This is a genomic window from Dyadobacter beijingensis DSM 21582, assembly GCF_000382205.1.
Taxonomy (GTDB): domain Bacteria; phylum Bacteroidota; class Bacteroidia; order Cytophagales; family Spirosomataceae; genus Dyadobacter; species Dyadobacter beijingensis.
The window spans coordinates 690,875-748,545 of record NZ_KB907787.1 but is presented as its reverse complement, the minus strand read 5'-3'; the positions used below and the strand labels follow the sequence as shown (position 1 = coordinate 748,545).

Sequence of the window (57,671 nt, the reverse complement as noted above, 5' to 3'; positions counted from 1 at the left end):
TCCATTCGGCGCATCGTCGTTCGTTTCGATCAGGAAATCGGCGCCTATATTGTCGATAATGCGGAAACTGGCATCGGTAATCTCTTCGCGGACCGGCACGAAACGGGTTTCGCCTTTGGGCAATACCCACACCGCATTACCGTCCTTGCCTTTGCCACGGTCGCTCACGCTGAGCACGGCATATTGTTCGTCCTCGGTCGTGCCTACGGTATGGAAGCGCTGCGGATTAGCGGCGTCTTCGAATACCAGCTTATCCTGCTCCTGCTTCGTTCCGATCTGATGGAAAAACACCTGATGGTTCTCATTCTTAGCGGCCAATGCGGAGCCGTCGGGCTTGGGGTAGCGGCTGTAATAGAAGCCGTTGCCCTGCCAGGCAGCACCGGAAACCTTCACCCATTCCACCTTGTCGGCGAGCATGGAAAGGTCTTTCATCTGCATTACCTGGTATTCCTGCCAGTCGGAGCCGCCCTTGGAAAAGCCCAGTACCGCATAAGCGCCATCTCTCGAAAGGCTGAAAACCGTCAGTCTTGTGGTGCCGTCAGGGGAAAGCTTGTTCGGGTCGATCACGACTTCGGGCGTCCCGTCCAGCCCTTTTTGCCGGTACAGTACCGCCTGGTTCTGCAAACCATCGTTTTTATAAAAATAGAAATACCCGCCCTTTTTGCGTGGTGCCGAATATTTGGGGTAATTATAGGCCTTTTCGAGATCCGTGAATATCTTTTCCCTGAACGGTATCGCACGCAGGTAGCCGAATGTCACCTCGTTCTGCGCCTTTACCCACGCCGCCGTTTCTTCCGAGCGATCGTCTTCGAGCCAGCGGTACGGGTCGGCGACTTTTACACCGTGGTATTCGTCAAAATGTTCCTGCTTGCGTGTTTCAGGGTATTTCAATGGCTGCGCATTGCCTTGTTCCGACAATGCCGATGCTGCTATCAGAGTCATTACTACAATTTTTGAATCCATAAATGCGGCCGTTATTTGATCACCTCCACTTCGATCGAGCTGGGGGCGCCGGCCTCGTGATAAATCGTGTGTTTGGCAGTCGTAAAGTCGGTATCCTGTGCCTTGTAAATGTTTTCCACGTATTTCTGCGGGTTCCTGTCAAACAACGGGAATGCCGTGCTCTGCACCTGCACCATCACACGGTGGCCCTTTTTGAAGGTATGCAGTACATCCTGCAAGCGGAATTTCAGGTCGGTGACCTTGCCTGCCACCACCGGTTCCGGCTTTTCGAAGCTGTTGCGGAAGCGCGCGCGCATGACCTCGCTGCGTACCATCTGCTGGTAACCGGCCAGTACCACTTTGGGATCGGGCATGTAGGCGTGATTTTTCTCGTCATCGGGGTACACGTCGATGAGTTTCACAAAGAAATCGGCGTCGGTACCTGTCGTACTGAATTTCAGCAATGCATTGATTTCACCGCCCAGGGTAATGTCTTCCGTCAGCACGTCGGTCTCGAAAACGAGCACGTCCGGGCGCGTGGCGGCAAAGCGCTGGTCTTCCGACATGTATTCAAAAGGCGTAAAGCCCGACATTTGCTTATAATTGGCCGTATAAGGCACCGGTTTCAAGGGATCGCTCACGTATTCGGACACTGATTTGCTTTCCTTCGGTGCTTCGAAATCCAGTTTGCCTTTTGCATGGAAATACAGCTTGCGTTTTTCCGCATTAGCCACCGGCCATTTATCAAAGGTTTTCCACTCTTTTCTACCCGTGTCAAACAAATATGCTTCCGGTAAACCGGTTTTCCCGTCGCCCGCTTCCTTTAAAAAGTGTTTGAAAAATTTCGCTTCGATATTGTTCTGGTAAAACGTGGCAATGCTATCGCCGAAATAGATATCGTTGTGCAAGGTATGCCCGGTTTCGCGGCTCCACCGGCCGTGCCCGAATGGCCCTACCACGATCGTATTGTAAATGCCCGGATTATTTTTTTCAATCGTTTTATAGGTATTCAGAGGCCCGTACAAATCCTCGGCATCGAACCATCCGCCTACGGTCATGAAGGCATGTTTTACCCCTTTCAAATGCGGGAGAATATCGCGCTTTCTCCAAAACTCATCCTTATTGGGGTGGTTGACAGTCTCCTGCCAATAGAAATTCTGACTGTAATATTTATCGAAGTTTTTCAGCGACCCCATTTCCAGGTTGAATGTATAACCATCCGGCTTGGGCGTAAACATTTCCGGTGCAAACCACGATTCGGTCGTCGGCTTCGGCGGCTTGATACCGAAAACGGGGAAAGTCAGGTAATAGCCTTGTGTAAATGCGCCGTTGTGGTGAAAATCGTCGAAGAAAAAGTCGGCGATGGGTGCCTGGGGAGACGACGCCTTCAATGCCGGGTGACCGGCCAACGCGCTGGCTGTGGTATAAAAACCGGGATACGAAATGCCCCACTGCCCTACCCGGCCGTTGTTGTTGGGTACGTTTTTAAGGAGCCATTCAATGGTGTCGTACGTATCGGAAGCCTCATCGACATCGGTTTTGCCCTTTTTCTGATCGATATGCGGCGTCATGTTCGTCCACACGCCTTCGCTCAGGTAGCGGCCGCGCACGTCCTGGTACACGAAAATGAATTTATCGAGCATCAATGTCCGGCTCGGGCCCAGGCGGGGCGGGTATTTGTCCGCACCATAAGGCGCCACGCTGTAACAGGTGCGCTGCATTAAAAAGGGATATTTCTTGTCGGTGGAAGCGTCTTTCGGCGTGTATACGATCGTGTGGAGCTTCACGCCATCTCGTACTGGGATGTCGTATTCCGCTTTGGAATAATTCTCACGAATGTACTGCTCGTCGAAGCCAGCCTGGCCATAAACATGCTGAGCCAGCACGATGAGCGCTGCCCGGAGTAGATTTTTGATCATAGTTTGCGATTATTTTCTCTTATAAAAATTCAGTGAAACGCTGGCGGCATTACCCTTTTCGCTCAATGTGTAGAAGCCCTTGCCATCATTCTCGAAACAGATGGCCTCGCCCTGCGGTTCAAGTGCGACTGTCAAAGTCTTTGTCGCGGATTTCGTCAGCGTCTGCCCGACGCTCTCGCCGGAGTTTCTTTTCCAGTAATACACGCCCAGGTAAGTCCGCACGACGATCTCGCTGCCGTCTTTGGAAATACTGCTCGCCGTGGCCAATGCCACACCGGGAACGGTCCCCACTTTTTCGGCCACGGAAACATCACTCGTGGACTGCGGATAGGCAAGGCGGTAGATATTGGTATTCTGCATTTCCTTCGAAAGCACGAATATATCCTTCGTCTGCGGGTCCACGATGATCGATTCGGCGTCGCGGGGGCCGTCGGGATAGCTGAATGTGATCTTTTGCAATGCATTCTGGCTGAATGCGCCGTCGGCGCCGGTGATCTCGGGAACGCGGTAAATAACGTTGGTGGCGGTGACGGGCTGGTTGTTATTGCCAATATCCGCGATGTATGCGTACGACAACCCATTGTCGGGGCCGGGGCCCACGGCTACTTCCTCCCAGTCGTGATTATTGCTACCGGGTACATTATATTCCTTGATACTCTTGCCGTCCCTGCTGATCAGGTACAGCGAGTTCGGCTGGCCCGAATCCTGGATCGTCCAGAGGTACCCGCCGAGGGTCGCGCTCGCAGCGAGGCCCGATGCTTCGTCGATGATGCCCGGTGTGATGGGGAACTGCTCGGGCGCGGTCTCGAACTGGTCCGACAGCCCGCCTCCACCCGGTGAGGGTTCGGGATCGCTGCATGAACAGGTTGCGCAAAAAACAAGTGTTGAAAGTACCATTCCCGCTTGCCTGCTCACGCTGTCATATATTTTCATAAAAAACACTTCATGTTAGATTTGCTAAAAATACGTACTTTTGCCGCATTTATTATCAGCGACTTTCATTATATCAGTATTAAAATAGTTATATGTTACGTACACATACCTGCGGGGAATTAAGCTTAGGACATGTAAATCAAGACGTTGTATTATGTGGTTGGGTTCAGCGCGTCCGCGACAAAGGAGGCATGATCTGGCTCGACCTGCGTGACCGTTACGGCATCACCCAGCTTCTTTTCGAGGAGGGCAAAACCCCTGCAAATGTGTTGGAAACCGCCCGCTCTCTGGGCCGCGAATTCGTGATTTCGGCCAAAGGTGCGGTGATCGAACGCTTGGCTAAAAATGATAAAATAGCGACCGGCGACATTGAAATCCGTGTGTCGGAACTGAGCATTCTGAACCCGGCAAAACTACCCCCGTTCCTGATCGAGGACGAGACCGACGGCGGCGATGATATCCGCATGAAATACCGCTACCTCGACCTTCGCCGGAACGTGGTACGCAAAAACCTGCAACTCCGCCACCAGGTAGCACGCTACACCCGCGCCTACCTCGATAACCTGAATTTCATCGAAGTAGAAACCCCGGTCCTGATCAAATCCACGCCGGAAGGTGCCCGCGATTTCGTGGTGCCGAGCCGCATGAACCCGGGCGAGTTCTACGCATTGCCGCAATCGCCGCAAACCTTCAAGCAGCTGCTGATGGTGGCCGGCTTCGACCGTTACTATCAGATTGTGAAGTGTTTCCGCGACGAGGATTTGCGTGCCGACCGCCAGCCTGAATTTACCCAGATCGACTGCGAAATGTCGTTCGTAACGCAGGAAGACGTGCTGAATACCTTCGAAGGCATGATCCGCGAGCTTTTTGACAAAGTAAAAGGCATTGCCCTGCCGGAAGTACCGCGTATGACCTACGCGGATGCCATGCGTCTTTACGGTTCGGACAAGCCGGACATTCGCTTCGATATGCAGTTTGTGGAGCTGAAAGGCGATGACCGCGATCTTACGTCGGGCAAAGGCTTCGGCGTGTTCGACGATGCGGGCCTGGTAGTAGGTATCAATGCGACCGGATGCGCAGGCTATACGAGAAAACAGGTAGACGAACTGACCGACTGGATCAAACGCCCGCAAATCGGTGCGAAAGGCCTCGTGTACGTGCGTTACAATACCGATGGGTCAATCAAATCGTCCGTAGACAAATTCTATACGGAAGAAGAGCTGAAAAAATGGGTGGAAGCGTTTGATGCCAAGCCGGGAGACCTTTTGCTGATCCTCTCCGGCCAGGGCGACAAAACGCGCAAGCAACTCAGTGAACTGCGCCTTGAAATAGGCTCGCGCCTGGGCTTGCGTAACCCCGAGGAATACCGTGCATTGTGGGTAGTTGACTTCCCGCTGCTCGAATTCGGCGAAGAAGAAAACCGCTGGTTCGCGATGCACCATCCGTTCACCAGCCCGAAACCGGAGGATATCGATTTGCTGGATAAAAATTTGGGACTGGTAAGGGCCAATGCATACGATATGGTGATCAATGGCGTTGAAGTGGGCGGAGGTTCCGTGCGGATTTTTGAAAAAGAACTGCAACGGAAAATGTTCGAAATACTCGGATTCTCACCCGAAGAAGCGCAGGAGCAATTTGGTTTCCTCATGAATGCATTTGAATTCGGCGCGCCTCCGCATGCAGGTATTGCATTTGGTTTTGACAGGCTTTGCTCTATTTTTGGCGGTGCGGATTCAATCAGGGATTTTATTGCATTCCCTAAAAACAATTCCGGCCGCGATGTGATGATCGATTCCCCTTCGACGATCTCCGAAGCACAGTTGAAGGAGCTGGCAATCCGTACGGAAATCGCCAATTCCTGATTGAAATGATATCAATCTGCGAGATAATTTTAATAAAATAAGATTTTGTAGATTTGCCCCGAGCTTGTTATAAATTTAACCCAGGGCCATCCGGAACCGGAAAAGGCCCTGATCGTAATTAAAACACTGCATGCATTATCAATCCTTTGTGAGCAATTATTTCAGGAATACCCTTTTGTTGCTGTTACTCTTGTCCAGCATCGGGGTTTGGGCCCAAAACAATACATCTCCACAGCTTCCCATCGCTGACCCGACGCAAAAAGTTGACCCGTCGAAAGTGACCAACCAGCAGGCGGTCGATTTTTACAACCAGGCAAAATCTGCCGGGATGTCGGATATGGATATCGAAAGGGCGGCGCTGCAAAGAGGTTATACATTGGATCAGATATCCACCATGCGCAAACGGCTGCAACAAAAGCCGGAAGAAAAGCAGGTAGAAGACCCTAACCGGGACGAGCTGGACGAAACCCGCGACCAGGACGACGCCGACGAGCTCGACGACGAATCCAACAACGAACGCGATTCAACCAATGCGCGCCGCTCCCGGAGCCGTCGGCTGAACCGCACTTTCGGCGCATCATTTTTCGCGAGATCGTCTTCTACATTTGAGCCGAACCTGCGCATTGCTACCCCGAGAAACTATATCCTGGGGCCGGAAGACGAAATCGTAGTCGATATTTATGGAAATGCGGTCGATAACTTCCGCATGAAGATCAGCCCGGAAGGAACTGTAAAAATGCTTAACCTGGCGCCGGTTTATATCAATGGCCTGACGATCGAGCAAGCCAGCGAACGGATCGTTAACCGGTTGCGGCAGGCATATTCGTCATTGAACCGCCCGGGTTCGGGGACGTACTCTTCCATTACGCTCGGCAATGTCCGCAGCATCCGCGTGATGATCACCGGTGAAGCGGCCCGGCCGGGTACTTACACGGTTTCTTCGCTTGCGACGGCATTCAACGTCCTCTCACTTTCCGGCGGGCCCGGCAGAAACGGCTCCTACCGGAATATCGAAGTTGTAAGAAACAACAACGTCATCAAAAAAATCGACCTTTACCGTTTCCTGGTGGATGCCGATTTACGTGATAATATCGCCCTGCAAGACCAGGACATCATCCTTATCCGGCCATTTGAGACACGCGTCGAGCTGAACGGGCAGGTAAAACGTCCGGGTATTTTTGAGAGCAAAGCAGGCGAAAGTCTGATGAGCCTTATCCGTTATGCAGGCGGATTTACCCCGGAGGCTTATACCAAAACATTTACCTACCAGCGCAACACCGGCACCAATTACATGATTGGTAGCGTCGATTCCCTGCAAGTGGAATCATTCGCGCCGCGGAATGGTGACATTTTCAATGTGAAACGCATTCTGGACATTGTCAGCAATCAGGTGGAAGTGCGCGGAGCGGTGACGCTTCCCGGCCCGTACGCCCTGGAAGAACGATGCAATACGGTTTTAAAACTGATCCAAATGGCGCAGGGTATCAGCCCGCGTGCATTCCTCAACCGTGCGATCCTCGAACGGTCCAGCGGCGAAACGCAAACCGGTATCGTGGCCATCGACCTCAGAAAGCTCATTAACGGTGAAATCGAGGACATTCCATTGCTGGCAGGCGACATCCTGACGGTCAAATCGGTGGAAGACCTGAAAGAATTTACCTTCCTGACCGTTTCAGGATCGATCATCAATCCGGGCAACTACTACTATTACAAGGACATTACGATCGCCGACCTTATTTTCCAGGCGGGCGGCTACACCGAAGGCGGTATCCCTTACCGCATTGAAGTATCGCGCCGCGTGAAAAATGATACGCTGGACCTGCCCACATCGCAAAACGTCCGCATTTTCACGATCGACGTGGCCGACAACCTTGTGCTGAACCCGGAAGACCAGAAATTCAAATTGCAGCCACAGGACATCGTCGTGGTGCGCAAATCGCCAAGATATGAGGCACAGAAAGCGGTAACCATTATCGGCGAAGTGAAATACCCGGGCAGCTACACCATTATCAATAATTTCGAACGCATTTCAGACCTTTTGGGCAAAGTAGGAGGCCTCCGGCCCGAAGCTTATCTGCCTGGCGCCCGTTTTTACCGGAATCAGGAACTGATCGCCGTCGATATTGATGCCGTCACCAACAAACCCTCGCTTCAAGCGAACCTGCTGCTCATGCACGGCGACACGCTCATTATCCCGCGGCGCCTCGAAACGGTGCGCATTCAGGGCGGCGTGCACAACCCGTCGGTGATGAACTTCGATTCCAAGTTTGGCTACGACGACTACATTTCGCAAGCAGGCGGTTATACCGAGCAAGGCTGGAAAAAGCGCGTATACGTGTCGTATCCCAATGGCCGCACCCACCGCACGAGAAACTTCCTGTTTTTCAGGTCATTCCCCAAAGTGGAACCCGGCGCTGTGGTGACCGTGCCGATCAAAGTGGCCGAGCCGCAACGTGAGCGGACCCCTGGCGAGCGCGTTGCATTGTTCTCATTCATTGCATCGATGATAAGTACCATCACACTGGCTGCAATTACCCTGAGCAGAAATTAACATGATATCCCATCCAGAAAGAAAGCCCGAAGTAACTGCTCCTGCCAGCCAGGAAAGGTCGTTCAATGCTACTGAAATACGGTTTGCAGATATCATTCTGTTCGTCAGGAAGTATATTTTATTCCTGATCGTGGTCGTGGTCATATCAATTATCGCGGGGGTTTTGTACAGCTTTTTGCTTCCCAAGAGATACGAAGCAAAAGTAAGCCTCCTGCCGGAATACGGTACTTCCAAAAGAGGTTCGTTCTCATTGCTGAATGCCGGCCTGAACGGCGACGGTGCCGAAAAACTGCAACCCGACCTCTACCCGACGATCATGCAGAGCTCGCCTTTCGGTGAATATCTGCTCAAACAGCCGGTGGTGGACCAGGAAAACAAATCCTACAAAACGCTGCTCGATTTCATGAAAGCGCAGCGTAAACCGGGACTTTTGTCGGGATTATTCTCTTCGTCTCCCAAGCAGCCTGTGAAGGAAGTCAAGCTATCGCGGGAAGGCATACTCTCCTATTCGCTTGCTGAGCAATCTCAGATTTCATCCGCCATTTCATTGCTGTCCGCCGAGGTGGAGCAAAAAAGCGGCGTGATCGAAATCAGTGCCGAAACGATCGATCCGTTCGTTTCAGCGATCATCGTGGAAGCGGCGCAAAAATACCTTGTCGATTACGTCGAGGATTACCGCTCTTCCAAGGCTACCCAGCGCGAAGTACTCCTGGGCGACCGTGTGAAGGAAGCCAAAGCACGGCTGCGCTCCGCAGAATATGCGCTTCAAAGCTACCGCGATCAAAACAGAAACATCTTCTCCAATACCGCCAAAATCGAAGAACAGCGTTTGCAGGCGGAATACGTATTATCCGAATCGTTATATAGCGATCTCGTACGGCGCTACGAGCAGGCGAAAGTGAGTGTGAAAGAAGAACGGCCTGTTTTCAAAGTGCTCGAACCTGTTAAAGTCCCCCTATTCAAAAGCAGTCCGAAACGCTTGCGCATCGGGCTCATCGCCGGATTTCTCGGCGGCTTTTTTGCCATTCTCTACATCCTCCTCTTTAAAGAAAAAGTGATACAAAAGATCGTTTCAGGCGCGAGGGAATAATGCCGCGCACGGTCTTTGCGAAAACCGTAACCAATTAGCAAATCATAAGCAATGAAAGTTGTATTACTAGCAGGAGGCTTAGGCACACGCTTATCAGAAGAAACGGTTGTAAAACCAAAACCCATGGTGGAGATCGGAGGCAACCCCATCCTTTGGCACATCATGAAAATCTACTCGTCCCATGGATTCAACGAATTCGTTATCTGCCTGGGATACAAAGGTTATGTGATCAAGGAATACTTTGCCAACTACTTTTTGCACCAGTCGGATGTGACCATCGACATGTCGGGCAACAAGATGGAGATCCATAATTCACAAGCCGAACCCTGGAAAGTGACGCTCGTGGACACCGGCCAGGACACCATGACCGGCGGACGGGTGAAACGGGTCGCCAAATACCTCAACGATGAACCGTTCATGCTCACCTACGGCGACGGCGTAGGCACGATCAATATCGCGGAACTGGTTAAATTCCACCAGGATAACAACAAACTTCTTACCGTAACGGCGGTGCAGCCTTCGGGACGTTTCGGGGCATTGAACCTGTCCGACTCCCAGAATGTGATTTCTTTCCTTGAAAAACCGAAAGGTGACGGCTCCTGGATAAATGGAGGCTTTTTTGTCTGCCAACCGGAAGTATTGCAGTATATTGCGGATGACAGCACGGTCTTCGAACAGGAACCATTGGAAAACATAGCAAGAGCGGGCCAGATGATGGCCTACAAACACCACGGCTTCTGGCGCCCGATGGATACGCTCAAAGACAAATATGATTTACAACATCTGTGGGATTCGGGTAAGGCTCCTTGGAAAAACTGGTAGAAATGGATTATCGACACTTAACACATTACTATAAAAACAAAAGAGTCTTCTTAACAGGGCATACAGGTTTCAAAGGTTCATGGCTTCTTTACTGGCTACATCTCCTGGGCGCCCAGGTAAAAGGTTACTCGCTCGCTCCTGAAAACGATTCAGACTTATACCCGTCCATTGAGGGGGATTCGCTTTGCGAGTCAGTGATCGCCGATATCAGGGACAAAGCGCGGCTCGAACAGGAAATCGTCGCATTCCAGCCCGATTTCATCTTCCACCTGGCCGCGCAGCCGCTCGTGAGGCTGTCGTACGACATTCCTTCCGATACATTTGCCGTCAATGCCATTGGAACAGCTTACCTGCTCGACGCCGCACGGGCGCTTGACAAGCCCTGTGCCGTGATATGCATTACCACCGACAAGGTGTATGAAAATATGGAATGGCAATACCCCTACCGCGAAAACGACCGGCTGGGTGGTTATGACCCTTACAGTGCCAGCAAGGCCTGCGCCGAGCTGGTGGTGAGCTCCTACCGGAATTCTTTTTTCAATACCAAAACCTACCACATACACCGCAAAGCCATTGCCAGCGCAAGGGCCGGAAACGTGATCGGTGGGGGCGACTGGGCCAAAGACCGGATCATTCCCGACATCGTGCGGGCATTGCAAGCGGGCGAACCAGTGGCCGTGCGCAACCCGGCCGCCATCCGTCCGTGGCAGCACGTGCTTGAACCCGTAGGCGGTTACCTGCACCTGGGAACGAAGCTTATCGATAATCCTACCGAATTTTCCGACAGCTGGAACTTTGGCCCGCAGCCGGAAGACAACCTGACCGTTGAGGAACTGGTGAATGCCGCCCTGAAAATCTGGGGCCACGGCAACTATAACCATTCCGCCGTAACGGGGCAACCGCATGAGGCCGGCCTGCTGAAACTCGATATCAGCAAAGCTACCAATATCCTCGGCTGGAAGCCCAGGTATAATGCCGCACAAGCCATTGAAAAAACCCTGGCCTGGTACCGCAATGCAAGGCAAACGGATGCGATCATCCCGTTTACCAGCGCCCAGATCACGGAATTCGGTGGCATTTGAGCAGGTATTCACTTCGATGTGAAACAGAGCGGGCGTCAGGCCCGTACCTGCATTTAAGCGCATTCATTAATCAATCGAAATACAAACACATAACGCGGGGCATGGCGAAATCTGACCCCATTAATACATACTGATGGAACAAATACTGGCACAAATCAATAACCTCGATAGCGACCTGATCGCCCAGCTACTTCCCATTCTTAAGAAGAAAACGACACGCGAAATCCAGGCCGGCACAGACTATATCCCCGTCACCGGCAAGATCGTGGACGAAAGCGACCTGCTCCTGGGCATCGACTCGATGATGGACGGCTGGCTCACAACCGGGCGTTTCGGTAAAAAATTCGAATACCAGTTTGCCAAGTATTTTGGTTCAAAATCTTCGATCCTGGTCAATTCCGGTTCGTCGGCAAACCTTTGTGCATTCTACGCGCTGACGTCACCCAAGCTCGGCGACCGGCAGATCAAACCGGGCGACGAAGTCATTACCGTGGCTGCCGGCTTTCCTACGACCGTGAACCCGATGATCCAGTACGGCGCCGTGCCGGTGTTCGTGGACGTCGACATTCCGACTTACAATATCAAGCCGGAAATGATCGAACAGGCCGTAAGCCCCAAAACCAAAGCCATCATGATCGCGCATAGCCTCGGCAACCCGTTCGACCTGGATACGGTGATGGAGGTCGCGAAAAAATACAACCTGTGGGTGATCGAAGACGACTGCGATTCACTTGGAGCGACCTACCGCGGCCGTAAAACAGGTACATTCGGCGACCTCGCAACGGTGTCGTTCTACCCGGCGCACCATATCACCATGGGTGAAGGCGGTGCCGTGCTGATCAACAATGCGAAATTGAAAATGATCGTCGAAAGCTTTCGCGACTGGGGACGCGATTGCTATTGCGAAACCGGCAAGGACAACACCTGCCGCAAACGTTTCGAATGGCAATTGGGCGACCTTCCATTCGGCTACGATCATAAATATACGTACTCGCACATCGGTTTTAACCTGAAAGTAACCGATATGCAGGCCGCAATCGGACTAAGTCAGCTGGAAAAAGCAGACCTGTTTGTAGAACGCCGCCGCGAGAACCACAAACTGCTTTATCAATACCTCAAACCATTCGAAGAGCATTTTATCCTACACGAAGCCACGCCGCACAGCGATCCGAGCTGGTTCGGGTTCATGGTGACGCTCCGCGACAACAGCCCGATCGACCGCGCCGATTTGCAGGCATACCTGGAAGAAAACAAGGTAGGCACGCGCCTGCTTTTTGCGGGTAACCTCCTGCGTCAGCCAGCTTATAAGGGCATTAACCACCGCGTGGTGGGCGATTTGACGAATACCGACACCATTATGACCCGTTCATTCTGGCTCGGCGTATGGCCTGGGCTAACCGAAGACCATTACGCTTATATTCAAGACGTTATATCGAAATACATTCAAAATATTTCCTAGCTTACGGGTATATGCCGGAGGGAGGCCGCCGATTTGTTCACAATGCAGGCGCCTTCCGGCAACCATTCCGTAAATAACCGCGTACACATGCTAAATATCTTGATTCCCACGTACAACCGCGCGGAGTTTTTGATCAAAAACATTGAGATACTCAACGACATTGTCACAAGGGGCGGCTGGGAGAATGAAATCGACCTGATCATCTCCGACAATGCCTCTACCGACACGACCATTGAGGACCTGAAAGCCGTGCAGGCGCGTATGAACCTGCGTATCACGGTGTACGAACATGAAACGAATAAGGGCGGCGTGGCGAACTGCCTTTTTGTGCTGGAAAAAAGCACGGCAAAATATATGATGTACCTGGGCGACGATGACTATATCAGTTATGAATATTTGTCGGAATGCATGAGTATCATGCACCGGGACGCGGCCTTAACTGCTATTGTACCCAACTACGTACCGGTGTCGGTGGATGGGGATATTGTTGCCAACTCGCGGCAGCAGATCGGTCCGACGCTGACTTTTGCTGCCGGCTACGATTCGGTACTCGAAAATGCCTGGAAAGGCCATCAGCTGAGCGGGCTGGTATTCCACCGTGAAAACCTGCTGCGCGAATATGATAAATACAAAGTGAGTAATATGTACCTGTTCATCTTTTTCGTGGCGATCAGCGCGTGGACGGGGAAAGTGTATGCTATTTCTCAAAACCCGGTGCTGGTAACGCAGCCCGTGAAGAAAAAAGACTGGGGTTACGGACACGACGGCCTGGTGAACGATGCATTCGATAATTTCAAAAAGCTGCCTGTTACCTATTTACAGCGCTTCCAACTCGAATTCAATTTCATGCTGCACCAATATTGGCGGTTTATGATGTACAAAGCCCACGGTAATAAAGTTTTTTTCAAAGCATTGAAGAATATTGCGTTTTGTCCGAATGCGACAGCGCTGTTTACGTTGTCGGTACCCGCATTGCTCGTTGCCACCAAATTGAAACTTATCCTAAAATAGCGGGTCAATGAAAGTTCAGCAGGAAATCAGGAAAGGGGCGGCGATCATTTTTATTACGAAATACAGCGGAATACTACTGGGACTGGTTGTAAATTCAGTACTGGCACGGCTATTATCGCCTGCCGAGTTCGGGATTGTGGGCGTGGTAACCGTTTTCATTACCTTTTTCAACATTCTCAGCGATATCGGCCTCGGGGCAGCCATTATTCAGAACCAGGACTTCAACAATAAGGATTTCTCTGATATATTCAAGATAAGCGTGCTGCTCAGCGTCGTGCTCGCAGGTGCCTTTGCGCTGCTTTCTTACGGTATCGCCTCTTTCTATAACGACAAAGTCTACATCCCCATCAGCCAGCTGCTGGCCATTCAGGTGTTTTTCAGCGCACTCGCCATCGTGCCCAAAAACATGCTCATCAAGGCGCAGGCATTCAAAACGATCGGCTTGATCGACGTCGGGAGCGCCTTCTTTACCGGCTCGCTGGCCATAGTACTCGCCTATCAGCATTTCAGCTTCTACTCCATCGTGTGGCGTTCCATTGCTTACAGCCTGCTGGTATTCTTGCTCTATTTTGCCAATTCGGGGCTGAAAATACAGTCGGGCATTTCGTTTTCCGGTATCCGGGGTGTGGCCAAATACTCGTCTTACCAGTTTGCATTCAATTTCATCAACTACTTTTCCCGCAACCTGGACAACATCCTCATCGGTAAGTACATCGGCAATGCAGGGCTCGGCCTTTACAACCAGGCCTACCAGCTCATGATGTACCCGATCGCGAACCTCACGCATGTGATCACGCCGGTAATCCACCCGATTTTAGCCAAATACCAGAACAACAAGACGGTAATTTTCCAGGAGTACATCAAAATCGTGAAACTGCTGGCCATACTCGGTTTACCGATTTCCGCATTCATTTACTTCGCGTCCCCGGAGATCATCCACATTTTCCTGGGCGAAAAATGGCTCGAAGTCGTGCCCATTCTCCGCATATTGAGCCTTTCGATATGGATCCAGATGATCCTGTCGAGCAGCGGCTCCATTTACCAGGCCGCCGGCCGCACCGACCTGCTGTTCATTTCCGGCCTCATTTCCGGTTCGATCATGATCCTCTCCATTCTCGTGGGCGTGATGTACTTCAAATCGCTGGAACAGACGGCAATGTTGCTGGTTGTTTCTTTTTATATCAATTTCGCGGTCGGGTACTATATTCTGATCAAGATCGTGCTCGGACAGCACATGATCGAACTGTATGCGCTGCTGGTGCGGCAAATGCCCGCTGTGATCGTGCTCGTATTAGCTTATCTTGCCGAAGGAAACCTCACCCGCCATTGGGTTACCGGGCCTTATATGCTCATCATTTCGCTGGGGATCAAACTTTGTATGATGGGACTTGTCATGGCCGCATTCAATTTTCCCCTCATCGAACCTTATGTCAAAAAACTCAGCCACCTGAAAAGTAAGTCATGAGGATCAGCCCGAAGCCAAAAATATTATCATTCAGCCATTATGGCACCCTTTACGGCGCCAATCGCTCGCTGCTGACGTTGCTGAAAGCAAGCCGCGAGCAAATCGATTGGTGGGTAATATGCCGGGAGGACGGTGATTTTGTGAAGGAATTGGCCAAAAACGGGATCGAATACGATGTGATCCCCTTTACCAACGACATTCACAAGGTTCCCAGGTTCCCGCAATGGTTTCACAGTGTCAAACGATTTGCATTCAACATTGCCGCCGCATTGTACATTGCTGCACTCGTAGTGCGGAAAAAGGTAACGCTGATACATACCAATTCGTCGGTGATATTCATCGGCGCGATGGTGTCGTTCTTCTCCGGCCGGAAGCACCTTTGGCACATCCGCGAGTTTGTATACGAAGACTACGCGCTGAAATACAATTTCGGTAAATCATCTTTCCGGTTTTGGGCGAATAAGGCTGCCCGGCTGATCTGCATTTCCAAAAGCATCGCGGAAAGGCGCGTCATCGAAACCGGGGTTACCGCGCCGCATGTCGTGATCTGCAACGGGCTCGTGGAGGAAGTACTGCCCGATTTGTCGCCTCGCACGCCCGCTGAGCCGCCGGTGGCAGGTATTGTAGGCATTATCGACCCTGCCAAAGGACAAATGACGGCGATCAAGGCCATTCATCAACTCATCCGGAAAGGCAGGCCCGTCAAGCTAAACGTTATAGGCGAAATCGGCGATCCGGACTACCACGCCGAAATCCTGCATTACATCGAATCAAACGGCATGACCGATTACGTGAAGTTTATCGGTTTTACCAAAGACATTGAAAGCATTTACCGCCAGATGGACGTGCTGCTCATGTGCTCTCCCAACGAGGCGCTCGGCCGCGTGACGATCGAAGGCATGATGCACGGCGTGCCCGTAGTCGCGTTTGACTCCGCGGGAAGCAGCGAAATCGTCGAGCACGAGCGGACCGGCTTGCTGTTCACCACCGACGACGGCAGCCTGCCCTTGCAGATCGAGCGGCTGCTGAATGACCCGTCCCTCCGTGCTACCCTTACCGGCCAGGCGCGGGAACATGTTCTCCAGAATTTTACGATTACAAAATATCGCGACAACTTTGTCAGGGAAGTGGAAAGTTGCCGTTAAAAACAAGTTATGCAGTACCCCAGAATCTCGATCATCACAGTTGTAAGAAACGGCGAGCAGGACCTCGAAAATGCCATTAAAAGTGTGGTCAATCAAACCTACGGCCATATTGAGTACATTATCCTGGATGGCCTCTCCACGGACGGGACGCTGGATATCATCCAAAAATACGCATCGCAGATCGCCCTCTGGAAAAGCGAGGCCGACCGCGGGATATTCGACGCCATGAACAAGGGCCTCGACCTCGCCACCGGCGACTACGTGTATTTCCTCGGCTGCGACGACGTGCTCTCCTCTCCGACCATTATCGAGGAAGTGGCCGCCGAAATGACTCAGCGCGACGGCATCTATTATGGCAATACATACCTGAAAAAGAGTAATCAAATCTACACCGGGAAAGTCAGCAGGTGGAATATCGCATTGCGCAACATTTCGCACCAGGCCATTTTTTACCCGAAATCCATTTATAAGGAAAAGAAATATAACTTGGACTACAAATTAACGGCCGACCACATCTACAATGTTGAATTGTACAGCCGGTACGAGTCGCAGTTTGTATACCTGCCCAAACTCATATCCTTGTACAACGACCTCGGCATGAGTTCCACGAATGTGGACCCAGTGCACAAAAAGAATATCGTGGGAGTGGTCTACAAGAATCTCGGAAGTGCCGTCGGGACGTATTACTGGTTTCGCGTGAAAGTTTCAAATTTCAAAAACAGTCTGGCAGGAGGGAAATGAATGTAGTCTTTTTCATTTATAACATCTCCGCGGTGGGCGGAACAGAGCGCGTCGCGTCGGTCATTATCAATGAATTAGCTAAAAGAAACTACCATATCCACGTGCTGGGGCTTTACGGTGACCCGGAGAAGATCTTTTTTCCGTTCGAGCCGTCGGTGAAAGTCACCAGCCTGCACATCGAGCACCTCAAAGGCGTCAAAAAAGTACTTTATTCCACCCGGAAAATCAGGGAATTCGTCCGGAACAACCACATCGATACATTCGTAACAGTCGAATCGATCATGGCCACCTACTCGGTGCCCGCGCTCGCGATGACGGGCATTAAGCATGTGGTTTGGGAACATTTCAATTTCAAGGTCAACCTGGGTATCGCGGCCAGGTCGTTTGCCCGGCAGCTGGCGCTTCTATTTGCGGATAAAATCATTACCCTCACGGCTCGCGACATCCAGTTCTGGAAACAGGGCGCCTGGTACCGCAAAGCACAGCTTGTGCACATTCCTAACCCGATGTTCCTGGAAATCAGGGACGTACCGGCAAATCCTTCCAGGACAGTCATTTCGGTAGGCCGTGTCACCGCACAAAAGGGCTTCGACCTGCTGATCGACGCCTGGCATGAAATTTCTGAGGACGACAGGACCGGCTGGAAACTGCTGGTCATCGGCGACGGCGAGGAAACGCCGATGCTCCGGGAAAAAATTGCCGCCTACCGCCTCGAAAGTTCTGTGAGCCTGATAGGTGCTACCAAACAAGTATTTGCCTATTTTGAAGATGCTTCGATCTATTGCCTGAGCTCACGGTTCGAAGGGCTGCCGATGGTATTGCTCGAAGCGCTGGCATTCAAACTGCCCATCGTGGCATTCGACTGCGATACCGGCCCCGAAGAACTGGTCGAACAAGGAAAAAACGGGTTACTCGTCCAACCCGGAAATGTACCCAGGTTAGCGGAAGCACTCGCCACGCTCATGCGCAACGACGCGCTCCGGGCGGAAATGCGGGCCTATGAGTCCCAAAGTATCAAACTACTCAACCTCCCCTCTATCATACAGCAATGGCAAAAAATTTTTGAATAAAAGATGTCGCTATGATGGAAGCATTGATCAGAAACTCGTTTGTAATCCTGCTATTCAGCTGCCAGATAACGCTGGCGCAGCAGCTCAGCATTACCACGACGTCGAGCACGGGGTACATGAAGGATAAGAAAAACGCCATTTATCCGGCATTCGTCGATGGGATACAGTATCAATCGTGGACCGAGGAAGGCCCGAAATCCTATTTCCAATTCGCCGCCCAAGGCGGGAAGGCCCCGTACAAATGGCAACTGGTGAACGGCACTTTACCGTCCGGGCTGAAACTCACCGCCGACGGTAAAATCCAGGGAACCGCTACGAAAGAAGGCACGTTCAATTTCACCGTCAAAGCGACGGACGCCGGCGGTGCAGCCGCTACCAAAAAGCTGGTATTCCAGGCAGAATCCTACCGCTCGAAGTGGATGGCGGATGCCAAATTCGGCATTATGGTACAATGGGGTTCGTTCACGCAGCCAAGCTTGCTCACACCAGAAGACAGGGCCACATTTGAAAAGCGCATTACCAAATTCAATGCCGACGCCTGGGCAGAAGCCATTGCCGCGATGGGTGGGAAGGTGCTGAATTTCACAGCCAAATCCTTCGACGGAAGCCGGCAATGGCCTTCCACGACGCCAAGTAAGTACGAAATGAAGACGAAGCGCAACATCGTCGCCGAGCTCATTGCCGCCTGCCACAAGAGAGGCATCAAATTCGTGGCCTACTTCGCACCCGACAATACTTCCAATAAACTTTTCCAGGAAACCGGCGCCGACGGCAGCTGGGGTACGCTGAACAAAGGTTTGATTAAAGAACTGGTACTGATGGGCGTCGACGGTTTTTGGATCGATGTGACGTCCTCACCGGAAATACACAAGGATTTTGATCCCAAATGGTTTCCCTGGAATGAAATACTGCCCATTATGCGGGCCAATAATCCGTACGTGATCTGTGCCAATAACCCCGGCCTCGACCAGGGCGGAACGGTGCTGCGCTATCCCAATACGGATGTGATCCTCTACGAAGGCGGCATGTCGCCCGATGCATCGGCATTGAAAGTGGCCAAACCGGCTTCGGTGCGGAAGAAAGTGGCGATCGAAGTGGATAATTTGCTGGACAATACCTGGTCGTGGCGGACGGACCCCAAGCTCCGGGAACCGAAATCGGCGGAAACAATCATTAATAATATCAAGGCCAACTGGGCCGTAGGCGCTACCTATATGCTCAACTATCCCGTCCCGACCAACGGCGAAATCATGCCGGCGGACTACGCCGCTATCCTGAAAAAAATCGGTGCATTTGTGAAAGGTAACCAGGGTTGGAGCGCTGCACCGGAAGCATCGCTGAGCGATACTGTCGAATACACCACTGCACAAACATTATCGCTTCGCGCCAAACCCGGCGCCAGGATTTACTACACGCTCGACGGCAGCGCGCCTTCGCCCCAGGCGAAACTTTACAAAGGTCCCGTGAAACTGGACAAAACGACGCGTGTGAGGGCGATTTCCGTTGAAAACGGCAAGCCGGCCAGCAAAAAAGCGGACTATGTGATCAATATCGCATCCACGCGTAGTACGCCTTCCGCACGTAGCGCGCGTACGCTTGCGGCACCGGCTGCCGCGGCCGTCCACGAGCCCGATGCCCGCGAATATTACCGCGGCATGAAAATCACCATCGGCCCGAAACCGATCCGGCTGCATGCCGTCGGCCGCCAGTTCGCAGAAGGAAATACTTCGGCGCACCCGATTCTCATCAAGCGTTTTCAGGACGATTACCCCATTCTGCGGACGTCCATCACCGCCAGCAAGGCGAAAGTCGCGGAGGATGGTTTCAATTATGTGAATACGCCCGAGACCATTTTGGAAGCAGGCAAGTCGTATATGATTGTTTCAAAAGAAAACAAAAAAGACCAGTTCTATGCTTCGGATTTCAAGGCGCCGGTGGAAACAGGTGACTACCGCATTACCGGCCACGCGATCCTGAGCCCCGTGGGCGATCGCGATCCGGTGCAGGACGACAAGATCGGTACGCTTTTAAATCTGCGTTATGAAGTGGTTGCGAACGCAGGAAATCGTAATTTAGCTATCGGTACCACGGCATTCCTGAAAGACAACGACGGTTATTCGCTCGGTCCCGCCCGCGGAACACTCTACGCCGAGAACGGCATCGACGGCGACAAAACGACGATGGCGCAGGCAGGCGGCAAATATCCGTGGACGTTCCTGGTGGATCTGAATAAGGTAAACGACGGTTTGAAATCCGTGACCGTGTATTTCGGAGAAGCCAATTACGCCACTGAATTACAGGTATTTTCGTCGGTAGATGGAAAAAACTGGGAAAAGATCGCCGAGAAATCGGACAATTCGGACATCAAATGCGTATTCCCTTTAAAGAATCTCAGTGCCCGTTATTTCAGGGTCAGGGCATTGAAACCCGATGCCCGCGGGCAAAAAGGCGCACAAATGGGCATTATGGAATTTGAAGTAAGCCAATAACACATCACTATTGCACCCAATTCATTGAAAAGGAACAAATTACTGTACATCCTGCACGACATTCAAATCGGTGGCGTAGAAGTGGCCCTGCTGTCGGCAGTCCCCGAACTGAGTAAAAGATTCGATTTGAAAATCATGGTGCTGGGCAGCATCGACGCGAACATGACGAGCCACCTTACCCCCGCGGAAAAGGCCTGTTTTCATACTTTCGACTCCCCGCTCGGTCTCTATCCGATCACCATATTCAAAATGATCGGTTTCATCCGGCGTTTCGCGCCCGATATGCTGATATGCTCGTTGTGGCGGGCATCGCTGCTAGGCATTATCACGAAATCCCTTCGGCCGGAGACCCGGTTTGTCTCGTTTGTGCATAACACGGCGTTTTTCCACCGCCTCGACCGTATTTTTACCCAAACCGCCATCCGCAAAGCCGACGCAGTATTTACAGACTCCAGGGCAACGGCCGATTTCGTCAAGGCCAGTTTCAAGCCTGCCATACCGGTCAATGTGATCTCGTTTTTTATTACCGAATCGCCGGAAATTAAGACAGCGCCGGCGTTAGATCATCGTACTATACGATTTATGTTCCTCGGGCGTATTAACCCCGTAAAAAACCTCCCACTCGCGATCGATACCATTCAATATTTGTCAGACCGGGGCTATGACGCCACGTTGGATATTTACGGACGGGACGACGGCATGCTTGCAACGGTGAATGATTACATCCGCGCCCGGCAGCTCGAAGACCGGATACAGTTTCGGGGAGAGGTCAACAGCAGCCAGAAACTGGAAGCATTTAAAAACCACCATTTTCTCATTCAGCTCAGCGCCAACGAGGGAATGGCCATGAGCGTAGCCGAAGCGATACAAAACGGGCTGGTTTGTTTTGTGACCGCGGTAGGGGAAATTCCCAACTACGCAACGGACATGCAAACGGCGGTTTTTGCCGATATTAGTACGCCGGAAGCATTCAGGCTATCATTACAAAAGCTGGAAACGGTGGTCGCCGATGCCGATCTGTACGACCGGATTTCTAGCGACGGTTACGCCGGTTTCAGGCAAGTGGGCACTTACTCGGAGTCATTAATCGAAAATATTGATGAAATCCTGCCCGATAAAGTGCATGCCGGCGATCGTTGATGCCGGAGTTATTAAACAATTCGTTCCAGTGGGTTTGCTATTGAGATTATGAAAATTTTACACGTCATCACGCTTGCGGAACTCGGTGGGGCACAATCCGTGGTGATCAACCTGGCGCGGGAATCGGTGAACGATGGTCATGAAGTAATGGTGGCGTCGTCGGAGGATGGTGAGTTGTGGAAGGTACTGCCGTCGGAAGTAGGGCAATGGAAGATCAGTCCGCTGCAACGTTCCATCAGCATTTCCAAGGAGCATAAAGTGGTGAATGAACTGCGCCGCATTTACCGGATTTTCAAACCCGACGTCGTGCATTTGCATTCTTCCAAAATAGGTATCCTCGGCCGGCTCGCATTTCCCGGCAAAAAGATCATCTACACCGTACATGGCTTCGATTCTATCCGGGTGGCATTCAGGAAGTTCCTGCATCTCGAACGCGTGCTCCAGCGCCGCGCCAAGCATATTGTGGGCGTAAGCAAATACGATTACAAGAACCTGCTGAACGAGGGCATTAAAAAGAACGTGTCCTACATTTATAACGGCATCACCGACTATTCCGCCGATACGCCCGAAAACCTGGACAAGGATTACGAACGGGTTACGGACATGATCCGCTCCAAAACGGGCTTTAAAGTCATGTGCATTGCCCGGATTTCGCCTCAGAAAAAATTTGAACTGTTTTGTGAAGTCGCTAACCTGCTGGCCGATCAGAATATTCATTTTTTCTGGATCGGTAACAAGGACCACATGCCCGATCTTCCTGCGAATGCCTATTGCCTGGGCGAGGCGGAAGATGCGCACCGGTTTCTGAAATACGCCGACCTGTTCATGCTGCCGTCCAACTACGAAGGTATGCCCATGTCGATCCTCGAAGCATTGTGCTATTCCGTACCTGTGATCGCCTCGGATGTTGGCGGCGTAGGGGAAGTACTTAACGGGCTGAATGGGAAGGCGTTGCCGAACACGGCGAGCGAATTTGCGCAACAAATTCTACACTATGCCAGCCATCCGGCGGAATTAACGAAGGCTAAAACCGAGGCACGGAAATCGTATGAGGCATATTTCACCGTGGGAGCGATGTACCGGATGTACCTGTCGCTGTATAAGTCCATCAACTGAAAGACGGCGGCCGGTCACAAGTGGTGACAGTCCATTATCGGAAATATCATAAAACAGGAAATTCAGCAAAAAGTACAATTTGTTTAAAAAAAAGGGGAAAATTCTTTACAGTAAAATAATATTTTGTGTTAAAACCTTGGTTATATTTGTTGGTAGCAGATTCATCCCTTCTCCACCAAATATTAATTTTTAGCACAAAGTCCCTTCTCTGCCAAAAATTATATTTGATTTGACTATGTTGACAATTTCGTATTTCAAAAGTTTATTCCTAAACTTGTAGCTTGAACACACGTATAGTCTATAATTCACACTATTTCTAAGTCATTAAATACACACATATGGGCAACACTTACGTAACTGACCGCAAGTACATTCATCGGCTTCAAAGCAAAAATGCCGTTTCAGAAGAAGTCCTGATTGTTACCAGCTACGACTACTTTCTTCAAAAATACGACCTGGCCGCGCTCCTGAAAAAATACCGGGAAATCATCCTGATCCCGCATTCAGACAACGACGACTACCTGCTCAACCACACCGTAAGGCCATTACTCGACAGATTTGAAAAAATACACCTGGTCACCAACCCCCAATACGACCGGCGTAACCGCGTGATTTACGAACTGGTAGTCCGCAAAAACAAATCGATCCGCATTACCACCGTTTACGATTTCTGCGAACGGGACCTCAAAAAAGTATATATCCCCGACGACGTTACGGAAATCAACCCCAACCTGCTGACGATCCCCACTTTCGGCAGACGCGTACGTTACCCCAAGAAAATCATCGACGTCACGATATCCATCATCCTCTTCCTCCTTACATTCCCGATCTGGATCCTGAGCTACTTCCGCATCAAGTTCGAATCGCCGGGGCCGGTATTTTACTACCAGGAGCGCGTGGGGATGAACAACAGGAATTTTAATTGTATCAAATTCAGGTCAATGCGGGTGGACGCCGAACAAAACGGCGCTTCATTCTCGAAGAAGAACGATTCGCGTATTTTCTCTTACGGATCATTCATGCGCCTGACACGGATCGACGAGCTTCCGCAGATCATCAATATCTTCAGACGCGACCTGTCGCTGATCGGCCCTCGCCCGGAGCGCCCGGTATTCACGGAGACATTCGACGAGATTATCCCTTACTACAACATGCGCCACAACATCAAACCAGGCATCACCGGTTATGCGCAGGTAATGTACTCGTACGGAGCCGGCGTGTATGACGCCCGCCACAAGTTGATGTATGATCTGTATTATATCAAAAACTGGACCCTGGCGCTGGAACTGAAAATCATACTGCTTACCGCCGTTGTCATTTTCGGCAAAAAAGGCCGGTAGGTCCTCTGACACCTCGTAGTATCCTTAACAGTCCTGGAATGAGGAAATTGTTTTTCGTGCTGCTGTTTACGGCAGCACTTTGCACTAAAAGCTACTCACAGGATTCCACTTTCTTTTATTCAGCCCGGATCAATGCCGCCGGCTCTTCATCCGGTGTTCCCTTTTGGCTGTATGCCAATCAGAACGGTTCGATACCCGAGAGAGGCTCGTTCGTACAAGCAGCCGCGAGCTTTCACCGCGTGTACAACCAGAACAATCCCCGCTTTTTCCAATGGTCCGGCGGGGCCGAACTCGTAGGATATGCCGGTAAAAAAACGACCGGGTTCTTCACCGATCTGTTTCTGGCCGGTAAGGCAGGACCCGTAGAACTCGCCGTCGGTCAGCGGAAGGAATTCATGGGCCTGGGCGACAGCCTGCTCACAATGGGGCCGATCGCCATGTCACCCAACTACCGGCCGTATCCCAAAATCCAGCTTTCGACACCGCAGTTTGTCGGCCTCATTCCCGGTAATGACATTATTTCCTTCAAATTCTCGTATTCCGACGGACTGCTTGGATCGGCCGCGGTCGATTACGGTAATGTGACGCGCGTTCCCGACGTATATCTGCATCAGAAATCACTGTATTTCAAACTGGGCAAACGCGCCCACCATCTTAACCTCTTTGCCGGTTTCAATCACCAGGCGATGTGGGGCGGCGAGGATAAGATCTTCACCGGCGGCCTTAAACCCCGCGAGGCTTACAGGTACGTCATTTTCGGGAAGCCGTGGGCCCATAGCCGCGTAGGCAACCATTTCGGGACGATCGACGTAGCAGCGGAATGGAAGGCCAGCCAATGGGATATTTTCCTCTACCGGCAGACCATTTACGAGGACGGCTCACTGAAAAACCTCTCCTCCGTTACCGACGGTCTGAGCGGCCTGCGATTCAAGCGGAAAAGGCGGTCCGATGGGGACGGCTTCCGGTTCAACACCCTGCTTTTTGAATTTCTTTACACCAAAAACCAGGGCGGTGCGGTATTTGACTATTTGAATGGTATTTTCGGGAAAGACAATTATTTCAACCATTACGTGTACAACCAGGGATGGTCGTACAGGGGAAAAGGGCTCGGCACACCCATGATTCCTTCGCAACGGGTGACACGCGATAATTTGTTTACGAAGGCAACGCTTTTTACGGCGAACAACATGGTCGTCGCTTACCATTTGGGTGCGGAAGCATCGTGGAACAAAGTAAATTTCCTGCTAAAAGGCACTTTTTCTCAAAATTCGGGCACCTACGATTACCCCATTCGCCCGAAAGTGAACCAGGGCTCGCTCTTGTTCAGGATCGAAACACCGCTTTTACATAGGAACAACGATATTTTAGGTTTAAGTATAGCCTCCGACTTTGGCCAGCTCTACACGCAGAATATGGCATTAATGGTCAGTTGGAGGAAATCTGGCTTTATCTGGTAACTTTAAAACTTTGTCATAGAATTCCGCTGACCATCTTCTTGATCTTTACTAAATGTCGTTCCTAATTTCTCAGATAAGAGTTTGCCTGGCCCTTTGTCTATTACTCATCGTCTTCGAATTACAAGCCCAAGACTCTACGGTATACTATAAAGCGTCCGTTATGGCGGCCGGGGCCACGGCCCAAACCCCTTTTTGGCAATATGCCAATCAACACGGCAGCATTCCGCTGAACGGCAACTTCGGTATTGCCGATGCCGGCATTTACAAAGTATATAACCCGCACAACCCCCGGTTTTTCCAATGGAGCGCGGGCATTCAGGGTATTGCGAGTTACGGCAAATCGGAGAATGTTTTCCTGTCGGACTTGTACGCGGCCGTCAAAATCGGGAAGGTGGAAATCCTGGCCGGCCAGAAAAGAATGACTGCCGGACTGGTGGATACGACGCTTTCGTCCGGGTCGCTGGCGATGGCAGGCAATGCGAGGCCCTATCCCAAGGTACAAATCTCCATGCCGGACTATTTCCCGCTATATTTTACCAACAATTTCGTTTCCCTCAAATTCACTTATTCCGACGGTTACCTCGGGGGCAGCGGCGTTAACTACGGCAGCGCGCCTTACGTACCGGAAACTTATTTACACCAGAAACAGCTCTATTTACGGCTTGGCAACAATTCGCACCGGTACCGCATTTACCTTGGCGGCAACCACCAGGCCATTTGGGGCGGCGAGGACAAAACCATTCCGCTTTATCAACTGAGCATGCTGAAAGCCTATTGGTACACCATTTCCGGCAAGACACTGGATTACCGCAAAGTAGGAAACCATTTCGGCACGTTCGACCTGGGCGGTGAATGGTACGGAAAAGACTGGAATTTCTTCCTGTACCGGCAAAATATTTATGAAACTGGTTCGCTTTTCAGGACGACTAATTTCGAAGACGGCCTGACCGGGCTGAGCGTCAAACGCACCAGGCCGCTGCCGAAAGGCTCCTCCTATTTCGCATTCCATTCCTTCCTCCTGGAAGTGATCGGCACGCATAACCAGACCAACCGCTACCCGATTTCCGAGCTTGCATTATTTGAAAAGGGGAACTACTTCAACAGCTATGTGTATCAGCGCGGATGGTCGTATTACGGGTCCGGTATCGGCACGCCCCTGGCGCCGCCGGCGGGCAATACCGACACCTCATTGCCCCGAAATAAGTCGGAATTCACCAATAATAATCGTTTTTGGGCGTTCCATACAGGAGTGACCGCCACCTGGCTACATTTGAAACTTGCTTTCAAAGGCACTTATTCACGCAATTCGGGGAGCTTCCTCAGTCCGTTCGACAGCGTTAAGCAGCAGGTATCATTATTGCTGAGTGCTGAAAAAAATCTAAATATCTTGAACGGATGCAGTGTTTATTCCGCCTTATCATCCGATATTGGCGAGTTGTATCCGAATACCTACGGATTAAGCATCGGATTGCGTAAAAGCGGCTTTCTGGATTGACCGTAGCAATGCTTACTCGACGTGAATGTTCAATATGATAATAGAAAAGTAATACTTATTTTTGATGGCTATTATACACATTAGGGACAAAGGCGTGAGGGCACACTTATGAGATTTCTTTTATCCATATTACTGACGCTGCCCTTTGTTGGTTTTTCTCAATCCGAGACCAAAGAACCAGTTATATATACGGACTCTACCACCAACTACGTAGAATTTGTCGGAATGGGAAGTACCAATGGGTACACGCCCTTCTGGATTCAGTCCAACCAGTACGGGATCGTTCCTAAAACGGGGCCAAACCTGAGCGCTCGCGCCGGGCTCGAACGTTACTGGACCATTTCTGAAAACAAAACCCGCAACAACCTGCGCGTCGGCGTGGGTGTCGAAGCGGTAGGCAATTTTGTACAAACCAAAAATTTCCTGCTCCCGCAGGCGCATGCGACGCTGCGCTACAAGAACTGGGAGTTTTATGTAGGCCGAAAGAAGCAGGCGTTAGGCCTGGCCGATTCTACGATCGGTTCCGGCTCCTATGCATGGTCGGGTAATGCATTGCCGATTCCCAAAATTTACCTCGGCACGACCCGTTTCGTGCCGGTACCCTTCACCAAAGGGTGGCTGTCGTTCCAGGCATTTTATTCCGACGGGCTGTTCGAAAACAACAGGCCTATTACCGAAAACCTGAAATTTCACCAGAAAGCGTTTTACATGCGCATTGGCAAGCCGCATTCGACGCTGAAACTGTATGGCGGTTTCAACCATCAGGTGCAATGGGGCGGAAAGCTCAAAAAGAACCTGGGGCTGACCAACGACAACCTCAATATGCCTTCCGGTTTTAAAAACTACATTAATGCGGTAATCGGGGCCATTGGCGGCAGCGGCGACGACATCACCTACTTCGATAGCACGAGCCGGATCGGCAACCACCTTGGCTCTATCGACGTCGCAATGGAGATCGAGACCTACGAAAGCAGCATTTTCCTCTACAAGCAATTCATTTACGAAGACGGCTCGCTGTTTTACATGACAGGCCTGAAAGACGGACTTTACGGCGCTCGCATAAAACGTAAGCATTCCTATGGCGCCAATTTCGAGGTAAATGCAGCCGTGCTGGAATTTTTGTATACCAAAGACCAGGGCGGTAACGATTTCGTGCTGGGTGACGGCAGGAAGCGCGGCCACGACAACTATTTCAATAATCAGCAGGTCCGCGACGGCTGGGGCTACTACGACCGCACGATCGGGACGCCGTTTATCCCGCCGACTTCGCAAACCAAATGGCGATGGCCCAATTATGCCGATAATTTCACGAGCAATAACCGGGTAATGATGTTCCATCTCGGAATGGAAGGCACATTGTTCCGTAAAATACAGTGGATGGGTAAATTCTCCTATTCGGAAAACAGCGGGGCCTGGCTGCAAGAATTTAAAGGCTCGCCCAAGCAGTTTTCCGGCATGCTCATGATGCAGTCCAAGCTCGATGTGCTCGGCGGCCTGACGGTCAAAGGCGCCTATGCCGCCGATATCGGCGATTTGTACCGCAAAACATATGGTTTTATGCTCGGGGTACGGAAAGACTTCTCTTTTTACTGAGCCAGGTTACTTCTGATCTTTTCAGCCAGCGTCGCGAGTTCTTCTTGCGACGTTTTTATTTTATGGGTAAAATCCGCGTCGGCCATGCTGTTCAGCGGGAGCAGGTGCACATGCACGTGCGGCACTTCCAGGCCTATGACACTCACGCCTATGCGCAGGCACGGAACCGACTTTTCAAGGGCGGGAACGATGGTTTTGGCAAATGCAAAAAGGCCGGTGTAAAGGCGGTCGTCAAGATCGAAAATGTAGTCAACCTCTTTTTTCGGGATCACGAGCGTGTGGCCCTGCGCAATAGGAAATGCGTCGAGAAATGCGAGGAAATCTTCGTTTTCAGCGATTTTATGGGCAGGGATTTCGCCTGCTACAATTCTTGAAAATATAGAAGCCATGTGGATATGCGGTCAGGTTAAATTGCATTACTCCCAAAAATAGGCGTCGTCAACTTTCGATCCAAATATGGCTTTGAAAACTCAAAAAGTACTTAATATTGTGGACTAAAACTTTAACAAGCGAAACATGAATTGTACAAAATGGAAGGCTTTCGGAAAAGCATCCGTTATCGCCCTGGCCACCCTGGCATTTTCAAATGACGCGGAAGCGCAAAAAGGAAAATGGGTTACTCTCTTCGACGGCAAAAGCCTGAACGGCTGGCACAGCTGGCAGCAGGATAAAGTGTTGCCTCAATGGAAAATAGAGGATGGCGCGGTTGTACTGGCTGAAAAAGGCGGTAAAGACCTCGTTACCGACAAGGAATATGGTGATTTCGAACTCGAACTGGAATGGAAAATCGCCGAAGGCGGCAATAGCGGCATCATTTACCACGTGGTGGAAGATAAAAAATACTGCTGCCCCTACTCTACCGGCCCGGAAATCCAGGTACTCGACGACGTGAAACATCCCGACGCCAAAGCCGGCAAGGACGGCAACCACAAAAGCGGTTCGTTGTATGATATGCTTCCTCCTTCCGATTTCTCGGCTGTAAAACCTGCCGGAGAATGGAACAAAGCGAAGGTGGTCATCAAAGGCGGCAAAGGCGAAAGCTGGCTGAATGGCAAAAAAGTGGTTGAATTCCCGACGCAAGGTGCTGAATGGGACAAACTCGTTGCCAATAGCAAGTTCAAAACCTGGCAGGGATTCGGTGCGTCGTCCAAAGGAAAGATCGCATTGCAAGACCACGGCGACAAGGTTTCTTACCGCAATATCCGCATCAAGGAACTATAATAACCCGTTTTTCAGGTTACCCGACCAATACTCGCGGCTGTAAACGCGCCTGAACGGCCAGTTTTTCAACCGCAACAGAAGGGGCAGATAAGCGTGAGGCTCTTTGGACGATTTACTGTAATGATACAGATCGTCGTCCGTCAGAACCAAACCCTTATAGGCCCCTTCTTCTTTTACCGTAATGTCCCCGAATGGCAGTTCTTTTTCAAATGCGGAATTCTGCCTTACCAGGCGGTCTTTCAGCAGCCAGTCGGAGCGGAATGAGCCGGTAGCAATCGGGGCTGCCTCGAACCTGCCCTCCGACACCTGCAATGCGTAGTCCATGTAAGCCCGGAGCAGTTTTGGTCCCTCATTGGCTGTATTCTCAGTTTGTAATTGCGATGGCCACAGGCTTGTCACAAAGTAAATCTTCTCCCTCGCCCGCGTGACGGCCACATTCAGGCGGTTTTCACCACCCTGCATGTTCAACGTCCCAAACTGCATGGAAACCCGCCCTTTTTCATCCGGCGCGTAGCCCATCGAGAATATGATCACGTCGCGCTCGTCGCCCTGCACATTTTCGATATTCTTCACAAAAAGCCCTTCCGGTACCGAAGTTTCCTTTTCCAATGCATCCTGGATGGCCGCCTGCTGGTAAAAGTTGAATGTCACCACGCCAATACTCCTGCCGCTTCCGCCCAGCTCGCGGATGAGCCGCAACACTTCTTCCACCTCCACAGCATTGGTATTATTTTTCCAAATGCCTTCTGTTTTAATGTATTCAATACCCGGCTTGCGGTCGTTGACTTTGTTGAAATCGGGCAGCAGTTTAAGGCTTTGCTTGTAAAATTTGCGGTTCGAGAAGTCGATCAGGTCCAGCGAAAGGCTGCGGTAATGCCCCGTAAGCTGGTAATGGTCCAGCGACTGGCCTGCGAGATCGAGCAGGGATTCTATTTCGATGGCCGCAGAATATTCCTCGTCGTCGGTCCGGTCTTCGAACCTTACCCGGTAAAGGTCGCTCGGTGAAAGCTGCTTGCTATCGCCCGTCACCACCCATTGCCTCCCGCGGAATGCCGCCGGTAAACTGAACTCCGCATAGCATTGCGAAGCTTCGTCAAAGATCACAAGGTCGAAAAGCCCGCGTTCCATGGGGAAAATGGCCGAAACGGCCTCAGGCGAGGCCATCCAGCAAGGAATTAAGGCAAATACCTCATCCGGGTAGCTTTCCAGCAGCTTGCGGATCGGCCATATCTTGCGCTTTTTCGTCACCTGATGCCCGAGCTCCCGGTAAGTAACGCGGTTACCGAGGCGGTTTTTTTCTACATCCTCGTACGTTGCCTCGCGGAGCTTGATATTGGCAATGTCCGAGCTCAGCTTTTGCTTCAATGTAATGCTGCCCTGCATCTGATCTTCCCATTGCTTCATTTTCAGGGAGGTTACCGAGCGCAATGCAGGATACTTGCTTTCAATATGCTCAATCCAGGCCAATTTAATGCTGTTTTCAAAAATCGCCAGGGCACGACGCGCATCGGCCGTCTCCTCTCCTGCCGTTTTTTCCAAAACAGATTTGGCAGCCCCCTGCTCATTGGCCGACATATCCGTCCACAACCGGTCCATATCAGCCAGCGAGTCGAAGTCGTTGCGTAAAGCTTCGAGCAATGTGCGGCTGTACTCCGCCCTCCGATCGATCAACGCCGTAATCTGCTCCGGCAGCAGGTAAGGCAGCATGGCTTTTTCCATGCGGTCCCACACTTGCAGCCATTGCGCCAGGTTTTGAACAAGGTCGGTAAAATGAGTCAGCTGATCCTTCGCCCGGACGGCTTCGTGCAACACTTTCCGCCACACGCCCACCTCCATACGCACGGACGCGTCGGATGCGCGCTCGGCTGCACGGAAGAACGCCAGGTATTCACCAGCCTTGTCCGTCGAAAAATCATCGATCAATGCATCATCAAAGCCCAAACCAGGATCTTGGAGCCACGATTCGAGCTGCCTGCGGTTGCGCAGGCGCTCTTCGAGGCGCGTCAGATGTTCCAGCGAAACCGTGAGCCCATTCGCATTCGCTACCCGCTCGATTTCCTTTTTTTCTTTACTAAAAACATCCCAGAAAAATCCCGAAACAGCCGACTGTTTCGTTTCCATCGACTTTTTCAGCATTACCTCGAATGCATTCAGCTGAGACGCGGTCAGGGATAACTCAATGCCTCCCTCGGCGATAAAACCCGCCATTGCATCCACCGCCTGGCGCGCCAACGCAAGCCGCTCGTGCGGGCTGGAAGGTGACTTGGTATATTTTTTCAGCAATCTCCACGCGGTCTCGTCCGAAACGAGCTCAGCGATGTTGCCAAGCCGTTCGATGATCTCGGGCCGGTTGCGGATATGTTCTTTCTCAAACGGCAGGCCCGTCAGGTTTTCAAATGCATGAGCTTGCTTTTCAAACGCATTCGGCCACTCCGAAAGCATATTCTCCATCGTCCGCAGCTCGCCCATGCCGAACGAAGCGAAACTCCGGCGTTTATACCACGGATGATCCGGCCGGATCAGGAATGCATAGTCGCAATAGGTTTTGAAATGCCTTTTAAATCCATCCCATCCATCGATCCTGAACTGGCGGTAATAGTCTCGCATGTCCGCGTGCGGCTGCTGTGGATTGCTCGTCAGGTATAGCTCCTTGATGCTGACGCCGCATTCGTTCTCGTCGAACAATGCAGTCCGAAAACCGTCCAGCTCGCTCACCGTTTTGTCGATCGCGCGGCTTTCCTGGGTGAATTGTCTTTCCAGGAACACCGAATCGAGGCTATAATTCTGCTGCCGGTAGGTCTCTACTTTCTCTATCTGCGACGCAATCTGCGCATACAATGCCGATCGGTCATTTTTGAAATCGTGGATCAGTCCCGTGAAATCCTTCATGCCCGTCGTAGCCAGCCGCTGGTATACCACATCGAGCGCGGCGCGTTTCTGGCATACGAGCAATACACGCTTGCCCCGAGAGGCGAAATCGGCGATCAGGTTGCAGATCAGCTGCGACTTGCCGCTTCCGGGAGGCCCCTGCACCACTACCGAACGCCCGCCTTTCACCGCCAGGATAATTTCCTCCTGCGATTCGTCGACAGGGAAAGGCGTCAGCACATCTTCCTCGCGGATTAGCCTCATTTCCGGCGTCTGCACCGGCATTTCCGGTTCAATATAGTCGTCGGCTTCCTCATTAAAACCAAGCAGCGGAATGCCGGATTCATCTTCTTCCGCCAGATCGAGCAGCTTGTTATAGTCGGGAACGAGGTAGGAACCCGCCTGTGGGAAAATGCCCAGTACAGCCTCGGGATACAATTTTAGTTCACCATTACTCTCGTTAGCCACGAGGTCCGAACTCTTCTCGGCACTGAATGCGACGAGCTGGTCTTCAAAAAGCTGTTGATTGAAATTGATTTTAAACGGCGTCGATTTGAGCCATTCGTATAGCTGCGTCCGGAATTCGAGGAAATCGTCGGGGAAGTCCTCAAACGACTTTTCCAGCACCTCATCCGGGATTTTTACCTCGTTGAAATGCCCATATGCCAGAGCGAAACTCTGGTTGAGCACCACCCCGATATCGTCCCGCTCGAAAAGGCACCATTGCTCACGCTCCATGCGCAACGTCACCGGGAAAAACAGCAGCGGCGCATGGATAGGCGTCCCGTCAGAAAGCTTTCCCTTGATGAACGGATAGCCTACGTACAGATCGCGCGAGCCGCGCTCTTCTTCGATAAACCGCTCCGTACGCGCGATTTTTCGCAGCCGCTTGCTCGCTTCATTCACTTTCTCGTACCGTGGATCGGCCACATCGCACAATGCGACACGGCTTTTGCCCTGGATAACCTGTTTGAGCACCTCCACCGAAGGCTTCGACAACAGGAAATCCGTATCGTGGAAATCCAGGAACTGTTCGGCAGACAAGCCGGTGAGCAACAGCGACTTGTTGCGGGTACTAAGATTGGTAAGTCGTTTTAGATAGGCTTTAAGAATCCGGCTCATAGGTACTCAAACGACACCCGGGGCTTAACTATTGGATAACACCTCGTTCTCTACCTCCTTTTTTTCAGGAATAATCAGCGAAGCGAGAATGCTGACCGCGAGAATACCCAGGATCACGTACAGCGAATACACGGTTTTGAAGCCGATGGATTCGAGGTAGTGGTGCGCGAGCATTTTGCCGCCGATAAACACCAGCAACACACCCAAACCATATTTGAGGAAGCGGAAAAGCCCCATGATATTGCTCAAAAAGAAGAACATCGAACGCAACCCCATAATCGCGAAAATGTTCGAGAAGAACACCACGTAAGGGTCTTTGGTCACCGAAAATACCGCCGGCACCGAGTCGACGGCGAAAATAAGATCGGTAAACTCGACGATGAGCACCACAACGAAAAGCGGCGTCACGAGCCATTTGCCCTTTTTCAATACAAAGAAATGCTCACGTACGTAACGCGGGAACACGGGCAGGTACTTGGATGCGAACCTGACCACGGGATGTTTTGCGGGATCGATCTTTTCTTCTTCGCCGCCTTCGAAAAAGATCTTTCCGCCCTGGTAAACGAGCAGCAATCCGAAGATGTAAATGATCCACTCGAAGCGCTGCATTAAAGCCGAGCCTACGAAAATGAAGATGAAACGCATCACGATCGCGCCGAGAACGCCCCAGAAAAGCACTTTTTTGAAGTACTTGGGCCTTACTCCGAATGACGAGAAGATGAGAATGATGACGAAGATATTATCGACGGAAAGCGCATATTCCAGCAAATAGCCGGTGATGAATTCCAGCGACATGTTTTTGCGGTAGATTTCAAGACTTTCCTGGTAATCTCCGGGAATGAGCCTCAAATGCGGCGCATACTTATTTTTGATCGTTTCGAGCTCGCCGTAACTGTCCATCCCGTGCACGAGGTCGCCGTGCGTGTTGATCACCAGGTAGAACGCCAGGGCCAGTGCTATCCAGGCGATGGTCCAGGCGGCCGCTTCCCCAAACTTGACCACATGGTCCTTTTTGTTGAAAACCCCCAGATCCAAAAGCAGCATTACACTGATTACCAGTATAAAACCTCCAAAAAACAGCACTTCGTTGGAAAACATGAATAAGCAAATTTAGGTGTTAGTGGGCGGTCGGCAGCGCTAATAAAACCGGGCCATGCCGGCAAATCCGCGCCTGTACGCTTTAAAGGAGGCAAAGGTAAGGAAAATATGAAGTGGAAAGGTGAAAACTGACGGGCGGTAAATGGGGCCTGCCGCACATTAATTTTGGCGGGCTGAGCAAGGTCAGCAATGAAAAGGCCCTCGATACGGCGTGCACACAGTTTTTCGTGAAAAAAATTTTCAGCTCTGACGAATTGATTTACAATTTGTTAATCTTTTTCTGAATTTTTTTTACCAAATATTTTACCCAAAAACTTGCGTCAAATGGTAGACCTCCCTACATTTGCACCACGATAACCGACAACGGTTTCGCAAAATACGCGAAAGTAGCTCAGCTGGTAGAGCGCGACCTTGCCAAGGTCGAGGTCGCGGGTTCGAACCCCGTCTTTCGCTCCAAGAGATAAAAGCACCGGAGACGGTGCTTTTTTTCTCTTCACTGGTGCCGGAAACCTGGCTTTTGCCGGGGTGGTGGAACTGGTAGACACGCAGGACTTAAAATCCTGTGGGCCGAAACGCCCGTACGGGTTCGATTCCCGTCCCCGGTACCACGTTTTCAAGGAGTTACGAGCAATCGCAGCTCCTTTTTTATTGCTGCCGGATTCTACCGAACCATTCCCCGACCTGCCTTCATCACCCGCGTCACCGTCATCGACGAAAAGTCGAAGTCCTCCATGCCCGACGTCCTGGTAAACGACAAGCCCTTGGGGCCGGGTGCGTAAGATCGCTACACGCAAAAGCGCAGGCCGGCCCGGCGTACAAAAATGCCGATACGCTCCTTCAAACTTATTCTACAATATTTTTTACCTAATGGCAAAATGGCTCTTTCATTTCGGGTTGTTTTAGGTTATATTTGAAGTTTCCCTACCCGAAAGTTGTGTTCCTGCAAATGGAAAGCGCTCCTTCGGCATCAACATGAATCTCAGCCAACGATATACTGATGAAAGTTTCTCCCTCAGAGCCGTTTAAAATTGTCTATTCAATTCTTAACCACGAGTATCTGGGGTATATCTTCGAGGCATTCGTCGTCCAGCTGACCAGCCAGGGCGATTTTTCATTTCAGATCCAGAACATTTCTTCCAAAAACATCAAGGAATTTCGTTCCGGGCTCGACACCAGGGATTTTGAACTCGTGAAGCTCATCGACGACATCCAGCAGGACGCCGTTCTCAAAAAGTACAATCCCAAAAAATTGAATGCAGTCGACTTCTTTTTGAAGGTATACGATCAGCAAAAAGGTGACAAAACCATCCAGGAAACAATTGCCGGCTATCTTGAAAACTGCAAATCGCGCATTCTTGAACGGCTGGCCGGCAAGGATATTTTCATCATGGGCAACGACGGCAACCCGCTGTGGAAGCCCGTCATCTGGGAGAATGAAAAGGCGACGATCCGCTTCCATTTCATTCGCAATGAGGATAATACGCATTATTTCCCCACGATCCGGCACAAAATGCAAAAGCTGGATTTCCAGTACAAAAATGCATTCCTGATTGGCGAAGATCCTGCCTGGCTCGTGCTCGACGGCCATTTGTACCACTTTGAAGGCAACGTGGACGGCAAAAAGATCAAACCTTTCCTCGCCAAGAAGTTCATCGCCATTCCGGGGCAGGTTGAGGAGCAATATTATGGCCGGTTCGTAGCGCCGCTCATCGCGTCATACGATGTGGTAGCCCGCGGTTTCGAGATCCGAAATGTGTCGTCGCTACCGAAAACGATCCTGACAATTTCGGAGTTTTCATCCAATCCGAAGAAATCCGCCGTGCTTTTCCAGGACAATGAGGATGTGGAGGTGATGGAAGAAGAGGACAATGACGTGGCTTTCGAGCTCTCCTTCCAGTATGCGGGCTTTTCGTTTCATTACGACAGCTTCGCGCATGCTTCGAGCGTGCATATGGAAAAGAAGGGTAACGAGTATTTTTTCAATAAGGTTAAAAGAAATATCGAGGTCGAAGGCCAGCATGTCCGCACCTTGAAGGACATGGGCCTGAATATCCGGAACGGCAAGGTTCAAATGCCCAAATCCGAGGCATTCGGATGGCTGCAAGGCAATGCGATCGCGTTGGCGGAGCACGGCATTATCGTACGGCAGAATACGGCCGATTCCAAGCGCTATTTCCTGGGCTATTCCTCGCTCGACATTTCGATCCAGGAAGGACGCGACTGGTTCGATATCAATGCAAAGGTCATTTTCGGCGAGTTTGAGATACCTTTTATCCAGCTTCGCAACTACATTTTACACCGCAAAAAAGAATTCCTGCTACCCAATGGCGAGATCGCGGTGATCCCCGAATGGTGGTTCACCAAATACTCCGAGTTCTTCTCATTTACGGAAAGCAGCCATGACGACGACCAGCTGCGCCTGCGAATGCACCATCTTGCATTGGTGCAGGAACTCAAAGAAGACAACCTGGCGACCGCCGTCATCAGCCGAAAGCTCGAAAATCTTCGGAATTTCCAGCATATTGAGCCTGCCGTAGCCCCGGCGCATTTCCAGGGCCTGCTGCGGCCTTACCAGAAAACCGGTTACGACTGGCTGCGGTTTTTAAAACAATACCGTTTCGGCGGCTGCCTGGCCGATGATATGGGCTTGGGTAAAACGGTGCAGACGCTCGCATTGCTGCAATCCGAGAAAGAAGGCGGTGCAGACCGGCCCTCTATCCTCATCATGCCTACCTCCCTGCTCTACAACTGGCAGCTGGAATCAAGCAAGTTCACGCCGGACCTGCGTGTGCTCCTGTACACGGGCACCAACCGCGAGAAGGACACCGCCCTATTCGACAATTATGACCTCATTCTGACGTCCTACGGCATTGTACGCCTCGATATCGATATTATGGAGGATTACCGGTTCAATTACGTGATCCTCGATGAATCGCAGGCCATTAAAAATCCGGGATCCATCATTACAAAAGCCGTAAGGCGCCTTAATTCCGCCCAGCGGCTCGTACTGACCGGCACGCCCATTGAAAACAATACTCTCGATCTCTGGTCGCAAATGTCGTTTGTGAACCCGGGGTTGCTGGGCACGCAGGCATTTTTCAGGGACGAATTCCAGGTGCCGATCGAGAAGAAAGGCGACGAAGAAAAGTCCAAGCGCCTATATAACCTCATTAAACCATTTATTTTAAGGAGATTAAAATCACAGGTGGCAACCGACCTTCCCGAGAAGGTGGAAAGCATTCAATACTGCGACATGTCCGATGAGCAGGAAAAGGCTTACGAGGAAGCCAAGGCCTACTATCGCAATCTTATACTGCAAAGCATTGATTCGGAAGGCATTTCCAAATCGCAGCTCGTTGTTTTGCAGGGCCTTACCAAGCTGCGGCAGCTCGCCAACCACCCGGTTATGGTCGATCCGGAATATGCGCATGATTCAGGGAAGTTTGAAGATGTGCTGTACAAGCTGCAAACCGTGATGAGCGAGGACCATAAGATATTGATTTTCAGCCAATACATTAAACACCTCGATCTATTCCGGCATTACCTCGATGAAAAGGAGATCACCTATGCCTACCTTGACGGCGCTACCCGCGACCGCCAGGAGCAGGTAGAATCCTTTCAGAATGACCAGAACATTAAAATATTCCTCATTTCTCTGAAAGCTGGCGGATTAGGGCTCAACCTCACGGCCGCGGATTACGTTTTTATCCTCGACCCCTGGTGGAACCCGGCCATCGAAGCACAGGCCGTCGATCGTGCGCATCGCATTGGCCAGGATAGGACGGTATTCACTTATAAGTTTATCACCAAAAATTCCGTGGAAGAGAAGATTCTCGCATTGCAGCGCTCTAAGAAGCAGCTGGCCGATGATCTGATTTCGAGCGAAGAAGGCTTTATCAAATCGCTGACGCGGGAGGATGTTTTGAACCTGCTTTCTTAATCTGAATCTACATTACTAAAACAAAGAGCCCTCGAATGATGAACATTCAAGGGCTCTTTTCATATTGAAATACTTCAACTACTATGCTTCCGCAGCCGCCGCCTCACGGCTGATCAGCGCTTCACGGTCAGGGCCGGTTGAAATGAATGTAATCGGCAGGTTCAATTCTTCTTCGAGGAACTTCACATATGCATTCAGCTCCGCGGGGATGGCGTCAAAATCCCGAACACCGTCCAGCGAAGTCTGCCAGCCTTTGAAATCTTTGTAAACCGGCTCTACGGCTTCGTCGCAAAGGTCGTACGGGAGCTGGTCTGTCAAAGTACCATCCGCAAGGCGATAATGGGTACAAACCCTGATGTTATCGAAAATCGTCAGAACATCCACTTTCATCATAATCAGCTGGGTTACGCCGTTGATCATGATCGCATATTTCAATGCAGGCAGGTCGAGCCAGCCGGTACGGCGCGGGCGACCGGTGGTAGCACCGAACTCACGGCCTTCCTTACGGATTTCCTCGCCTACTTCGTCGTTCAATTCAGTGGGGAACGGACCGCTACCGACACGTGTGCAGTACGCTTTGAAAATCCCGAAGACTTCGCCGATCTGGCGCGGCGCAATGCCCAATCCGGTTGAAGCGCCGGCTGTCATGGTGGTAGAGCTGGTCACGAATGGGTATGAACCGAAATCGATGTCGAGCAATGAACCTTGCGCACCTTCCGCCAACACGGTTTTACCTGCACTCAATGCATCATTAACCACATATTCGCTGTTCACGAGCGTGAATTGCTTCATGAAATCGATCGCGTCGAAGAATTTTTCTTCGGCGGCCGGTAGTGTTTCCGAGTAGTCAAATGAATAGAAATCGAGGATTACCTTATGCGCGTCTACCAGTTTTTTGTATTTGGCTGCGAAATTAGGCGATAGCACGTCGCCTACGCGCAAGCCCAGGCGCGCCACTTTGTCCTGGTAAGCAGGACCGATACCCCGCAATGTCGAACCGATCTTGGAATCGCCTTTCGAACGCTCGTAAGCGGCGTCGAGCAGGGCGTGGGTAGGAACGATAATGGAAGCTTTTTTGGAAACAAACAGATTGCTGAACAGGTCGAGGTTGTATTTTGCCAATCCTTCGATTTCCCTTTTGAACACAACCGGATCGAGCACGACGCCGTTACCGATGATATTCTGGATATCGCTGCGGAAAATCCCCGACGGGATCTGGTGCAGCACGTGTTTGATACCGTCAAACTCCAATGTGTGTCCGGCATTTGGCCCACCCTGAAAACGGGCTACAACCTGGTAGCGTGGCGCCAGGACATCCACAATTTTTCCTTTTCCCTCGTCTCCCCATTGAAGACCAAGTAGTACGTCAACTTTCATTCAAGATATTGGATTACTGAAACTTATATGGTGTAAGCGGCCCGGCAATGTGCGCATTACCGGGCCTGATCGTGATAATTATCTGTCTTCGTAAACTGCCGTGGCTTCCCGCGGTGCTTCCGTGCGGTTCTGGCAGTTTTCCTTGTTACAGTTTCCGTAGAAAATAAGCGAATGGTGCATTACGCTGAAATTGAGCATCTCTCCTACCATGTTCTGGATCGATTGGATGCGCGGATCGCAGAATTCCATCACTTTATGACAATCTGTACAAATCAGGTGGTCGTGCTGCTTGTTACCGTACGACTTTTCGAATTGCGCGAGGTTTTTACCAAACTGGTGCTTCGTCACCAGGTCGCAATCAACCAGGACGTCGAGCGTATTGTAAACCGTTGCGCGGCTCACCCGGTAACGCTTGTTTTTCATGCTGATATACAGCTCATCTACATCGAAATGATCCTCCCTGGTGTAAATTTCTTCCAGTATGGCAAAGCGCTCGGGCGTTTTACGAAGTCCTTTATTTTCCAGGTAAGCCGTCAAAATTTTCTTTGCGGCCTCAAAATTTGGTTTGCTGGCTTGTGGCATATCTCTGATAATCTTGCGCGAAAATACGCTTTTTTACTTAAATCACTCTCACATTCGCAAGCATAGTCTTGCTACCTCATTAATTACCAATTCAATAACACCTGGGAGCGGCAATGGTTCATTAGGGCTATTTCCCGCTCAGGTTCGTGTCGAAGCGCTGGACATTGTACACGCCTTCAACCTGTTCCAGCTTCGCGATGAGCACATCCAGGTGCCTGGTGTCCTGCACGTAAAGCTTGATATCGCCATTGAAGACACCGTCCTTGGTATCGATCGTCAGCCCGCGCATGTTGATGTGCAGCTCATTCGAAATGATCCGCGTCACGTCGTTCACCAATCCCACACGGTCGGTACCCGACAAGTACAGCCCCGCCAGGAACGCCTCTTCCTTACCCGACCATTTGGCCTTGATAATGCGGTTGCCGTGTTTGGACATCAGTTCGGCAGCATTCGGGCAGGTAGTGCGGTGTATTTTAATGCCCTCGTTGATTGTCACAAACCCGAACACGTCGTCGCCGGCAATTGGGTTGCAGCATTGGGCGAGTTTGTAATCTATTTTATCCATATCGTCGCCGATGAGCAGCATATCGCTATCCGCACGGTCGCCGTGGATCTGTTTCAAATATTTCGTCAGCGTCTTGCCATCGCTTCCGGCAACCGGCGGCGTGTTGCTTGCCGCACCATTTTCCGCCGCCTTTTTATCCTTCGCATCGCGGTCGCGCTTGAACCTTTTCAGGTCGTCGATCGGAATGTACCCCTTGCCGATCCGGTAGAAGAAGTCCGTCGTCGTTTTGCATTCAAAAAATGCCCGGAGCTGGTTCATTACCTCGGCGGTAGCGTCCATGCCCAGTATTTTGAGTTTTTTCTCGACCAATTGGCGTCCGTCCGTTTCGTACCGGCGGTTTTCCTCTTTCAGGAAATCCTTGATCCGCGCGCGTGCTTTGGACGTGACCACGATCCGCAGCCAGTCCTCGTTCGGTTTCTGCTTGCTGGACGTGATGATCTCGATCTGGTCGCCATTGTTGAGCACATAGCTGATCGGCACGAGAATCCCTCCCACTTTCGCCGCCATGCAATGCGCGCCTACCTCGGAGTGGATGTCGAATGCAAAGTCAAGCGCGGTAGAGCCCGCCTGCAATACCTTCAGCTCGCCTTTTGGGGTGAATACAAATACCTCTTCATTGAAAAGGTTGCTGCGAAACTCGTCCAGGAACTCGATAGCCGCCGTTTTATCGCCAAAACCATTCTCCAACGTCTCGCGCACCTGGGTGATCCATTGCTCGATATTGCCTTTGACCTTGGTATCGTTGCCTTTGTATTTCCAGTGCGCGGCGTAACCCTTCTCGGCGATCTCGTCCATGCGCGAGGTGCGGATCTGCACCTCCACCCATTGCCCGCTCTTGCTCATCACCGTCGAGTGCAGCGACTGGTACCCATTGGCCCGGGGCGTGCTCAAAAAGTCTTTCAGCCGGTCGGGGTTGGGCTTATAATGGTCTGTTACAATGGAATACGCCTGCCAGCAGATCGCCTTTTCGCGGTCGCTTTCCGGCGGTGATTCCAGCACGATCCGGATCGCGAAAAGGTCATATATTTCCTCGAAAGGCTTGTTCTGCTTGCGCATTTTGTTCCAGATCGAATAAATCGATTTCGGGCGGCCTTTGAGGATAAAATTCAGCCCTACCGCTTCCAGGTCCTGCGCGATCGGCTCCATAAACTTCGAAATGAAGCGGTCACGGGTGTTTTTGGTCTCCCGCAGCTTCCGCGCAATGGCCCGGTACTCCTGGGGCTCGGTGTATTTCAAATACAGCTCTTCGAGCTCCGACTTGATGCTGTACAGCCCGAGCCGGTGCGCCAGCGGCGCGTAAATGAATATCGTTTCCGAAGCGATTTTGAGCTGCTTGTCGCGCGGCATGCTGTCGAGCGTCCGCATATTGTGCAGGCGGTCGGCGAGCTTTACGAGGATCACGCGCACGTCGTCCGACAGCGTGAGCAGCATCTTGCGGAAATTCTCGGCCTGCTGCGAGGAGCCGTATTCGAAACGGCCCGAGATCTTCGTCAGCCCGTCGATGATCTTGGCTACCTTTTTACCGAACAGGCGCTCGATGTCGTCGATGCCCATATCGGTATCCTCCACGACGTCGTGCAGCAATGCCGCCACGATGCCGGTAGTACCGAGCCCGATCTCCTCCACGACGATCTGCGCCACCGCGAGCGGGTGGTAGATATACGGCTCGCCCGACCGCCTGCGCATGTCCTTATGCGCTTCGACGGACGTATAAAAGGCTTTTTTGATTAATTTAGCATCATTATCCTTCAAAAAAGGTTTGGCTGTCCTTAAAAGTCGGCGGTATTTTTTGAGGATATCCTTACGCTCCTGTTCCAGGTCTATGTTGAGGGATTCAACCAGTTGCTCCACTGCTATTTCTTATTAGTACGCTTCACCAAAATAACAAATTTTGGCGACATTTTTCAACATACTTTTACCCAAAGATAAAATTTTGAAAATAATTTGCATGTTTTGAAAAATTAGGAATACCTTTGCACTCCCAATTCGACGATCGTGTTGAAATGCGGGGTAAAATGAGCGGGCGTGGCGGAACTGGTAGACGTGCTAGACTTAGGATCTAGTGCCGCAAGGCGTGGGGGTTCGATTCCCTCCGCCCGTACAAAATACAAGGGAATGACGGGGCGTCAGATTCCTGTTTGTTTGGAAAGATGAACTGCTCCGTAGTATTGAAACCCGTCAAATGCCCTCAGGACATCGTTTTGAGGGCATTTTTGTTTTTTTCAAATCAATGTAACACAAGGTTTTTACCATAGCATAGCGAAACATGGAAGTATTGTTAGAAAAGAGTTCGCCGACCTTAGCCTCTCTGAAAATAACGTTGACCAAGGAAGATTATCAGCCCAAAGTTGATAAAACGATCAAGGATTATTCGAAACGCGTGAACCTGAAAGGATTTCGTCCTGGCAAAGTACCATCCCATGTGATCCAACGCATGTATGGTAAAAGCATTCTGGTTGACGAGGTGAACAACATCCTCAGCAACGCCGTAAGCACCTACATCCGCGAAAACAAATTGCAGGTAGTAGGTGATCCCGTACCCGATCGCGACAAGGCTGCCGAAGTAAACTGGGATACCCCCAGCTCATTCGAGTTCAGCTACGACCTCGGTATCGCTTCCGATTTCGAAGCAAACCTTTCGGAACTGCCTGCCATCAAGCGTTACGCGATTAATGTAGACGATGCAGAGCTTACTAAAACTGTGGATAGCCTCCGCGAGCGTTTCGCCGACAGCATCCATCCGGAAGTGAGCGAAGCCGGCGATATGGTTTTCGGTGAATTGACACAAGGCGAATTCACTACCCGCACCGCTATTCCCACCAAGCAGGTGAAAGAGGAAGCCGCTGCGAAATTCAACGGCGTGAAAAAAGGCGATGTAGTTACTTTCGACATCAAGGATACATTCACCGATGAATCGGCGATCGCCCACGTAACCGGTAAGAAAAAAGACGACGTGGCGGAACTTTCAGGCGACTATACATTGACCGTCGAGGACGTAACCCGCTCTGCACCAGCCGCATTGACGCAAGAATTCTTCGATAAGGTTTTGGGACCGGGACAAGTTGAAAACGAAGAGCAGTTCAACGAGAAGGTACTTGAAATCATCAAAAGCAACTACGAGCGCGAAACCGAAGCATTGCTCCGCCGCGATATCGAGAATGCATTGCTGGACAGCATTTCCATCGAGCTGCCTGAGGAATTCCTTAAAGACTGGCTGGAACGCACCAACGAAGGCAAGTTCACCCGCGAGCAGATCGACGAGCAGTTCGGTGATTTCGCGAAATCTTTGAAACTGAGCCTCATCAAAAATAAAATCGCCGACCAATCGGAAGTAAAAGTAGAATACCCTGAAATCCTCGCTTTTACCCGTGAGATGGTAAAAGGGCAGTTCGGTATCTACGGCGACGACGAATCGATGCGCGAAACGATCGACCGCGTGGCGCAAGGCTACCTTGCAGACAAAGAACGGGATAACTATACGAGCGTGTTCAACCAGGTGTTCGACAACAAAGTGCTCGAAGTAATCCGCGGCCAGGTAAGCACTGACGAGCAGACCGTAGAGGTTTCAGAGTTCGAGAAACTGGCGAAAGGCGAAGTGGAAGCGGAAGCTTAATCGAAGTTTCTTTTAGCATATAAAAAACACCGTCCGGGACAACCGAACGGTGTTTTTTTGGTTTACAACTAATGCATTAAAACCCGATGCGCGTACGCTCATCACCTATCCGCAGCACACCTTCCCCGAAAAGCTGGCGGAACTTGGTTTTCAGCTGATCGACCTCGTTCTGCAGGCGGCGGTTCTCGGCCAGTAAGCGCGTGTTTTCCTGGCGGAGCCATTCCGTTTCCGACATCGTGATGTCGATGCCGAGCAGTTCGGGCAGCGGCACGTCCAGCAGCTTCGCCACATTCTCCAGCCTTGAAACCGACAGTTCCGTGCGGCCGCGCTCGATGTCCCCGTAAGCCGTCGTCGACAAGCCCAGCATGTCTGCCATATTTTCCTGCGACAGTCCTTTTTGCAGGCGGATCTGTCTGATTTTTTCTGATAAATTGGATGTCACGTTCATAATGTCCGATTATAATGCGTGGGTACGAGGTTTTTAATGCTGCAATGTAATCACTTGACGGCATCGCTGGCTGTCGCATTTTTCGATAATTTATCGCCGAAATTGACAAGGATTATTCGGTGAAATATTCAAATTTGTGCCATGCAACCGGGAACAATACCGCGATATAAGCAGAAACTAACCTATATTGCTTTTCGTTCTCGAAGCCAGTTGCCCTTTAACTATTGATAAATTAAAAATTAATTTTTTCGATGAATTACGGAAATGAATTTAGAAAATATGCCGTTCACCACCTGGGAATGAATGGTCTGACCGTGGACGGTTACATGAACCACTCTGTTGAGAACATGACCCGTTCGGTAATCGAGGAACGCCCGATGAACTTCCGCGAGGTCGATGTATTCTCCCGCCTGATGGCCGACCGTATTATATTTATGGGTACCGGTGTGGACGACAATATCGCCAACATCATCGTGGCCCAGCTGCTGTTCCTCGAATCGGCTGATCCCAAGAAAGATATCCTGATGTACATCAACAGCCCCGGCGGCTCGGTTTACGCAGGTCTGGGTATTTACGACACCATGCAATATGTTCGCCCGGACGTAGCGACCGTGTGTACGAGCCTCGCCGCTTCTATGGGCGCGGTGTTGCTCGCGGGCGGCGCGGCAGGCAAGCGTTCGGCGCTCCCCCACGCACGTGTGATGATCCACCAGCCATCCGGCGGCGCGCAGGGTACTTCGGTCGATATCGAGATCACTACCCGCGAAATCGTGAAGCTGCGTCATGAACTCTACGAAATCCTGGCGCACCACACCGGTCAGACACCGGAGCAGATCGCGCTCGATTCCGATCGTGACAAATGGTTAAAGGCTTTGGAAGCAAAAGAATATGGCCTGATCGACGAGGTTTTGACCCGCGAAAAATAACAGGAATAATTTTTTAGGGAAACGCCCTGGCAGCCTGGCTGTCGGGGCGTTTTTAGTATAAGGCCTAAGGTTGATTTGGTAACCCGGTCAAAAAACCGGAAATTTGCAAAAAGATAACCGCTAATTGTCAATTCAAAGGAAGATTTGAAACATTACATTCGGTCTTCTTGTTAAGTTGGCTTAATACGATTGTTTATGAGGGCATTTGTAAAAAAATACCTGCCCGAAACACTCACCAAACTGTTAAATCGAATCGATGGCACAAGTAAGTTGTTCGTTCTGCGGACGTAAAAAAAGCGAAGTGGATTTGCTTCTATCCGGGATTGACGCTCACATTTGTAACCACTGCATTGCCCAGGGGCACCAGGTAGTTACCGAAGAGCTGGGACCGAAGGAGGATAAGAAAGAGAAGAAATCGAAACTTCCGAAACTGAAACCCATTCCTCCTGCTGAAATCAAGCATTTCCTCGAACAATATGTCATTGGCCAGGACGAAGCGAAACGCTCGCTGGCAGTGGCCGTATATAACCACTACAAACGTCTGAACCAGGCTGCGACCGAGGACGACGTGGTGATCGAGAAGTCCAATATCATCATGGTAGGCGAAACCGGCACCGGTAAAACCTATCTCGCCAAATCCATTGCACGCATTCTGCAGGTACCATTCTGCGTGGCCGATGCGACGGTCGTGACCGAAGCCGGTTATGTAGGCGAAGATGTGGAAACCATTCTGACGCGCCTCCTTCAAGCGGCGGATTACAATGTGGAAGCAGCCGAACGCGGCATCGTTTACATCGACGAGATCGACAAGATCGCCCGCAAGTCGGATAACCCTTCCATTACCCGCGACGTAAGCGGCGAAGGCGTGCAGCAGGCATTGCTGAAACTGCTCGAAGGTTCGATCGTGAACGTGCCGCCGCAAGGAGGCCGCAAGCACCCCGACCAGAAGATGATTTCTTTGAACACCGAAAACATCCTCTTCATCTGCGGAGGGGCATTCGACGGTATCGAGCGCCATATCGGAAAGCGTATCAACACCCGTCCGATCGGGTTCAATGGCGATAACCGCATTATCGAGATTTTCGACAAAGGAAACCTGATGCGCTACGTGACGGCAATGGACCTTAAATCATTCGGATTAATCCCTGAGTTGATCGGCCGCTTGCCCGTATTGACGCATTTGAACCCGCTCGACCGCGAGACACTGCGCCGCATTCTCACTGAGCCGAAAAATGCATTGGTTCGCCAGTATGCCAAACTTTTCGCCATGGAAGGCATTACCCTCCATTTCGAAGATGCGGTACTGGATTACATTGTCGACCAGGCGATGATCTACAAACTCGGCGCCCGCGGCCTGCGCGCGATCTGCGAATCGATCATGACCGACGCGATGTTCGACCTACCGTCGCAGAAGGACGTGAAGGAATTTACGCTCTCGCTCGACTACGCGAAAGACAAATTTGAAAAATCTTCGATGGCATTGCTTCGCTCAGTGGCTTAGCATTCATCGCATTAGCATATTTACAAGTGCCCTGTCTCTTCCAAAGAAGCAGGGCACTTCTTTTTTCATCCCAATAATCCTACTTTTACAGAGAAACACTATATTATTTTAATGGAAACCTGGCTCGTAAATAAATCGATCGTCGTTATCGGAGGAACCACCGGCGCGGGACTGTCCGCGGCACAAGCCTTTGTCAAAAACGGCGCGAATGTGGTGGTAGTGGGGCGCAACCCTGAAAGCTGCCTCATGGCAGAACTGAACCTGGGAAGCAATGCAAGAGCCAAACAAGGTGACGCAACGCAGCCTCAAACAGCGCTGGACGCAATCCAGCTCTGCATTCGGGAATTCGGAAGTTTCGACGCTTTATACCATGCGCCGGAAGACCACGAGGAGCCTGCAACCGATGGCCCGTTGCACAACCTGGGCCTCGAAAGCTGGCGCAAAACGCTGGACCAGAACCTCACGTCCTTAATGCTTTCCAATCAGGCGGCGGTAAGGACTTTCATGGGAATGAACAAAGGCGGGTCCATTCTTAACCTAAGCCCGGAAATCGCTTCGACAGAAAATCATCTTGCAACCCATGCCCGTGCGACATCCAAAGCAGCTGTTATTGGTTTTTCCAAATCCATTGCAGCGGCCTATGCCGGTCATGATATCCGGATCAATGTCATTGCCACCGACACTGCGATGCCCGCTGATATCGACGGCGCAGCGGTGTATCTGTTGTCGGACTATGCCCGGTTCACCAACGGACAGGTGCTCGTAGTCGACGGCGGCCGGAGTGTGCTGGAAGAGCAATACTAGTGGCCGCCCCAACGGTCGCGCTGTGAAGAAATTGCTATCGACGCAGAGAGAATCGCTTTTTTTCTTTTATTCGCGTAAAATAGTTCACCAGACACCGTACTCCTATGGCTACCGGACCGATTGTAACCCTTACAATAAATCCCGCGCTCGACAAAAGCTCCAATGTACCGCGCATTGTACCCGACAACAAACTGCGCTGCGACGCACCCAATTTTGAAGCGGGAGGAGGCGGTATTAACGTAGCCAAGGCCATTCACAGGCTGGGAGGAAATCCGATCGCCATTTTTACCGTGGGCGGCCCTACCGGCCAGCGCCTGCACAAGCTCGTGAAAAGCGAGGGTGTGGAAACCATGGTGATCGAAACCAAACAATGGACGCGCGAAAACTTCCACGTGCTCGAAACAAGTACCGGGTTCCAGTACCGCTTCGGAATGCCCGGCACCGAAATGATGCCGACCGAAGTACGGGCTATCCTCGAAACGATGGAAGAGCTCGACCCCAAGCCGTCTTATATCATCGCCAGCGGTAGCCTGCCGCCCGGCGTCCCCTCCGATTTTTACGGACAAATAGCCCGGATAGCCCACAAGCAGGGCGCACGCTTCATTGCCGATACATCCGGCGATGCATTGCGCTACGCCACCGAAGCGGGCGTTTATTTATTAAAACCCAACATTACCGAGCTCAGCGAACTTGTAGGCGTAGATAAGCTCGAAATGGACGAGGTGGACGATGCCGCACGCGCACTCATCATACGCGGGCAATGCGAGATCGTGATCGTGTCCATGGGCGCGATGGGCGCGATGCTCGTCACCGAAGACCAGGTAGAACACATTCCCGCACCGCCCGTACAGCCCAAAAGCACGGTAGGCGCCGGCGACAGCATGCTGGCAGGCATTATCTGGACGTTATCGCAAGGCAAATCCTACCGCGAGGCCGTCAGAATGGGCGTCGCCTGCGGAACGGCGGCGACGATGAATTCAGGCAGCGAGCTGTTCAGGATGCAGGATGTGAACCGCCTGCTCGACTGGCTCAACCGCTACGGAAAGCGCTACTCGGCCAGTTAACGAAATCCATTTCGGGGTAATAGTAAGAAATCGGGCGTGCGGTCTTTCTCAAAATAAAAGACTTAGTCATGTCCGATACACATTCCCGCCGTCAGTTCGCGAAGATCACCGCCGCCACTGCCGCAGCCCTTACATTCAAGCCGTTTTACATCCTGCACGCCAAACCGAAAGCCGATGGCGAGGTGATAGGCCACGGTAGCCACCGCTACAAGGTGCACCAGGGCTGGGGTAACCTCGACGCTTCGCAGTTCCCGGTCAACAACTGCCACGAAATGGTGCAGGACAGCAAAGGCAGGCTCATTATGGTGGGGGATGAAATTAAAAACAACATCCTCGTGTACGACCGCTCGGGCAAGCTGCTGGAAAGCTGGGGGCACGAATTTCCCGGCGGGCATGGGCTCACATTGTGGAATGCCAACGGCGAGGAATTCCTGTTCATCAGCGATCCCAACATCGGCAAGGTCTTTAAAACGGATCTGAAAGGAAAAATCCTGCTTACGATCGAACACCCGTCGAAAGTAGGCGCCTATAAGGAAGCCGATCCATTCAAACCGACAGAAACGGCTATCGGCCCGGACGGCACCATTTACATTGCCGACGGCTACGGCTCGCAATGGATTTTGAGATACACCCCGAAAGGCGAGTTTATCGACAAATTCGGCGGCTCCGGCGACGGCGACGCCCAATTCTCCACCGCCCACGGCATCGCCATCGACTACCGCGACAAAGCAAACCCGACGCTGATCGTCACCTCGCGTGCCCACAACGCATTCAAGAAGTTCACATTGGACGGCAAATACCTCAGCACCATCTTCCTCCCCGGCGCATTCGTTTGCCGCCCGGTCTTCAAGGACGATACGCTGTACGCCGGCGTCTGCTGGTCGCGCCTGCGCTATTTGAACCAGACACCGAACTCAGGGTTCGTGACGATCATCGACAAGGCTAACAAAGTGATCTCCAACCCCGGCGGTACCAAACCCGAATACCGGAACGGCGAGCTGCAATTGATGTTACAGGAAAAACCGATATTCATGCATTGCCACGACGTGTGCGTCGACAACGACCACAATATCTACGTCTGCCAATGGAATGCGAAGAAAACATACCCCGTGAAGCTGGAAAGGGTTTAAGCAATATCAGATTTTACGCAAACAAAATGATCCGCTGGCGAATGCTAGCGGATCATTTTGATAGTAATGCCATTCACGACCATCGTCGAAATGGTGAGAATGCCGTAAGCCGCTGCAATAGGCATTTGCGGCACGAGCCAGGCCACGCCCACCAGGAACGCGACAAATCCGTACCCTGCCAGCAGCAAACCATACAATATCCGGATCGCCGCATCGGAGCCCTGCTGCGAATGCGTGAATACGGCCAGCGTGGACGTCATGATCGGGAAGGGCGTGAGAATGCCGCTCCAGGTAGGCCCGAGGTAATCCGCCGCCTGCGTGAGTATGACGACGAACAGCGTCGCCACGAGCATGCGCAGGGGAATATCCCACGACGGCTGCTTTTTGAAATCGCCTTTTGTTTTCGGTTTTGGGAAAAAATATAAGACCAATGTGAGCACCAGCAGGTTGATCCCCACCCCGGCCGTAAGCGAAATATCCCGTCCCAGCGAAAGCATCGCCACGACGAAAAACGCCCCGTAGCTGAGCAGCACCGTCGGCAACCAGTGCAGCCGCGAAGAAAGCACTGCATATACCAATGCAAAAAGCATGGTACCCACCGACCCAAGCAATGCGGAAGGAATGGTAGATGCCGCAAATGCCGCGCCATGTTCCAATGCGATAAAAAACGAGATCGGCCCTGCTACCCAGGGAAACCCGCCGATCCAGCCACCCAGCCCCTCGCCCCATTTACGAACAGCTAAGGTTACCCCGGCAATGAGCGGGGGCATGAGCATGATCTTGGTTAAAAGCAGGTCGGACAAGGATTGAATGCGGCAAAATGGAGCACAAATTTACGTTTTAGACCCTAATCCCCTGAAAATTTGAGAAAATACTTCCTGTTTTTAATTGCAACACAGTTGCAATGATGCTATTTTTGCAACGTTGTAACAAAAAGAACATAACCCGCTTCGCACCCGATACCGATGCCCTCGTTCAGACACTCACTCCTGTTCCTGCTGCTCACGCTGCTTTCGCTGACGGCCCACGCCCAGCAGCCCGCGTGCGAGTGCTTTGTGAAAGGTGTCGTGAAAGACCAGCACACGGGCCAGCCCATTGTAGGTGCCACCGTGCTGATCGTCGGGCAGAATAATGGTGTTTTCACGGACGAGAACGGACGGTATGAGCTCCGCAACCTCTGCCCGGGCAACTACACGCTCGAATGCCGCATTATCGGCTATAATCCATTTCAACAGAAAGTCGATCTGACGGCGGGGCACGAAGAAAACTTCAACCTGCTTGAACAGGAAGTGCATTTAAAGGATGTCGAAATCACGGCCCACCGGACCGACGCGCCTTCTTCGCAGCCGTTGACGACTATTTCCGGCGCAGATTTAGATAAAACCCGTGGCCAGACATTGGGCGAAAGCCTCAAAGGCGTTACCGGCGTAACGACGCTCCAAACCGGTTCTTCCATCGCCAAGCCTGTCATCCACGGCCTGCACAGCAACCGCGTGCTCATCATGAACAACGGCATTCGCCAGGAAGGCCAGCAGTGGGGCTCGGAACATGCGCCGGAAATCGACCCGTTCATTGCCACGCGCATTTCCGTCGTGAAAGGCGCGGCAGGCGTGCGCTATGGCTCGGATGCCATCGGCGGGGTAATATTGGTGGAACCGGAAGAACTGCCGGTTGACAAACCGATTACCGGCGAACTGAATGCGGTTGGTTTTTCCAACGGCCGCCAGGGCGTATTATCGGGCACCGTGCAGGGGGGGCTGAACTTTGTGAAAGGATTCGGCTGGCGGGCCCAGGGTACCATCAAGCGCGGCGGGAACATCCGCACACCGGATTATTTCCTCGATAATACCGGCATTAGCGAAAACAACTTCTCACTGGCAGCAGGTTACAGAAATAAGGGGCTGGGCATCGATGTATTTTACAGCCGCTTCGATACGCAGATCGGTATTTTCTCCGGGTCGCACATCGGCAGCGTCACCGATTTACTCAACGTGATCAAAAACGGCGAGCCGTTCGTCAAATCCGGGTTCAGCTATGCCATCAACCGGCCTAACCAGAATGCGACGCACGAGCTCGTCAAAGCCGAAACACATTACCATTTCAAAAACGGCAACCGGGTGCAATGGACATTCGCACGGCAGTACAACAACCGCAACGAATTCGACCTGCACCGCCCCCGCAACGACAGCATAGCGGCCCTGAACCACCCCGAACTGACATTCAAACTCACTTCATTGACAAACGACGTGGTCTGGGACCACAAACCCGTTGCCGGCAAAATCACGGGGCAAATTGGCGTAAGTACGTTATACCAATACAACCTCATGAGCGGCCGTCCGCTGATCCCGAACTTCAACCAGTTCAACGCCGGGCTGTTCTGGATCGAGCGGTACGTGACCGCGAAATGGGAGCTGGAAGCCGGCCTGCGTTATGATTACCGGACGCTGAAAACCTACCGGATCGTGAACCGCGAGAAGATCGCCGACCAGTTCGATTTCAGCAATTTTTCGGGAACTGCCGGCGCGACGCGCAATTTTTCGGAACGCCTTTCCGCACGCCTGAACGTGGGTACGGCCTGGCGCGCGCCGAACGTGAGCGAGCTGTTCAGCGACGGCGTACACCACGGCGCGGCCGCCTACGAGAAAGGCGACGCCACCTTGCAGCCTGAGAAGGCCCTTAATTCCATCGCTAGCGTGAAATACGCCGCACCGAAATGGAGTATCGAGCTGGGCGGTTATTACAATTACATTTTTGATTTTATATACCTGAAACCGCAGCCCGAACCGATCCTGACCATCCGCGGTGCATTTCCCTACTTCAAATACACTCAAACCGACGCCTCTTTCAAAGGCATCGACGTGTCGGGAAGCTGGGAATTTGCGAAGCGCACGACGGTTTCGAGCAAGCTCACGTACCTGCGCGTGTACGACGAGCGTAACGACGGTTACCTGGTCATGATCCCGCCCAACCGGTTGGATAATGCATTGAAATACCAGCTCGCCGATCGGGGCAAGTGGAAGGACGGCTTCATTTCGGTCGGTAACCTGCTCGTAGCGGAGCAAAAACGCGTGCCCGCCAACAGCGACTTTCTTCCGCCGCCCAAAGCCTATTCGCTGTGGAGCCTGCAAGCGGGCGCGACGCTGAAGGTATCGGAAAAACAGCACCTGGAAATCGGTATCAATGTGCAGAACCTGTTCAACACCATTTACCGCGACTACCTGAACCGCTTCCGCTACTATGCCGACGACATGGGCCGCAATGCGTCTCTCCGCCTGAAATGGAAGTTCGGCGCTTAGCGAAGCCGGGCTTGACGAAGCCCGACTTAACGAAGCCCGACTTAAAAATGAATTTAATACAATACTTAAACCTATTACGTATGAAAATGAACCGTAAGCTGACCTGGATGCTGCTCGCCGCGATGACCACCGCCTTTGTGCAATGTAAAGATTCGGGCGACGAGGTGGAACCGGACGACGAGAATGAACTGATCACTTCCGTGACATTGAAATTCACCGAACAAGGCACGTCCAACGTCAGTACTTTCTCCTATAAGGACGCCGACGGCGACGGTGGCAATGCACCTACCAAATTCGACACCATTGCGCTGAAACCGAACACGACCTACACGCTGGCCGTTGAGCTGCTCGACGAAAGCAAGTCGCCCGTGGATGATATTACCAAGGAAGTGGCGGAAGAGTCGGACGAGCATTTGTTTGTGTACACCCCTTCGCCCGCGGCGCTTTTGACCTACACCTATGGCGACAAGGACAAAAACAACTATCCTATCGGCCTCACAGGCTCCGCGAAAACCGGTGCAGCCGGCAATGGCACTTTAAAGGTGCAGCTACGCCACCAGCCAGGCGCCAAAAACGGCACGCCAACGCCAGGAAGCGACGATGTAAACCTGGATTTCCAGTTGAAAGTGAAATAAACCGTGAAATTGGAGTGAAACAAAAATGGATCAGCCGGTTGACTGATCCATTTTTGTTTAGTTGCATTTCGGGCAAATGCCCTGTATCAGCAGGTTGAAATTCTCGGGATGGTACCCGTCCGGCAGGCTCACGGCGGGAATATGCAGGTTTTCGAGGCAGTTGGTTTCGCCGCAGGAGCTGCATTTGAAATGGATGTGATCATGCTGGTGCTTTTCTTCGGAGCAGCTGTGCGAGCACAATGCGTAGCGCAGGCCCTCGTCGTCGAGCACCTTGTGGATAATACCTTTTTCGAGGAATGTTTTCAGCGTTCTGTATATCGTCACACGGTCGTAACTCTCTCCCAACGCGCCTTCCAGGTCCCCGTGCGACAATGCATTCTTTCTATTGATAAAAGTCGAAAGCACGTCTTCGCGACACGTGGTGGTGCGCAGGTGGTGTACTTTCAGCGTTTCCCTTAACTGGTCCATTGTTTCCAACAGTTTGATAAAATCCTCCCTTCTAAAACCTTTCCTGCCAAAGTTAAGTTCTAACCGGTTCAAATTCCAAGGATTCCGATTACACTTTCAGGAATTGACGAACCACAAGAGAAAAATATTCTGCAACCCCGTTGCAAGTTCGAAGCGAGGGTGTTATTTTTGCAACATTATTGTATGTAGGAAATGAAAGCAGTACACTCACATGGCAGGGCCGACTACATTGGGATCTTAGGGTCCGTGTTGTGCATTATCCATTGCATACTGGTTCCTGCATTGGCGCTGGGCTCGTCGGTAGCGACGCATAACCACGCGCATATCGGCCTCATTTCGCTCGATTACCTCTTTATCCTCATCAATGGTATCGCCGTGTACTACGCCACGCGCGACCATCGCTCGATCGGCATCCGCGTTTTACTTTGGAGCGCATTGGCCATTTTCTCCGTTTCGCTGATCTTCGAAGGCCGTCACCAGGTATTTGCGTGGCTGGGTTACGTGGGTTCCGGGCTGCTGATCGTCGGCCACCTCATCAACCTTTACATTTGCCAGATCGCCCCGCGGTTGAAGTTCCGCACCCGCTGATCATTTATCGTATTGCACTTCGAAACGGCTCAGATCGGGCCTGTTGGCATGTTTGCGGCTTAGTTCGTATTCAAAAAACGTCTTCCCCAGGTTAGCCATGAACGGGAAGCCTACGGTTTCATAGTCGTACTTGTCGTCGTTGAAAACGCCGTCCTCATTGCAGTAGATCACCGCCGTTACCATGAACTCTATCCCCTTCTCGAAGTCGGCGATGTAGGCATTGTCGAGCAGGAAGCCATATGCGTCCCCGCATTTGTTGAAAAGCCTTATATGCCGCGGCAGGCGCGTTTTAGTAGCCCCGAAAAGCAGGAATTTCACGAAACCATCATAGTAATCGTCGGTATAACTCGCCGGATAGCTCGTTTCCACGGGAAATTGCGACATGTACTGGTACATAAACCGGTAATCGTCCTCGGTGAGATTGAACCGCTGCGAAGCCGGCACCTGGTCGGGGAAGAAGAGCGTTTTTAGCAGCCGGTGCTGTTCTTCGAGCGGGAAGAAGTTCTTTTTGGTAAAATCAAACGGCTCGTTCACGAGCGCCCCGTCTTTCATATAACCTTTGCCTAACAGAATGGGACCTGGCGCATTGTATTCCTTTTCATCATATTTCGCGGGCTGCTGAAAGACGATTTTGCCGTCCTTTTCAAACCGGATGGGATTGGTATACCGGTTATTTTCCGGCCCGATGGGCGAATCGAGGCGGTGGAGAATGCGGCTGCTGGTGAAGCCCTTTTGATGCAGGCTGTCGTTGAACTCCTGCTGGCCGATAAATTCGTAGAGCCTGTTGAACGCGTCGTTATCGCTCGCGAGCAATATCTTCTTGGCATAATGCGCCACCGAAGGCAGCCCGTCCTCGGAACTCGTATCCGCTTTTACGGCCGTTTGCTCCGGCCGGACGGCATCGGTGTACATCGGCGTGTACTTGTCGATTCCCAGCTTGTTCAGCTTCTCGAATGCCAGCGCTACCGCCGGTAGCTTAACGGTACTGGCCGGATAAAAATATTCGCCGGTATTGACGCGGTAACCATGCGTAGTAAAATGCGGGACGTTGTTTTTATTACGGTCGATCTTCGTGTAAAGGATCTGGACTTTGTATTGTTCAGGGTTTTGCAGGATCGCCGAGAATCGTTCGGGATGCTTTTTCAGTAATTTTTCAATGAAATTATCCGCGTGATATTGAGCGTGGATCGGCAGGGCTGCCAGCTGTAAAGACAAGAGGAGCAACAGTTTATAATTTCTAAAAAAAAGCATGGATACTAGCGGGCACGTGTTAGCCGAATATACGATTTTTTATTTTAAAGGGCGGCCGGAATTAGTTTTTACTGCCGTGCTCCTTTTCTGATGAGATACAAAAAATGGCGAAATAATGGGAGAAAACAAGTTGCGCAGCAGGGGCTGGTTTGGCAAATCGGGTAAGGACGGGTTCATTTACCGCGCCTGGATGAAAAACCAGGGTTATCCCGCTGACGAGTTTGAAGGACGGCCGGTGATCGGCATTTGTAATACATTTTCGGAGCTGACGCCCTGCAACGGGCATTTCCGCGAGCTCGCCGAGTCGGTAAAGCGCGGTGTGTGGGAAGCAGGCGGGTTTCCGCTGGAATTCCCGGTGATGTCATTGGGTGAAACGCTCATCAAACCCACGGCGATGCTCTACCGCAACCTGGCAAGCATGGACGTGGAAGAATCGATCCGGGCCAACCCGA

General features: G+C 51.5%; 43 protein-coding genes and 3 tRNA genes (2 of these 46 running past the window's edge). 33 read left to right on the top strand and 13 right to left on the bottom strand.

The window, feature by feature from the left end; all coding sequences use genetic code 11:
* The 3 genes in view from H144_RS0110370 to H144_RS0110360 are tightly spaced (at most 32 nt apart) and all read right to left on the bottom strand, a layout consistent with a single transcriptional unit that may run on beyond the window.
* Positions 1 to 942 carry the beginning of a prolyl oligopeptidase family serine peptidase gene (locus H144_RS0110370; RefSeq protein WP_019941989.1) on the bottom strand. Its footprint begins 1,149 nt before the window's first position, so only the first 942 of its 2,091 coding nucleotides appear in the window; it begins with the start codon at positions 940 to 942; its stop codon lies off the left edge, out of view.
* Positions 943 to 974: 32 nt separating this feature from the next.
* Positions 975 to 2,861 carry a CocE/NonD family hydrolase gene (locus H144_RS0110365; protein WP_019941988.1) on the bottom strand — a complete coding sequence of 629 codons (1,887 nt, stop codon included), beginning with the start codon at positions 2,859 to 2,861 and terminating at the stop codon, positions 975 to 977.
* 9 nt (positions 2,862 to 2,870) lie between these two features.
* Positions 2,871 to 3,794, bottom strand: a complete 924-nt coding sequence (locus H144_RS0110360; RefSeq protein WP_019941987.1) for a hypothetical protein — start codon at positions 3,792 to 3,794, stop codon at positions 2,871 to 2,873.
* 92 nt (positions 3,795 to 3,886) lie between these two features.
* Between H144_RS0110360 and aspS the strand changes: the two genes are divergently transcribed.
* The 18 genes from aspS (at position 3,887) to H144_RS0110270 (ending at position 28,722) form a co-directional block, all read left to right on the top strand.
* Positions 3,887 to 5,656: an aspartate--tRNA ligase gene (gene aspS / locus H144_RS0110355; RefSeq protein ID WP_026350578.1), complete on the top strand. Its 1,770-nt coding sequence runs from the start codon at positions 3,887 to 3,889 to the stop codon at positions 5,654 to 5,656.
* 130 nt (positions 5,657 to 5,786) lie between these two features.
* Positions 5,787 to 8,207 carry an SLBB domain-containing protein gene (locus H144_RS0110350; RefSeq protein WP_019941985.1) on the top strand — a complete coding sequence of 807 codons (2,421 nt, stop codon included), beginning with the start codon at positions 5,787 to 5,789 and terminating at the stop codon, positions 8,205 to 8,207.
* A 1-nt stretch (position 8,208) separates the two neighbouring features.
* Positions 8,209 to 9,297, top strand: coding sequence for a Wzz/FepE/Etk N-terminal domain-containing protein (locus H144_RS31690; RefSeq protein WP_019941984.1), 1,089 nt, complete (start codon positions 8,209 to 8,211; stop codon positions 9,295 to 9,297).
* A 51-nt stretch (positions 9,298 to 9,348) separates the two neighbouring features.
* Entirely contained in the window at positions 9,349 to 10,119 is a 771-nt protein-coding gene (gene rfbF, locus H144_RS0110340; RefSeq protein ID WP_026350577.1) for a glucose-1-phosphate cytidylyltransferase, read from the top strand.
* 2 nt (positions 10,120 to 10,121) lie between these two features.
* Complete coding sequence (gene rfbG, locus H144_RS0110335) at positions 10,122 to 11,201, top strand: CDP-glucose 4,6-dehydratase (RefSeq protein WP_026350576.1); 1,080 nt, start codon at positions 10,122 to 10,124, stop codon at positions 11,199 to 11,201.
* Positions 11,202 to 11,334: 133 nt separating this feature from the next.
* Complete coding sequence (gene rfbH, locus H144_RS0110330; protein WP_019941981.1) at positions 11,335 to 12,660, top strand: lipopolysaccharide biosynthesis protein RfbH; 1,326 nt, start codon at positions 11,335 to 11,337, stop codon at positions 12,658 to 12,660.
* Positions 12,661 to 12,747: 87 nt separating this feature from the next.
* Positions 12,748 to 13,671, top strand: coding sequence for a glycosyltransferase family 2 protein (locus tag H144_RS0110325; protein ID WP_169409385.1), 924 nt, complete (start codon positions 12,748 to 12,750; stop codon positions 13,669 to 13,671).
* Positions 13,672 to 13,678: 7 nt separating this feature from the next.
* Positions 13,679 to 15,136 carry a lipopolysaccharide biosynthesis protein gene (locus H144_RS0110320; protein WP_019941979.1) on the top strand — a complete coding sequence of 486 codons (1,458 nt, stop codon included), beginning with the start codon at positions 13,679 to 13,681 and terminating at the stop codon, positions 15,134 to 15,136.
* A complete protein-coding gene (locus tag H144_RS0110315; RefSeq protein WP_019941978.1) occupies positions 15,133 to 16,281 on the top strand; it encodes a glycosyltransferase family 4 protein in 1,149 nt (382 codons plus the stop codon). The genes H144_RS0110320 and H144_RS0110315 overlap by 4 nt, the downstream gene beginning before the upstream one ends.
* A 9-nt stretch (positions 16,282 to 16,290) precedes the next feature.
* Positions 16,291 to 17,022, top strand: coding sequence for a glycosyltransferase family 2 protein (locus H144_RS31685; protein WP_019941977.1), 732 nt, complete (start codon positions 16,291 to 16,293; stop codon positions 17,020 to 17,022).
* Positions 17,019 to 18,092: a glycosyltransferase family 4 protein gene (locus H144_RS0110305; RefSeq protein ID WP_019941976.1), complete on the top strand. Its 1,074-nt coding sequence runs from the start codon at positions 17,019 to 17,021 to the stop codon at positions 18,090 to 18,092. Before H144_RS31685 ends, H144_RS0110305 begins: the two co-directional genes overlap by 4 nt.
* An 11-nt stretch (positions 18,093 to 18,103) precedes the next feature.
* Positions 18,104 to 20,581, top strand: a complete 2,478-nt coding sequence (locus H144_RS0110300; RefSeq protein ID WP_019941975.1) for an alpha-L-fucosidase — start codon at positions 18,104 to 18,106, stop codon at positions 20,579 to 20,581.
* 24 nt (positions 20,582 to 20,605) lie between these two features.
* On the top strand, positions 20,606 to 21,721 hold the full coding sequence (locus H144_RS0110295; protein ID WP_019941974.1) for a glycosyltransferase family 4 protein: 1,116 nt from the start codon (positions 20,606 to 20,608) through the stop codon (positions 21,719 to 21,721).
* Positions 21,722 to 21,769: 48 nt separating this feature from the next.
* On the top strand, positions 21,770 to 22,837 hold the full coding sequence (locus H144_RS0110290; protein ID WP_019941973.1) for a glycosyltransferase: 1,068 nt from the start codon (positions 21,770 to 21,772) through the stop codon (positions 22,835 to 22,837).
* A gap of 338 nt (positions 22,838 to 23,175) precedes the next feature.
* Positions 23,176 to 24,177: a sugar transferase gene (locus H144_RS0110285; RefSeq protein WP_019941972.1), complete on the top strand. Its 1,002-nt coding sequence runs from the start codon at positions 23,176 to 23,178 to the stop codon at positions 24,175 to 24,177.
* 38 nt (positions 24,178 to 24,215) lie between these two features.
* Positions 24,216 to 25,634, top strand: a complete 1,419-nt coding sequence (locus H144_RS0110280) for a capsule assembly Wzi family protein (RefSeq protein WP_019941971.1) — start codon at positions 24,216 to 24,218, stop codon at positions 25,632 to 25,634.
* A gap of 160 nt (positions 25,635 to 25,794) precedes the next feature.
* Complete coding sequence (locus H144_RS0110275; RefSeq protein WP_019941970.1) at positions 25,795 to 27,129, top strand: capsule assembly Wzi family protein; 1,335 nt, start codon at positions 25,795 to 25,797, stop codon at positions 27,127 to 27,129.
* 225 nt (positions 27,130 to 27,354) lie between these two features.
* Positions 27,355 to 28,722 (top strand): capsule assembly Wzi family protein, encoded by a 1,368-nt coding sequence (locus tag H144_RS0110270; RefSeq protein ID WP_019941969.1) that lies wholly within the window; start codon positions 27,355 to 27,357, stop codon positions 28,720 to 28,722.
* Here the strand turns inward: H144_RS0110270 and H144_RS0110265 are convergent.
* Positions 28,716 to 29,111, bottom strand: a complete 396-nt coding sequence (locus H144_RS0110265; RefSeq protein ID WP_019941968.1) for an HIT family protein — start codon at positions 29,109 to 29,111, stop codon at positions 28,716 to 28,718. The genes H144_RS0110270 and H144_RS0110265 overlap by 7 nt on opposite strands.
* Positions 29,112 to 29,238: 127 nt before the next feature.
* On the opposite strand from H144_RS0110265, the gene H144_RS0110260 reads away from it, so the two are divergent.
* Positions 29,239 to 29,943 carry a 3-keto-disaccharide hydrolase gene (locus tag H144_RS0110260; protein ID WP_019941967.1) on the top strand — a complete coding sequence of 235 codons (705 nt, stop codon included), beginning with the start codon at positions 29,239 to 29,241 and terminating at the stop codon, positions 29,941 to 29,943.
* Here the strand turns inward: H144_RS0110260 and H144_RS0110255 are convergent.
* Both H144_RS0110255 and H144_RS0110250 read right to left on the bottom strand, forming a co-directional pair.
* Positions 29,938 to 33,933 carry an AAA domain-containing protein gene (locus H144_RS0110255; protein ID WP_019941966.1) on the bottom strand — a complete coding sequence of 1,332 codons (3,996 nt, stop codon included), beginning with the start codon at positions 33,931 to 33,933 and terminating at the stop codon, positions 29,938 to 29,940. The two genes, H144_RS0110260 and H144_RS0110255, sit on opposite strands and share 6 nt — an antisense overlap.
* A 24-nt stretch (positions 33,934 to 33,957) precedes the next feature.
* Positions 33,958 to 35,031 (bottom strand): TerC/Alx family metal homeostasis membrane protein, encoded by a 1,074-nt coding sequence (locus H144_RS0110250; protein WP_019941965.1) that lies wholly within the window; start codon positions 35,029 to 35,031, stop codon positions 33,958 to 33,960.
* 380 nt (positions 35,032 to 35,411) lie between these two features.
* On the opposite strand from H144_RS0110250, the gene H144_RS0110245 reads away from it, so the two are divergent.
* The 3 genes from H144_RS0110245 to H144_RS0110235 all read left to right on the top strand — a co-directional run bounded on the left by H144_RS0110245 (position 35,412) and on the right by H144_RS0110235 (position 38,971).
* Positions 35,412 to 35,487, top strand: a tRNA-Gly gene (locus H144_RS0110245).
* 63 nt (positions 35,488 to 35,550) lie between these two features.
* Positions 35,551 to 35,639, top strand: a tRNA-Leu gene (locus tag H144_RS0110240).
* Between the two features lie 389 nt (positions 35,640 to 36,028).
* Complete coding sequence (locus tag H144_RS0110235) at positions 36,029 to 38,971, top strand: DEAD/DEAH box helicase (RefSeq protein ID WP_019941964.1); 2,943 nt, start codon at positions 36,029 to 36,031, stop codon at positions 38,969 to 38,971.
* An 81-nt stretch (positions 38,972 to 39,052) separates the two neighbouring features.
* Here H144_RS0110235 and H144_RS0110230 read toward each other — a convergent pair whose 3' ends face one another.
* The 3 genes from H144_RS0110230 to H144_RS0110220 all read right to left on the bottom strand — a co-directional run bounded on the left by H144_RS0110230 (position 39,053) and on the right by H144_RS0110220 (position 43,346).
* Positions 39,053 to 40,348: an adenylosuccinate synthase gene (locus tag H144_RS0110230; protein WP_026350573.1), complete on the bottom strand. Its 1,296-nt coding sequence runs from the start codon at positions 40,346 to 40,348 to the stop codon at positions 39,053 to 39,055.
* A gap of 78 nt (positions 40,349 to 40,426) precedes the next feature.
* The gene (locus tag H144_RS0110225; protein WP_019941962.1) at positions 40,427 to 40,930 is read right to left on the bottom strand and encodes a Fur family transcriptional regulator; all 504 of its coding nucleotides are present in this window, start codon (positions 40,928 to 40,930) and stop codon (positions 40,427 to 40,429) included.
* A 127-nt stretch (positions 40,931 to 41,057) separates the two neighbouring features.
* The gene (locus H144_RS0110220; RefSeq protein ID WP_019941961.1) at positions 41,058 to 43,346 is read right to left on the bottom strand and encodes a RelA/SpoT family protein; all 2,289 of its coding nucleotides are present in this window, start codon (positions 43,344 to 43,346) and stop codon (positions 41,058 to 41,060) included.
* Between the two features lie 168 nt (positions 43,347 to 43,514).
* Between H144_RS0110220 and H144_RS0110210 the strand changes: the two genes are divergently transcribed.
* Positions 43,515 to 43,596 (top strand) — tRNA-Leu (locus H144_RS0110210).
* A 165-nt stretch (positions 43,597 to 43,761) separates the two neighbouring features.
* Complete coding sequence (gene tig, locus H144_RS0110205; protein ID WP_019941960.1) at positions 43,762 to 45,108, top strand: trigger factor; 1,347 nt, start codon at positions 43,762 to 43,764, stop codon at positions 45,106 to 45,108.
* Positions 45,109 to 45,184: 76 nt separating this feature from the next.
* Here the strand turns inward: tig and H144_RS0110200 are convergent, their stop codons facing one another.
* Positions 45,185 to 45,556, bottom strand: coding sequence for a helix-turn-helix domain-containing protein (locus H144_RS0110200; protein WP_019941959.1), 372 nt, complete (start codon positions 45,554 to 45,556; stop codon positions 45,185 to 45,187).
* Between the two features lie 251 nt (positions 45,557 to 45,807).
* Here H144_RS0110200 and H144_RS0110195 point away from each other — a divergent pair, with 251 nt between their 5' ends.
* The 5 genes from H144_RS0110195 (at position 45,808) to H144_RS0110175 (ending at position 50,981) form a co-directional block, all read left to right on the top strand.
* Positions 45,808 to 46,482, top strand: a complete 675-nt coding sequence (locus tag H144_RS0110195; protein WP_019941958.1) for a ClpP family protease — start codon at positions 45,808 to 45,810, stop codon at positions 46,480 to 46,482.
* Between the two features lie 256 nt (positions 46,483 to 46,738).
* On the top strand, positions 46,739 to 47,983 hold the full coding sequence (clpX, locus tag H144_RS0110190; RefSeq protein WP_019941957.1) for an ATP-dependent Clp protease ATP-binding subunit ClpX: 1,245 nt from the start codon (positions 46,739 to 46,741) through the stop codon (positions 47,981 to 47,983).
* Positions 47,984 to 48,094: 111 nt separating this feature from the next.
* Positions 48,095 to 48,787, top strand: a complete 693-nt coding sequence (locus tag H144_RS0110185; protein ID WP_019941956.1) for an SDR family NAD(P)-dependent oxidoreductase — start codon at positions 48,095 to 48,097, stop codon at positions 48,785 to 48,787.
* Positions 48,788 to 48,891: 104 nt separating this feature from the next.
* Positions 48,892 to 49,851 carry a 1-phosphofructokinase family hexose kinase gene (locus tag H144_RS0110180; protein ID WP_019941955.1) on the top strand — a complete coding sequence of 320 codons (960 nt, stop codon included), beginning with the start codon at positions 48,892 to 48,894 and terminating at the stop codon, positions 49,849 to 49,851.
* 68 nt (positions 49,852 to 49,919) lie between these two features.
* Complete coding sequence (locus H144_RS0110175; RefSeq protein ID WP_019941954.1) at positions 49,920 to 50,981, top strand: NHL repeat-containing protein; 1,062 nt, start codon at positions 49,920 to 49,922, stop codon at positions 50,979 to 50,981.
* A gap of 44 nt (positions 50,982 to 51,025) precedes the next feature.
* Here H144_RS0110175 and H144_RS0110170 read toward each other — a convergent pair whose 3' ends face one another.
* Entirely contained in the window at positions 51,026 to 51,751 is a 726-nt protein-coding gene (locus tag H144_RS0110170; RefSeq protein WP_033402565.1) for a hypothetical protein, read from the bottom strand.
* 195 nt (positions 51,752 to 51,946) lie between these two features.
* Between H144_RS0110170 and H144_RS0110165 the strand changes: the two genes are divergently transcribed.
* Positions 51,947 to 54,277, top strand: a complete 2,331-nt coding sequence (locus H144_RS0110165) for a TonB-dependent receptor (RefSeq protein WP_019941952.1) — start codon at positions 51,947 to 51,949, stop codon at positions 54,275 to 54,277.
* Between the two features lie 80 nt (positions 54,278 to 54,357).
* On the top strand, positions 54,358 to 54,912 hold the full coding sequence (locus H144_RS0110160) for a hypothetical protein (protein WP_019941951.1): 555 nt from the start codon (positions 54,358 to 54,360) through the stop codon (positions 54,910 to 54,912).
* Positions 54,913 to 54,969: 57 nt separating this feature from the next.
* Here the strand turns inward: H144_RS0110160 and H144_RS0110155 are convergent, their stop codons facing one another.
* The gene (locus H144_RS0110155; RefSeq protein WP_019941950.1) at positions 54,970 to 55,380 is read right to left on the bottom strand and encodes a Fur family transcriptional regulator; all 411 of its coding nucleotides are present in this window, start codon (positions 55,378 to 55,380) and stop codon (positions 54,970 to 54,972) included.
* A gap of 192 nt (positions 55,381 to 55,572) precedes the next feature.
* On the opposite strand from H144_RS0110155, the gene H144_RS0110150 reads away from it, so the two are divergent.
* Positions 55,573 to 55,968, top strand: a complete 396-nt coding sequence (locus tag H144_RS0110150) for a MerC domain-containing protein (RefSeq protein ID WP_026350571.1) — start codon at positions 55,573 to 55,575, stop codon at positions 55,966 to 55,968.
* Here the strand turns inward: H144_RS0110150 and H144_RS0110145 are convergent, their stop codons facing one another.
* Positions 55,969 to 57,183, bottom strand: a complete 1,215-nt coding sequence (locus H144_RS0110145; RefSeq protein ID WP_229207875.1) for a serine hydrolase — start codon at positions 57,181 to 57,183, stop codon at positions 55,969 to 55,971.
* A gap of 151 nt (positions 57,184 to 57,334) precedes the next feature.
* Between H144_RS0110145 and H144_RS0110135 the strand changes: the two genes are divergently transcribed.
* On the top strand, positions 57,335 to 57,671 hold the 5' portion of the coding sequence (locus tag H144_RS0110135) for an IlvD/Edd family dehydratase (protein ID WP_019941946.1). Its footprint extends 1,382 nt past the window's final position; the window shows 337 of its 1,719 coding nt (coding positions 1-337); the start codon lies at positions 57,335 to 57,337; the stop codon falls past the right edge of the window.

Bases quoted from the DNA above. Each gene is read 5' to 3' on its own strand.
- H144_RS0110365 (WP_019941988.1), bottom strand. From the start codon at position 2,861: ATGATCAAAAATCTACTCCGGGCAGCGCTCATCGTGCTGGCTCAGCAT.
- H144_RS0110360 (WP_019941987.1), bottom strand. From the start codon at position 3,794: ATGAAAATATATGACAGCGTGAGCAGGCAAGCGGGAATGGTACTTTCA.
- aspS (WP_026350578.1), top strand. From the start codon at position 3,887: ATGTTACGTACACATACCTGCGGGGAATTAAGCTTAGGACATGTAAAT.
- H144_RS0110350 (WP_019941985.1), top strand. From the start codon at position 5,787: ATGCATTATCAATCCTTTGTGAGCAATTATTTCAGGAATACCCTTTTG.
- H144_RS31690 (WP_019941984.1), top strand. From the start codon at position 8,209: ATGATATCCCATCCAGAAAGAAAGCCCGAAGTAACTGCTCCTGCCAGC.
- rfbF (WP_026350577.1), top strand. From the start codon at position 9,349: ATGAAAGTTGTATTACTAGCAGGAGGCTTAGGCACACGCTTATCAGAA.
- rfbG (WP_026350576.1), top strand. From the start codon at position 10,122: ATGGATTATCGACACTTAACACATTACTATAAAAACAAAAGAGTCTTC.
- rfbH (WP_019941981.1), top strand. From the start codon at position 11,335: ATGGAACAAATACTGGCACAAATCAATAACCTCGATAGCGACCTGATC.
- H144_RS0110325 (WP_169409385.1), top strand. From the start codon at position 12,748: ATGCTAAATATCTTGATTCCCACGTACAACCGCGCGGAGTTTTTGATC.
- H144_RS0110320 (WP_019941979.1), top strand. From the start codon at position 13,679: ATGAAAGTTCAGCAGGAAATCAGGAAAGGGGCGGCGATCATTTTTATT.
- H144_RS0110315 (WP_019941978.1), top strand. From the start codon at position 15,133: ATGAGGATCAGCCCGAAGCCAAAAATATTATCATTCAGCCATTATGGC.
- H144_RS31685 (WP_019941977.1), top strand. From the start codon at position 16,291: ATGCAGTACCCCAGAATCTCGATCATCACAGTTGTAAGAAACGGCGAG.
- H144_RS0110305 (WP_019941976.1), top strand. From the start codon at position 17,019: ATGAATGTAGTCTTTTTCATTTATAACATCTCCGCGGTGGGCGGAACA.
- H144_RS0110300 (WP_019941975.1), top strand. From the start codon at position 18,104: ATGATGGAAGCATTGATCAGAAACTCGTTTGTAATCCTGCTATTCAGC.
- H144_RS0110290 (WP_019941973.1), top strand. From the start codon at position 21,770: ATGAAAATTTTACACGTCATCACGCTTGCGGAACTCGGTGGGGCACAA.
- H144_RS0110285 (WP_019941972.1), top strand. From the start codon at position 23,176: ATGGGCAACACTTACGTAACTGACCGCAAGTACATTCATCGGCTTCAA.
- H144_RS0110280 (WP_019941971.1), top strand. From the start codon at position 24,216: ATGAGGAAATTGTTTTTCGTGCTGCTGTTTACGGCAGCACTTTGCACT.
- H144_RS0110275 (WP_019941970.1), top strand. From the start codon at position 25,795: ATGGCGGCCGGGGCCACGGCCCAAACCCCTTTTTGGCAATATGCCAAT.
- H144_RS0110270 (WP_019941969.1), top strand. From the start codon at position 27,355: ATGGGAAGTACCAATGGGTACACGCCCTTCTGGATTCAGTCCAACCAG.
- H144_RS0110265 (WP_019941968.1), bottom strand. From the start codon at position 29,111: ATGGCTTCTATATTTTCAAGAATTGTAGCAGGCGAAATCCCTGCCCAT.
- H144_RS0110260 (WP_019941967.1), top strand. From the start codon at position 29,239: ATGAATTGTACAAAATGGAAGGCTTTCGGAAAAGCATCCGTTATCGCC.
- H144_RS0110255 (WP_019941966.1), bottom strand. From the start codon at position 33,933: ATGAGCCGGATTCTTAAAGCCTATCTAAAACGACTTACCAATCTTAGT.
- H144_RS0110250 (WP_019941965.1), bottom strand. From the start codon at position 35,031: ATGTTTTCCAACGAAGTGCTGTTTTTTGGAGGTTTTATACTGGTAATC.
- H144_RS0110235 (WP_019941964.1), top strand. From the start codon at position 36,029: ATGAAAGTTTCTCCCTCAGAGCCGTTTAAAATTGTCTATTCAATTCTT.
- H144_RS0110230 (WP_026350573.1), bottom strand. From the start codon at position 40,348: ATGAAAGTTGACGTACTACTTGGTCTTCAATGGGGAGACGAGGGAAAA.
- H144_RS0110225 (WP_019941962.1), bottom strand. From the start codon at position 40,930: ATGCCACAAGCCAGCAAACCAAATTTTGAGGCCGCAAAGAAAATTTTG.
- tig (WP_019941960.1), top strand. From the start codon at position 43,762: ATGGAAGTATTGTTAGAAAAGAGTTCGCCGACCTTAGCCTCTCTGAAA.
- H144_RS0110200 (WP_019941959.1), bottom strand. From the start codon at position 45,556: ATGAACGTGACATCCAATTTATCAGAAAAAATCAGACAGATCCGCCTG.
- H144_RS0110195 (WP_019941958.1), top strand. From the start codon at position 45,808: ATGAATTACGGAAATGAATTTAGAAAATATGCCGTTCACCACCTGGGA.
- clpX (WP_019941957.1), top strand. From the start codon at position 46,739: ATGGCACAAGTAAGTTGTTCGTTCTGCGGACGTAAAAAAAGCGAAGTG.
- H144_RS0110185 (WP_019941956.1), top strand. From the start codon at position 48,095: ATGGAAACCTGGCTCGTAAATAAATCGATCGTCGTTATCGGAGGAACC.
- H144_RS0110180 (WP_019941955.1), top strand. From the start codon at position 48,892: ATGGCTACCGGACCGATTGTAACCCTTACAATAAATCCCGCGCTCGAC.
- H144_RS0110175 (WP_019941954.1), top strand. From the start codon at position 49,920: ATGTCCGATACACATTCCCGCCGTCAGTTCGCGAAGATCACCGCCGCC.
- H144_RS0110170 (WP_033402565.1), bottom strand. From the start codon at position 51,751: ATGCCCCCGCTCATTGCCGGGGTAACCTTAGCTGTTCGTAAATGGGGC.
- H144_RS0110165 (WP_019941952.1), top strand. From the start codon at position 51,947: ATGCCCTCGTTCAGACACTCACTCCTGTTCCTGCTGCTCACGCTGCTT.
- H144_RS0110160 (WP_019941951.1), top strand. From the start codon at position 54,358: ATGAAAATGAACCGTAAGCTGACCTGGATGCTGCTCGCCGCGATGACC.
- H144_RS0110155 (WP_019941950.1), bottom strand. From the start codon at position 55,380: ATGGACCAGTTAAGGGAAACGCTGAAAGTACACCACCTGCGCACCACC.
- H144_RS0110150 (WP_026350571.1), top strand. From the start codon at position 55,573: ATGAAAGCAGTACACTCACATGGCAGGGCCGACTACATTGGGATCTTA.